The sequence below is a fragment of the Klebsiella sp. CB_Kp196 genome (assembly GCF_040061575.1).
Classification (GTDB): domain Bacteria; phylum Pseudomonadota; class Gammaproteobacteria; order Enterobacterales; family Enterobacteriaceae; genus Klebsiella; species Klebsiella michiganensis.
Genome location: NZ_JBEAFH010000039.1, coordinates 1 through 57,671, shown reverse-complemented (window position 1 = coordinate 57,671; position 57,671 = coordinate 1). Strand labels below are relative to the sequence as shown.

Sequence of the window (57,671 nt, the reverse complement as noted above, 5' to 3'; positions counted from 1 at the left end):
CACGCCGTAGCGCTCGGCAAAACGGGTTAACGCCTCGCCGGCGCCGGAGTATTTCACCCCGCCGCCACAGACGATCAGCGGCTTACGGCTGGCTTTAATCGCCGCCACGGCATCCGCCAGCTGCGCGGCGCTGGCCGGGCGGCGATCAAGGCGGTGTACCCGGCGGGTAAAGAAGGATTCCGGATAATCCCAGGCTTCGCCCTGGACATCCTGCGGCAGACAGAGCGTGACCGCACCGGTTTCCGCCGGGTCGGTCAACACGCGCATGGCGTTGATGCAGGCGCTCATCAGCTGTTCCGGACGGGTGATGCGATCCCAGTATTTACTCACCGCGCGAAACGCGTCGTTAGTGGTAATGCTGAGATCGTGGCTCTGTTCAATTTGCTGCAGCACCGGGTCAGGCTGGCGGGTCGCAAACACATCGCCCGGCAGCAGCAGCAGCGGGATGCGGTTGGCGGTCGCGGTCGCGGCAGCGGTAATCATGTTCGCCGCGCCGGGGCCAATGGAGGAGGTGCAGGCAATAATCTGACGACGCAGGGACTGTCTGGCAAAACCGGTGGCGACATGCGCCATCCCTTGCTCGTTACGCCCCTGATAGACCCGCATTTCACCGCTATCTTGTTCAAGGGCCTGGCCCATTCCCAGCACGTTGCCGTGGCCAAAGATAGCAAAGATGCCTTTGACGAACTTATGCTCTTCGCCATCGACTTCCAGATACTGGTTATCCAGGAACTTCACCAGCGCCTGCGCCATTGTCAGTCTCAGTTTGCCCATGTTGCCCAATCCTTATTGTTCAGTATTTGCGTGTGGGTTCGCGTTTTGCCCTGCACAGCGATACAGCGATGAGTCAGGGAAATCGTTAACGTCACTGGAATACTTCTGGATTATAGGCAAACATTTTTTTCATTAAATAGAAATACAGAAGAAATATTTCATTTTGCGAGAGCGATCAAACTCTCTATGCATTTCACCCGTTTCATTCGCATCCTGTATACGGGATAACGCGCAAATTACGCGGCCCACCTCTTAATATCCCTTTTAAAATCATAGGTAAAGACCGCGTCTAAACGGGCTCCAGTTCAACTTTCAGCCGCAGCCCAGGATCCGAGGCAGAATGAGGCTCAGCGCGGCATAGTGGTATATCCCTCACATTTTTGGTTTTTTAATTTCGATCTAGTTTGCAAATGAAATATTTATTTCTCAAACTAGAGATAACCAATAACCCTCAGGCTGTTTTCGGAGACGCTGTCGGTATCCCGACTCTTCCGTACAGCAGAAATGCAAAAGGAAACCCTAGCTATGAATGCAGCAGTAAAGCGACTCGACGTCATCTGTATTGGCCGGGTGGCAGTCGATCTCTATGCCCAGCAGATTGGCGCGAGGCTGGAAGATGTCGCCAGTTTTTCTAAATACCTGGGTGGCTCTTCCGGCAACGTCGCCTTCGGCACCGCCATTCAGGGATTAAAATCGGCAATGCTCGCTCGCGTGGGCGATGAGCATAATGGTCGTTTTCTACGTGAAACCCTGAGCCGCGCCGGCGTCGATACCGAATATCTGATCACCGATAAGCAGCGCCTGACGGCGTTAGTGATGCTGGGGATTAAAGATCAGGAGACGTTTCCGCTGATTTTTTACCGCGATAACTGCGCCGATATGGCCCTTTCGCCAGAAGATATTAAGGAAGAGTACATCGCCTCTTCCCGGGCGCTGGCGGTAACCGGCACCCACCTTTCGCACGCCAACACGCGCGAAGCGGTGCTGAAGGCGCTGGAGTACGCCCGCCGCCACGGCCTGCGTACCGCGCTGGATATCGACTATCGTCCGGTGCTTTGGGGGTTAACGTCTTTAGGCGACGGTGAAACGCGTTTCATTGAATCCGGCCAGGTGACCAGCCAGCTGCAGGAAGTCCTGCATCTGTTCGATTTAGTGGTGGGGACCGAAGAGGAGTTTCATATTGCCGGCGGCAGCACCGATACCCTGACCGCGCTGAAAAACGTGCGTAACGCCACGAAAGCGACGCTGGTTTGCAAGCGCGGTCCGATGGGCTGCGTGGTGCTGGAAGGCGCTATTCCCGACAGCTGGGATAGCGTGCCGCTGCAGCAGGGCGTACACGTAGACGTGCTTAACGTCCTGGGCGCGGGCGATGCCTTTATGTCCGGCCTGCTGCGCGGCTGGCTTAACGATGAAGGCTGGGAGCAGGCCTGCCGCTACGCTAACGCCTGCGGCGCGCTGGTGGTTTCACGCCACGGCTGCGCGCCCGCAATGCCGACCAAAGCCGAGCTTGACGACTATCTGTCGCGGGCAGAATCGGTGCCGCGTCCGGATATCGACGATCGTCTCAACCATCTCCATCGCGTCACCAGCCGCCGCCAGGCGTGGCCGGAGCTGTGCATTTTCGCCTTTGACCACCGTAAACAGCTGGCAGATCTGGCGCTGGAAACCGGGCGTGATGAATCCTGCATTCCGCAGCTGAAGCTGCTGCTGCTGGCGGCCGCGGAAGCCGCCGCAGACGAAGCCGGTCTTGACGGTCGCAGCGGCATCCTCGCCGATGGCACCTACGGCCAGCGCTCGCTCAATGCTATCACCGGCAAGGGCTGGTGGATTGGTCGACCGATTGAAATGCCGAGCTCGCGCCCGCTGCGCCTGGAACATGGCAACATCGGTTCCCAGCTGATCGACTGGCCGCTGGAGCACGTGGTGAAATGCCTGGTCTTCTATCATCCGGCCGATCCGGCCGAGCTGCGCGCCGAACAGGATGCGCTGCTGCTGGAGGTCTGGCAGGCGTGCAACAAGTCCGGGCATGAGCTGCTGCTGGAAATCATCCTGCCGGAAAACGGCCCGGATAAAGATGAACGCCACTACCACGACATGCTGGAGCACTTCTATCAGCTGGGCATCCAGCCGGACTGGTGGAAGCTGCCGCCGCTGTCGAGCGCGGAATGGGAAAGGATTGGCAAACTGATCGCGCGCGAAGATAGCTGGTGCCGCGGGATCTTAATCCTCGGCCTGGACGCCCCTTCGGACCGTCTGCGCGCCGGTTTTGCCGAAGCGGCGAAGCATCCGATGATCAAAGGTTTTGCCGTAGGACGCACCATTTTTGGCCAGCCTTCACGGCGCTGGATGCAGGGAGAGCTCAGCGACGAGGCGCTGATTAACGAAGTGAAACGCAACTACCTCACGCTCATCGGCTACTGGCGAGAAGCCCGCGGCTGATTCCGCCCAGGCCCGCATCCTCTTCAGAAGATGCGGGCTTTTTTCTGGATCTTCGTGAAATGAATCGCGTATTTCATCGTAGTAAATGAAAAATTCGCTTCATTTGATACACTGGAAATTATATTCCTTTCATTTTCTCAGAGCGCAATCTATGGCCAATAATCCGACCCAACTTACCATCTTGCAGGATGAAATCAGGCGTCGCTACGACACGTTAAGCAAACGCCTGAAACAGGTAGCCCGCTATATTCTCGATAACAGCAATAGCGTGGCTTTCGACACCGTGGCCTCTATCGCGCAACAAGCTGACGTCCCCCCTTCCACGCTGATCCGCTTCGCTAACGCCTTTGGTTTTAGCGGCTTCAACGAAATGAAGCAGATGTTCAAGCAGCACCTGATGGAAGAGACGGCTAACTATACCGAGCGCGCGCGTCTGTTCCGCCAGACCACCACGGATGACGCAACCCCGCCGGAAACGCCGACCGAAATCCTGAATATGTTCACCATGGTCAATACCCAGGCGCTGCAGCAGCTGGCGATGCAGACCTCCGGCGACGATCTGCAGCGCGCGGTCGCGCTGCTGGCGGAAGCGGAGAATATCTACGTTATTGGCCTGCGCCGCTCCTTTAGCGTCGCCTCCTATCTGACCTACGCCCTGCGCCATCTGGACCGTAAAGCGTTCCTGATTGACGGTCTGGGCGGCATGTTTACCGAGCAGCTGAGCCTGGTCGGGCCGAAAGATGTCGTGGTGGCGGTGAGCTTCTCTCCGTATGCGCGGGAAGTGGTTGAACTGGTGGAGCTCGGCGCGCAGCGTAAAGCACGACAGATAGCGATTACCGACAGCCAGGTCAGCCCGCTGGCGGCCTTCAGCGATGTCTGCTTTGTGGTGCGCGAGGCGCAGGTTGATGGTTTCCGCTCGCAGGTGGCCTCGCTGTGCCTGGCCCAAACGCTGGCGGTCTCACTGGCGCTGAACAGCAGCAAAGATGCAGAGACGAAGCAGCTGGCTTAAGCTTTTCATTATTCCCGGATGCGACGTAAACGTCTTATCCGGGCTACTTGTCCGCAGATGACGGTAAACCCGTAGCACGGCTAAGCGCAGCGCGAGCCGGGGTGCAGCTGGCTTAAGTTTTTCATGACTCCCGGATGGCACTGTACACGTCTTATCCGGGCTACTTGTCCGCAGACGACGGTAAACCCGTAGCCCGGCTAAGCGCAGCGCGAGCCGGGGGTGCAGCTGGCTTAAGCTTTTCATTATTCCCGGATTGCGACGTAAACGTCTTATCCGGGCTACTTGTCCGCAGATGACGGTAAAACCGTAGCCCGGCTAAGCGCAGCGCGAGCCGGGGATATGGCAGAATTGCGACGACGATCTTATTCGGGTAACAGGATCAAAAAGGCCGGCTAGCATGGCTAACCGGCCTTTTTATCCTCAACCGATGCTAATCGTGGCGGGGATAATCAGGGCTATTGATCCACGCGTGATCCTCTTCCCAGGTAAACATCCATTTGCGATCCGGGCCGGCCATCACGTTCAGATAGTAGCTGTCATATCCGGCAATCGCCGCCACCGGATGGTAGCCGCGCGGCACCATGACCACATCGTGGTTGTAGGGGGCCATGCAGGCATCAAGGCTGCGGTCATCGGTATAGACGCGCTGGAAGGCAAAACCCTGCGGCGGATCGAAACGGTGATAGTAGGTCTCTTCCAGCTGGGTTTCCTGGCCCGGCAGCGCCGTGTCGTGCTTGTGCGACGGCCAGGAGCTGGTCGCCCCTTCCTCGGTGTAAACCTCCACCACCAGCAGGCAGTCCGCCTGCGCGCTATCCGGCAGAATATTGTGCACCAGCCGCTGGTTACGCCCTTTACCGCGATGCTCTACGCCCACATCCTGCGGGGAGATAACCCGTGCAGGGAAGGTTCCTTTACCCGGGGCGCTGCATACGGCCAGCTCGAGGTCAGAATCTGCCGTCACTTCGACTTTATCCTGCGGCGGCACGTAGACTGACCAGGGCGGCGTCCGCTCAAACGGCGACATACGCTGGCCGAGGTTCGGGAAATCCGCCTGCGTGGTTTTTACCGAAGCCAGGCCGGCAACCAGCACCAGGCACAGTTCGCGATCGCCGCTTTCCAGGGTGACGGTTTGCCCTTTCTTTAACATCCAGACGTCAAAACCAATGTACTTCCACCCCGCGCTCTGCGGGGTGATGTGCTGAATCTGCCCTTCTTTTTTTGCTTTAGCCAGTAAAGACATGGCGCTCTCCTTCGCCGATTAGCCTAACGTCGGCATACTGAATTCAGATACGGTTTGCTGACCCTGCGGCCAGCGGACGGTGGCGGTTTTCATACGCGTATAGAAGCGCACGCCGTCCGGGCCATGGACGTTCAGTGCGCCGAATACGGAGCGTTTCCAGCCGCCAAAGCTATGGAAGGCCATTGGAACGGGTACCGGTACGTTGACCCCAACCATTCCGGCCTGGACATCATGGACAAATTCACGCGCGGTGTGGCCGTTGCTGGTAAAGACGGCGCTACCGTTGCCGAACTCATGGCTGTTCACCAGCTCCAGCGCGCTGTGGTAATCCGCCACGCGAACAATCCCCAGCACCGGGCCAAAAATCTCTTCGCGCCAGATAGTCATCTCCGGCGTGACGTTGTCGAACAGCGTTCCGCCGACATAGTATCCCTCTTCAAACCCGGGCACCTGCGGCTTGCGTCCGTCAACCACCAGCGTCGCCCCCTCGCTGACCCCTTTATCAATATATCCCAGCACTTTTTTCTGATGGGTATCGGAGACGACCGGCCCCATTTCGTTCTCTTCTTTTCCGCGCATACAGCCCGGCCCAACCTTCAGGGATTCCACCAGCGGCTTCAGGCGCGCAATCAGTTTATCCGCCGTTTCATCACCCACGGCAACCACCACCGGCAGCGCCATGCAGCGCTCGCCCGCCGAGCCGAACGCGCCGCCCATAATGGCATTCACGGTGGCATCAAGATCGGCATCCGGCATCACAATCGCGTGGTTTTTCGCCGCGCCAAACGCCTGTACCCGCTTGCCATAAGCGCTGGCGGTTTTATAAATATGCTCCGCCACGCCGGAAGATCCGACAAAGCTTACCGCCGCGATCCGCGGGTCCCGGTATAGCTGCTCGGCATCTTCGTTGCTGCAGTGCACGACGTTAAAGACGCCATCCGGCAGACCCGCTTCTTTCAGCAATTCCGCCAGACGCACCGCGGCAGTAGGCGCCAGCGCTGGCGGCTTCAGGACAAAGCTGTTGCCGCAGGCCAGCGCCAGCGGGAACATCCACATCGGTACCATCGCCGGGAAGTTGAACGGCGTAATGCCCGCTACCACGCCCAGCGGCTGCATCAGAGAATAGCTATCAACGCCGGTGCCGACATCCGATGAGAACTCCCCTTTGATCAGGTGCGGAATACCGCAGGCAAACTCAACGACTTCCATGCCGCGCGTCAGCTCCCCCATCGCGTCGGAAAACACTTTACCGTGTTCGCTGACGATAATCCCCGCCAGCTCTTCAGCGTGCTGTTCCAGTAACATTTTAAAATTGAACATCACGCGGGCGCGGCGCAGCGGCGTGGTGCGCGACCAGCTTTCAAAAGCATCACACGCCACCTGAATGGCGTCAGAGACTTCCTGCGCGGTCGATAACGTGACTTCGCGGACCACTTTGCCCGTCGCGGGGTCGAAAACCGGCATTGTTTTGCTGCTGCCGCTGGTAACGGTTTTCCCGCCAATAAAGTTTCCTGTGATAGTCATGCTCTCGCCTCATCTGTATGGGGTATCGGGGGCCAACGCAGTACGGCCCATTACTGGATCTGCTGTGCTGTAACCGTAGTAAAATGAAATTAATATTTCAATATTGATAACTAGTGAAATTCTATTTTGGTGATGATGGTCGCAATTTCGTGTAAGAAATTGCCGGCTTGCGGACTAAAGCACGATAAAAAGAGTTGAGATTTAGCGCCACCTGCAACCCGTGCCCTTTAAAACGCAGCAGAAAAATATTTTGCGAGTCGGCTCAAAAAATCACCATTTCATACATTGCTAATTTTGGAATAAATGTTTTGACTATGAGGTATTCGAACGAATTCGATCCCTACGTTTCTGGAGAGTCAAAATGGCTATTGCATCGCAACGTTTCTGCATCAACCGCAAGATCGCCCCGTCACTCAGCATTGAGGCCTTTTTCCGGCTGGTGAACAGCCTGGGGCTGAACAAAGTCGAGCTACGTAACGACCTCCCCAGCGGAAAAGTAACCGACGACCTGAGCCACCAGCAGGTGCGAGAGCTGGCTGACCGCTACCATATTGAGATCCTCACTATCAATGCGGTCTACCCCTTCAACTGCCGCACCGCAGAGGTTCGTAGCCTGACGGAGTCATTGCTGAAAGAAGCCAAAGCCGTTGGTGCCAAATCGCTGGTGCTGTGCCCGCTGAACGATGGTACCGAGGTTCCGGCGAGCGAAACCCTTAACGCCCTGCGTGACCTGGCGCCGCTATTCGCCTTCTACGGTATTCAGGGGCTGGTGGAGCCGCTCGGTTTCCCGCAGAGCTCGCTCCGCTCCTCGGCGCAGGCGCAAACGCTGATCCACGACGCGCGGGTGCCGTTTAAGCTGCTGATAGATACCTTCCATCATCATCTTTATCCGCAGGCGGAGCAGGAGTTTAACCAGGTGGATATCGGCGAAATCGGTCTGGTCCATCTTTCCGGCGTAGAGGATACCCGCCCGCGCGAAGCCCTTACCGACAATGAGCGCATCATGCTGACCGCAAAAGACCAGCTGCAAAGCTGCGAGCAGGTCAAAAACCTGGAGGCGCGCGGCTATCAGGGCGTGTATGCGTTCGAACCCTTCGCGCCGGAATTGGCAAACTGGAGCGAAGACGATATCCGCCGCGAAATCGAGCAGAGCATCGCGTTAATTCAGCGCCACTGCGCCTGACGTGAATAAGCGAAGGTGTGCGTGATTTCCCTCCTTTTGCTATCAGGTTGCCTATACTCGCAGCAGGATAAATGGAGAAATCGCTCATGAGCTCACCTCTGCTGATTGCACGCACGCTGGATAAACAGCTGCATTTACTGCCCGCTATGGCCAACCGCCACGGCTTGATTACCGGCGCCACGGGGACCGGTAAAACCGTCACTCTGCAAAAGCTGGCGGAGTCTTTCTCGGAAATCGGCGTTCCGGTATTTATGGCCGATGTGAAAGGCGACCTCACCGGTATCGCCGAGTCGGGACAAAGTTCGGAAAAGCTGCAGGCGCGTCTGGAAAAAATCGGCGCAACGGACTGGCAGCCGCACGCCAATCCGGTGGTGCTATGGGATATTTTTGGCGAAAAAGGCCACCCGGTTCGCGCCACGGTTTCCGATCTCGGGCCGCTGCTGCTGGCTCGCCTGCTCAACCTCAATGAGGTTCAGTCCGGGCTGCTGAATATCATCTTCCGTATCGCCGACGATCGCGGGCTGCTGCTGCTCGACTTTAAAGACCTGCGCGCCATAACCCAATACATTGGCGACAACGCCAAAGCGTTTCAGAACCAGTACGGCAACATCAGCAGCGCCTCCGTTGGGGCTATTCAGCGCGGATTATTAACCCTGGAGCAGCAGGGCGCGGAGCACTTTTTCGGCGAACCTATGCTCGATATCCAGGACTGGATGCGCGTCGACGCTGAGGGTAAAGGGGTGATTAATATCCTGAGCGCCGAAAAGCTTTACCAGATGCCGAAGCTGTACGCCGCCAGCCTGCTGTGGATGCTCTCCGAGCTTTACGAACGCCTGCCGGAGGCCGGTGACCAGGAGAAGCCAAAGCTGGTCTTTTTCTTTGATGAAGCGCATCTGCTGTTTAACGATGCGCCGCAGGTGCTGCTGGATAAAATCGAGCAGGTCATCCGCCTGATTCGTTCTAAAGCCGTCGGGGTCTATTTTGTTTCACAAAACCCGGCGGACATTCCCGATGCGGTTCTCGGTCAGCTGGGTAATCGCGTGCAGCACGCCCTGCGCGCCTTCACGCCGAAAGACCAAAAAGCGGTAAAAACCGCCGCGCAGACCATGCGCGCGAATCCCGCGTTCAGTACCGAACAGGCGATCCAGGAGCTGGGCACCGGCGAGGCGCTGATCTCCTTTCTTGATGAGAAAGGCAGCCCTTCGATAGTGGAACGCGCGATGGTTATCGCACCCTGCTCGCGTATGGGGCCGGTCACCGATGACGAACGTAACGGGCTGCTTAACCACTCGGCGCTGTACGGAAAATATGAAGAAGAGATCGACCGTGAATCGGCCTTTGAAAGGCTGCAACAGGGCGTTCAGAGCACAACGGAGCAGCAGCAATCACCGCCCGCAAAAGGCCAGCAAAACGGCGATGACGACGGTCTGCTCGGCGGGCTCAAAGACATTCTGTTCGGCACCACCGGGCCGCGCGGCGGCAAACGCGACGGCATTGTGCAAACGGCAGCGAAGAGCGCGGTGCGTCAGGTCACCAACCAGATAGTCAGGGGAATGCTGGGAAGCTTACTTGGCGGGCGGAAACGCTAAAAAAAGCCCCCTTTCTGAATTCAGGAAGGGGGCGCGTGACGTCAGGTTTTACGCATCATCAGCCAGAGGCTCAGCAAGAAGAAGCTGGCGCTCGGCAACAGCGCTCCGATAATCGGCGGAATGCCGTACACCAGGGTGAGCGGGCCGAAAATCTGGTCCAGCACGTAGAAGATAAAGCCGAAGCTGATCCCGGTCACCACTCTGACGCCCATCGGTACGCTACGCAGCGGGCCGAAGATAAACGACAGCGCCATCAGCATCATCACCGCCACCGACAGCGGCTGGAAGATTTTGCTCCACATATTGAGCTGATAGCGGCCCGGATCCTGACCGCTGGACTTCAGATAGGTAACATAGTTGTGCAGGCCGCTGATGGACAGCGCGTCCGGGTCCAGCGCCACCACGCCGAGCTTGTCCGGCGTCAGGTTGGTCTTCCAGGTCCCGCTAACCGTCTGCGTTCCGGTGACCTGTTTCGGGTCAGTCAGGTTGGATTCATCCACCTGCGACAGCCGCCAGAGCTTATTCTCAGTGTCGAACTTTGCCGAAGCGGCATAGCGAACGGACTGTAAGCGGCGCTGGTCGTTAAAGGCGTAAATGCTCACCCCGCCCAGCTCATCGTTGCCTTTTACCCGCTCGATATACACAAAGTTATGGCCGTCTTTCGCCCATAGCCCCTGCTGAGTGGAAAGCAGCGAACCGCCGTACATCTGCTGAGCACGATAGTTACGCGCCATCTGTTCGCCCTGCGGGGCAACCCACTCGCCCATCGCCATGGTCAGCAGCACCAGCGGAATCGCGGTTTTCATCACCGACAGCGCCACCTGCAAACGGGTAAAGCCGGAAGCCTGCATCACCACCAGTTCGCTGCGCTGCGCCAGCATCCCCAGCCCCAGCAGCGCGCCGAGCAGCGCCGCCATCGGGAAGAAGATTTGGATATCTTTCGGCACGCTGAGAATCGTGTAGATTCCGGCCCCCAGCGCATCATAGTTGCCCTGCCCGGCCTTTTTCAGCTGGTCGACAAACTTGATGATGCCCGAGAGGGAAACCAGCATGAACAGAGTCATCATGATGGTATTGAAAATCGTCTTACCGATATAACGGTCAAGTACCCCAAACGCCTGCATCACGCCGCTCCTTTGTTAAAACGGGCACGGAAGCGGCGCATCGGCACCGTATCCCACAGGTTCAACAGCACGGCCAACGAGAAATAGAGCAGGTTTACCGCCCACATCCAGACCATCGGATCCATTTTGCCTTTACCGCCGCTCGATTTAATCGACGTTTGCAGCAGGAAAAACACCAGATAGAGCAGCATCGCCGGCAGCATCGACAGCACGCGGCCCTGGCGCGGGTTCACCACGCTGAGCGGCACCACCATCAGGGCCATGATGAACACCGTTGCCACCAGCGTGAAGCGCCAGTGCAGCTCCGCCCGGGCGCGATCGGTATCGGTATGCCACAGGGTGCGCATATCCATCTGCTCGGTATCGTTCGGGTCGGAGGCCACCGCCTGATGGCCGACTATCGCCTGATAGTTTTTGAAGTCGGTAATGCGGAAGTCGCGCAGCATCGCGGTGCCTTCAAAGCGGGTGCCCTGATTCATGGTCACCACCTGCGAGCCGTCTTTACGCAGCGAGAGCTCGCCGGTATCCGCGACCACCACCGACGGGCGCGCGTTGCCTCGCGGCCGCAGCTGAGCAAGGAAAACGTCGCTGAAGCGGTTGCCGTTGACGTTCTCAATAAACAGCACCGCGCTGCCGTCGCTGGCCTGCTGGAACTGGCCCTGAGCCAGCGCCGCCATGCCGGGGTTCGCTTTCGCTTCCGCCAGCACTTCATCCTGGTGCCGAGAAGACCAGGGGCCGGCCCACATCACGTTGACCGCCGCGACGACGCCCGTAAAGAGCGCCAGGATCATGGCGGCTTTCACCAGCACGGCTTTACTCAGGCCGCAGGCGTGCATCACCGTAATTTCGCTTTCGGTATACAGTTTGCCCAGCGTCATCAGCAGCCCGAGGAATAAACTCAGGGGCAGAATAAGCTGCGCCATTTCAGGTACGCCCAGCCCTAACAGCGAGAGCACCAGATTTGTCGGGATATCGCCATCAACAGCGGCGCCGAGGATCCTGACCAGTTTCTGACAAAAGAAAATGAGCAGCAGGATGAATAGGATCGCCAACTGGCTTTTCAGCGTCTCACGAACCAGATATCTTATGATTATCACTATAAATACGCCCGTAAAAACCCGTTTTATTGCAGGAAAATTGCTTGTTTCATGGCTTAAACGTCATTTATTCTCTTTGGTCGTCGAAAACATCGCTAAGATTAAATGACTCGCTGGTTCTGCGTATCAGGATCTTTTCTGACGAACCAAGGCCGTAATAACGTTAAGATTAACACGAAGTCACCACAACAGCGGACATGAGTTACGAAAGCTTTCAATTTCTATACTCTATGGATTTCGAGTTGCAGGCAGGCGGCAAGACTGTGAAGCCCCGGAGCTTACATCAGGTAAGTGACAGGGGTGAGCAGGCGCAGCCAACGCATCTGCAACTTGAAAGACGACGAGTATATCTGTAGCCACCACTGTTGTCTTTAAGATTCAGGAGCATAGTGCATGGAGTTCAGTGTAAAAAGCGGTAGCCCGGAGAAGCAGCGGAGCGCCTGTATCGTGGTCGGCGTCTTTGAACCACGTCGCCTCTCCCCCATCGCCGAACAGCTTGATAAAATTAGCGACGGTTATATCAGCGCCCTGCTGCGTCGCGGCGAGCTGGAAGGCAAACCTGGCCAGACTTTATTGCTGCACCATGTGCCGAACATTCTGTCAGAGCGCATTCTGCTTATTGGCTGCGGCAAAGAGCGCGAGCTGGATGAACGTCAGTACAAGCAGGTCATTCAGAAAACAATCAATACGCTGAATGATACCGGCTCAATGGAAGCCGTCTGCTTCCTGACCGAGCTGCACGTCAAAGGCCGCAATAACTACTGGAAAGTGCGTCAGGCGGTCGAGACCGCCAAAGAGACGCTATACAGCTTTGACCAGTTGAAAACCAACAAAAGCGAGCCGCGTCGCCCGCTGCGTAAAATGGTCTTCAACGTCCCAACCCGTCGCGAGCTGACCAGCGGCGAACGCGCTATTCAGCACGGTCTGGCGATTGCTGCCGGCATCAAAGCGGCGAAAGATCTCGGCAATATGCCGCCAAACATCTGTAACGCCGCCTATCTGGCCTCTCAGGCGCGCCAGCTGGCCGATACCTACAGTAAGAACGTCATTACCCGCGTTATCGGCGAACAGCAGATGAAAGAGCTGGGAATGAACTCTTATCTGGCGGTCGGCAACGGTTCGCAAAATGAATCGCTGATGTCGGTTATCGAATATAAAGGTAACCCGGCGGAAGACGCGCGCCCTATCGTGCTGGTGGGTAAAGGTCTGACCTTTGACTCCGGCGGCATCTCCATCAAGCCTTCCGAAGGCATGGACGAGATGAAATACGACATGTGCGGCGCGGCGGCGGTGTACGGCGTGATGCGTATGGTTGCCGAACTTCAGCTACCGCTGAACGTTGTCGGCGTGCTGGCCGGATGTGAAAACATGCCGGGCGGCCGCGCCTATCGTCCAGGCGACGTGTTGACCACGATGTCCGGGCAAACGGTGGAAGTGCTGAACACCGATGCCGAAGGGCGTCTGGTGCTGTGCGATGTGCTGACCTACGTTGAGCGCTTCGAGCCGGAAACCGTTATCGACGTGGCCACGCTGACCGGCGCCTGCGTGATTGCGCTGGGCCACCACATCACCGGTCTGATGTCGAACCACAACCCGCTGGCCCACGAGCTGATCGGCGCGTCCGAACTGGCGGGCGATCGCGCATGGCGTCTGCCGCTTGGCGACGAGTTCCAGGAGCAGCTGGAGTCTAACTTTGCGGATATGGCCAATATCGGCGGCCGTCCCGGCGGGGCGATTACCGCGGGCTGCTTCCTGGCGCGCTTTACCCGCAAGTACAACTGGGCGCACCTGGATATCGCCGGTACCGCGTGGCGTTCCGGGAAAGCCAAAGGCGCGACCGGTCGTCCGGTGGCAATGCTGTCGCAGTTCCTGCTTAATCGCGCCGGATTTACCGGCGAAGAGTAATTGCCGTCTGATGCCCGGTGGCGTTACGCTTGCCGGGCCAACGAAAAGATGCCGTTTATAGGCCGGGTCAGCGTAGCGCCGCCCGGCTTAAGCATTTAAAGTCACCACAAGAAGCCCCATATATGAAAAACGCAACGTTCTATCTTCTGGACAATGATACGCAACAAGACGGCCTGAGCGCCGTTGAACAACTGGTGTGTGACATTGCCGCAGAACGTTGGCGCAGCGGCAAGCGGGTACTCATCGCCTGTGAAGATGAGCAGCAGGCCATTCGTCTGGACGAAGCGCTCTGGGCTCGACCCGCGGAAAGTTTCGTTCCGCATAATCTGGCGGGAGAAGGTCCGCGCGGCGGCGCGCCGGTGGAGATTGCCTGGCCGCAAAAGCGCAACAGCAGCCCGCGGGATATTCTGATTAGCCTGCGGCTAAACTTTGCAGATTTTGCCACCGCTTTCACAGAAGTGATAGACTTCGTCCCTTATGAAGATTCTTTGAAACAACTGGCGCGCGAACGCTATAAAGCGTACCGCATGGCTGGTTTCAACCTGAACACGGCAACCTGGAAATAATGGAAAAGACATACAACCCCCAAGATATCGAACAGCCGCTTTACGAGCACTGGGAAAAGCAGGGCTATTTCAAACCCAATGGCGACGAAAGCCAGGAAAGTTTCTGCATCATGATCCCGCCGCCGAACGTCACCGGCAGTTTGCATATGGGTCATGCCTTCCAGCAAACCATCATGGATACCATGATTCGCTACCAGCGCATGCAGGGTAAAAACACCCTGTGGCAGGCCGGTACCGACCACGCGGGTATCGCTACCCAGATGGTGGTTGAGCGTAAGATTGCCGCCGAAGAAGGTAAAACCCGCCACGACTACGGTCGCGACGCCTTTATCGATAAAATCTGGCAGTGGAAAGCGGAATCCGGCGGCACCATTACCCGTCAGATGCGCCGCCTGGGCAACTCCGTGGACTGGGAGCGCGAGCGCTTCACCATGGACGAAGGCCTGTCCAACGCCGTAAAAGAAGTCTTTGTCCGCCTGTACAAAGAAGATCTGATCTACCGCGGTAAGCGCCTGGTCAACTGGGACCCGAAACTGCGCACCGCCATCTCCGATCTGGAAGTGGAAAACCGCGAGTCTAAAGGCTCGATGTGGCATATCCGCTATCCGTTGGCCGACGGCGCGAAAACCGCTGACGGTAAAGATTATCTGGTCGTCGCCACCACCCGTCCGGAGACGGTGCTGGGCGATACCGGCGTGGCCGTTAACCCGGAAGATCCGCGCTATAAAGACCTTATCGGCAAATTCGTGATCCTGCCGCTGGTTGACCGCCGCATTCCGATTGTGGGCGATGAACACGCCGATATGGAAAAGGGCACCGGCTGCGTGAAGATCACCCCGGCGCACGACTTTAACGACTATGAAGTGGGCAAGCGTCATGCGCTGCCGATGATCAACATCCTGACCTTTGACGGCGACATCCGCGAAACCGCGGAAGTTTACGACACCAAAGGCAACGAGTCCGATGTCTACTCAAACGCCATCCCGGCGGAGTTCCAGAAGCTGGAGCGCTTTGCCGCGCGTAAAGCGGTGGTTGCCGCTATCGACGCCCTGGGCCTGCTGGACGAGATAAAACCGCACGATCTGACCGTCCCGTACGGCGACCGCGGCGGCGTGGTAATTGAGCCGATGCTGACCGACCAGTGGTACGTCCGCGCCGACGTGCTGGCTAAACCGGCGGTTGAAGCGGTGGAGAACGGCGACATCCAGTTCGTGCCGAAGCAGTACGAAAACATGTACTTCTCCTGGATGCGCGATATTCAGGACTGGTGTATCTCCCGCCAGCTGTGGTGGGGTCACCGCATCCCGGCATGGTACGACAACGACGGCAACGTCTACGTTGGCCGCACCGAAGACGAAGTGCGTCAGGAAAATAACCTGGGCGCCGACGTGGCGCTGCGCCAGGACGAAGACGTTCTCGATACCTGGTTCTCCTCCGCGCTGTGGACCTTCTCCACCCTCGGCTGGCCGGAAAACACCGATGCCCTGCGTCAGTTCCACCCGACCAGCGTGATGGTTTCCGGCTTCGACATCATCTTCTTCTGGATTGCCCGCATGATCATGATGACCATGCACTTCATCAAAGATGAAAACGGCAAGCCGCAGGTGCCGTTTAAAACCGTCTATATGACCGGTTTGATCCGCGATGACGAAGGCCAGAAGATGTCCAAATCGAAGGGCAACGTTATCGACCCGCTGGATATGGTCGACGGCATTTCCCTGCCGGAGCTGCTGGAAAAACGCACCGGTAACATGATGCAGCCGCAGCTGGCGGAAAAAATCGCCAAACGCACCGAGAAGCAGTTCCCGAACGGCATTGAGCCGCACGGTACCGACGCCCTGCGCTTTACCCTGGCGGCGCTGGCCTCTACCGGCCGCGATATCAACTGGGATATGAAGCGTCTGGAAGGTTACCGTAACTTCTGCAACAAGCTGTGGAACGCCAGCCGCTTTGTGCTGATGAATACCGAAGATCAGGATTGCGGCTTTAACGGCGGCGAAATGACCCTGTCGCTGGCGGACCGCTGGATCCTGGCGGAATTCAACCAGACCATCAAAGCCTACCGCGAGGCGCTGGACGGCTTCCGCTTCGATATTGCCGCAGGCATTCTGTACGAGTTCACCTGGAACCAGTTCTGCGACTGGTATCTGGAGCTAACCAAGCCGGTAATGAACGGCGGTTCCGAGTCTGAGCTGCGCGGCACCCGTCACACGCTGGTGACCGTTCTGGAAGGTCTGCTGCGCCTGGCGCACCCAATTATTCCGTTCATCACCGAGACCATCTGGCAGCGCGTGAAGGTCATTTGCGGTATCACTGCCGATACCATCATGCTGCAGCCGTTCCCGCAGTACGATGCGTCTCAGGTTGACGAAGCGGCGCTGGCCGATACCGAATGGCTGAAGCAGGCGATCGTCGCCGTGCGTAACATCCGTGCGGAAATGAACATCGCCCCAGGTAAGCCGCTGGAGCTGCTGCTGCGCGGCTGCAGCGAAGCCGCAATTCGTCGCGTGAACGACAACCGCAGCTTCCTGCTGAACCTGGCGCGTCTGGAAAGCATCACCGTGCTGCCTGCCGATGATAAAGGTCCGGTTTCCGTGACCAAAATTATCGACGGCGCCGAGCTGCTGATCCCGATGGCTGGCCTTATCAATAAAGAAGATGAGCTGGCGCGCCTCGCTAAAGAGGTGACCAAAATCGAAGGCGAGATTGGCCGCATCGAAAGCAAACTCTCCAACGAAGGCTTTGTGGCGCGCGCGCCGGAAGCGGTGATCGCCAAAGAGTGTGAGAAGCTGGAAGGTTACGCGGAAGCAAAAGCGAAGCTGATTGAGCAGCAGGCGATTATCGCCGCGCTGTAATTCACTCGCCCCTTATCCATTCGGATAAGGGGCGTTTTCTGTGAAAGATCCTCGCTTGCACTCTCCCCTCCCGCAGTGTTATTAACAACATTATCCGTCATTATTTTGCAATGAGTCTTCACATGAATACGAGCGCAACCCTACCGCTAACCCTGCGCCGCATCACGGCTAATGATAATCCGGCGATTGCCGCTGTTATCCGCCAGGTCTCCGCTGAATATGGTCTGACCGCCGACAAAGGCTATACGGTAGCCGATCCGAATCTGGATGAACTCTATGAGCTTTATAGCCAGCCGGGTTCCGCCTATTGGGTCGTTGAGCAGAATGGTGAAGTGGTGGGCGGCGGCGGCGTGGCACCGCTCTCCTGCAGCGAGCCCGATATCTGCGAACTACAAAAAATGTATTTTATGACCTCCGCGCGCGGCCAGGGGCTGGCGAAAAAGCTGGCGCTGATGGCCCTTGATTACGCCCGCGAGCAGGGATTCAAACGCTGCTATCTGGAAACCACCGCCTTCCTGAAAGAAGCGGTCGGTTTATATGAGCACCTCGGCTTCGAGCATATTGCTGAGCCGCTGGGCTGCACCGGCCACGTTGACTGCGAAGTCAGGATGTTGAAAGTGCTGTAGCGCCCGCAAAACGGCGACGTTGATTAATCGAAAAAATGCATGGTTTTCATGCAAAAAGAGCGTTATTCACCGCCCGTTTTCGCTAATACACTCTTCGAGCATTGGATCTTTTCGCCTGCCGCCGCGGCAGGCTTTGCTCAGGATAGAACATCATGAAAAAACTCCCCCTCCTGCTCACCGGCGGCCTGATGCTTGCCGGCATGGCTTCCTGCGTTAACGCCGGCGAACTTGCTGGCAATACCGAAGGCGCTCAGGTCATTCGCGTGGAAAAAACCCGGGGCCGTATCGATGCGCTCAACGATATCGTTTATAGCCAGGTAAAAAGCACCGTCGCCGTTCGTCAGCTGCATATGTCTTTACTGGTACCGCGTAATGGCGATCTGAAACCGGCAATCATCTATTTCCCCGGCGGCGGTTTCACCAGCGCGGCCTGGAATAAGTTTATCGAGATGCGTATGGCGCTGGCGGCGGCGGGATTCGTCGTCGCGGCGGCGGAATACCGTACGGTTCCCGACACCTTTCCGGCCCCGGTTATCGATGGTAAAGCCGCCGTTCGCTATCTGCGCGAACATGCCGCGGAATACGGTATAGACCCGTCGCGTATTGGCGTGCTGGGGGATTCCGCAGGCGGCTATATGGCGCAGATGCTGGCGCTCACCAACGGTGACAAAACGTTCGATCGTGGCGATAACCTGGCGCAATCCTCGGACGTGCAGGCCGCCGCCACGCTGTACGGTATTTCGAACCTGTTGAATATCGGCGAAGGTTTTCCGCAGGCGATTCAAAAAGTGCACCAGTCGCCGGCGGTCACTGAAGCGCTGCTGGTACACGGTAGCGCCTTTCGCGACTGGCCGGGAGCGACGATTGACAGCGATCCGCAAAAAGCCCTGGCGGCCAGCCCGATGGGCCATATCAGCGGTAAAAAGCCGCCGTTTTTAATTATGCACGGCAGCGCCGACACCCTGGTTTCACCGGTACAAAGTCAACAGCTCTATCGCGCGCTGAAAAAGGAGGGCAACCCGGCTGATTACGTGTTGCTGGCGGGCGCGGAGCACGGCGATGACAGCTGGTATCAGAAGCCGGTTATTGAACGGGTGGTGAACTGGTTTAAAGCGACCCTCGGCGCGCCCAAAGCCGCCGCGACGGCAGAGAAAGACAAAAACGCCAATCTGTAATGGATCGTCAGGCCGCGGCAGTGAAGCGGCGGCCTGACGCTCAGGCGGGCACGCCGCTGTGAAAACGAAACTCCGCTTCAGGCGCGTTAATAAGCGCCGCTTCCGCTTCGCCAAGCTGGCGCACGCGTTCGCTGATATCGTCCTGGGCGATTCTCTGCGCCAGGTCCAGATAGTCCTGATAGTGGCGCGCTTCGGAACGCAGCAGCGACAGATAAAACTTCTGCAGATCGTCATCCAGCCATGGCGCCAGCGCGGCAAAACGCTCGCAGGAGCGGGCTTCAATATAGGCTCCGCAGATGAGTTTATCGATCAGCATGACCGGTTCGTGAGAACGCACTTCCCGGCGCAGCCCGCGGGCATAGTTGCTGGCGGTGATTTTGACGTACGGGATTTCGCGGGAAAGCATGATTTCCCTCACCTGCCAGAAGTGATGCAGCTCCTCTTTGATCAGCAGAATCATGCTGTCGAGTAGCTGACGTCCCCAGGGATCGTCGGTCTGCGGCATGGCGCTTTTATTTATCTGCTTATGCAGCGCGACGAAATCCGGCTCCGGCCCCCAGCGGTAGGTGAAGTCCTCATACGGCTTCAGGCAGGCCAGCAGCTCATCCGCGTCCGCTTTATCCGCGACGTATCGACGCACCAGCAGCATAGCGTTTTGCGCCGCTTTCAGCTCGCACACCATATGGTCGGTCAACAGCAGCGGGAGGTTTTCCGGTTTACGGGCTTCATCAATCCACGCCTGAGGAGTTGGGCAATGCAGAAAGCTTAAAATCGGGGCGAGTATTTGCGGGTAATCCATTAAAATTCCTTGCTATACGGCGGCATACCGCACCGCCGTATACCTCTGCTACTTAGTGGCGAACGCCGTCATCGTCTTCATCAACCAGATCTTCGTCGTCGTCACCTTCTTCGTCTTCCCCGTTCGGATCTTCGTAGTAGGTGCCCCAGCCGTCGTATTCAACGTCGTATTTTTCCGCCAGGGTCATCAGCTGCTCAACCTGGGCGTCAATCAGCTCGGCATTCAGCGCGGATTCGCTGAGAATATCGCAGCAAATCACGGTATCGCCCTCTTCGACTTCCAGCTCTTCCGGCTCAGTCACTTCGTAGCCCAGCTTGAAGGCCTCGACCGCCACTTTCTCCAGCGTTTCGAAATCATCGGCAGAGAGATGATGCTCAATGGTGTACAGCGCGTCAGGATCGCTGCCGTCTTCGAGCAGCTCTTCAATAATCAGGCGCGTTTCTTCACGCTGTTCTTCCAGTAATTCCGGGTTTGCCATGGCTCGTTCCTCATAATGTGTCGCAGATGCTTCTATTGTCACATACCGCCGTGATTGCCTCCACCTTCTGAGCGAAAGATTTATGACACGGGGTTGCAAATGAATATTCATACATATAAAGTGAATTTTAATTCAACAAATGGCTTGAGCCATGTGAGGGAACCATGTCCGCGTTTTATCAGAAGCATTTTTTAAAGTTGCTCGATTTTACCCCCGCCGAAATCACCGCTCTGCTTGAGCTGGCGGCCAGGCTTAAAGCTGATAAGAAAAACAATATTGAAATTCAGCATCTCACCGGCAAAAACATCGCGCTCATCTTCGAAAAAGACTCTACCCGCACCCGATGCTCTTTCGAAGTTGCCGCATTTGACCAGGGCGCTCGCGTCACCTGGCTCGGCCCCAGCGGCAGCCAGATTGGCCATAAAGAGTCGATTAAAGACACCGCCCGCGTGCTGGGGCGCATGTACGACGGTATTCAATATCGCGGCCACGGCCAGGAAGTGGTTGAAACCCTGGCCGAGTATGCCGGCGTTCCGGTATGGAACGGCCTGACCAACGAATTCCACCCCACCCAGCTGCTGGCGGACTTACTGACCATGCAGGAGCATCTGCCGGGCAAAGCCTTTAATCAGATGACCCTGGTCTACGCCGGCGACGCGCGGAATAATATGGGCAACTCCATGCTCGAAGCCGCCGCGTTGACCGGGCTGGATCTGCGTCTGGTCGCGCCAACCGCCTGCTGGCCGGAAGAGAAGCTGGTCGAGCAGTGCCGGGCGCTGGCGCAGAAAAACGGCGGCAATATTACGCTGACCGAAGATATTGCGGCGGGCGTGAAGGGCGCGGACTTTATCTATACCGACGTCTGGGTATCGATGGGCGAAGCCAAAGAGAAGTGGGCGGAGCGTATCGCGCTGCTGCGCGGGTATCAGGTAAATAGCGAAATGATGGCGCTGACCGGCAATCCGCAGGTGAAACTCCTCCACTGCCTGCCCGCGTTCCACGACGACCAGACCACGCTCGGCAAACAGATGGCGACGGAGTACGGCCTGCACGGCGGTATGGAAGTGACCGACGAGGTATTTGAATCCGCGGCGAGCATCGTTTTCGACCAGGCGGAAAACCGCATGCATACCATCAAAGCGGTGATGGTGGCGACGCTGGGTAAGTAAGCGTTCCCGCGATATTTCCCCGGATTGCGCTGCGCTTATCCGGGCTACCCGCCCCCAAACCGCGCGGATCTGTAGCCCGGGCAAGGCGCCAGCCGCAGCCCGGGGTATTTTTTACGCCATCAGCATCTTCACTACCGCTTTGCGCACCTTCGCCGGCGTGCCCACGGCGCACAGCGGCTTATGCACTTCACCGGGATAGAACACCACAAAGTCGCCTTCGCTGAGGATGACGGTTTTTTCCTGCGCCCCCTCCGCCAGGAAAGCGATGTCTTTCTCCGCCAGCCAGTCGATATCCGGCGCGCCGGCAGGGAGAACGCTAAAGGTCATTCCTTCCTGGCCTTTCAGTACAATCTGGATGTCCAGGTAGCGGGCGTGATACTCGGCGCGGCGGTCGGCCATCGGCTCGGTGGTATCTTCGGAAATGAGATAGAACAGGTTGTTGCCGTCAATATCATGTTTACCCAGCGGCGTCGCGTCGGTGACATGCGCTTTAACATGTTCGATCGCCTCACGCAGAGACGCCGGCAACCCGCTTTGCAGATGGTGAATATTTCCAACGATCATAATAGCCCTCAAATATAAAACAGCTTTTCATTTCGAGTTTATACCCCCCATCCGACTGCCATACCACTTCTTTTTGCGGGTTTTTTGCGTTAACGCATGATTCCCCAGGCAAACGTTTACCTGTTTGTGGATTAATCGCTTGATCCGAAATATGAGCTGCGTATAATGCCACCCGTTTTGCCGGGAGGAATTATGGTTCAGTGTGTACGACATCGCGTCTTACCGCGTCTGAAAACAGACGCTGGCCTGCCGTTTTTTCTTTCCGTTGCATCCGTATTCGTAAAGCCCCTTATTTAAGGGGCTTTTTTTTTGCCCAGGCGTCAGGAGATAAACATGGCTAACCCGCTATATCAAAAACATATCATTTCCATAAACGATCTCAGCCGCGAAGACCTTGAACTGGTACTGGCAACCGCAGCAAAACTCAAAGCCAATCCGCAGCCGGAGCTGCTCAAGCATAAAGTGATCGCCAGCTGCTTTTTTGAAGCGTCGACCCGCACCCGCCTGTCGTTTGAGACCTCCATGCACCGCCTGGGCGCCAGCGTGGTCGGTTTCTCAGACAGCAGCAACACCTCGCTGGGCAAAAAAGGCGAAACCCTGGCCGATACCATCTCGGTCATCAGCACCTATGTCGATGCCATCGTCATGCGCCACCCGCAGGAGGGCGCGGCGCGTCTGGCGACCGAGTTCTCCGGCGGTATTCCGGTACTCAACGCCGGCGACGGCGCGAACCAGCATCCGACGCAGACCCTGCTGGATCTGTTCACTATTCAGGAGACCCAGGGCCGTCTGGAAAATCTTAACGTGGCGATGGTGGGTGACCTGAAATATGGCCGCACCGTTCACTCCCTGACCCAGGCGCTGGCGAAATTTAACGGCAACCGCTTCTACTTTATCGCCCCGGACGCGCTGGCCATGCCGCAGTACATCCTCGACATGCTCGACGAAAAAGGCATTGCCTGGAGCCTGCATAGCGCCATTGAAGAGGTGATGGAAGAGGTGGACATTCTGTATATGACCCGCGTGCAGAAAGAGCGCCTCGATCCGTCGGAATATGCCAACGTGAAGGCGCAGTTCGTCCTGCGCGCCGCCGACCTGGAAGGCGCACGCGCGAACATGAAGGTGCTGCATCCGCTGCCGCGCATTGATGAAATCACCACCGATGTCGATAAAACGCCGCACGCCTGGTACTTCCAGCAGGCGGGTAACGGCATCTTCGCGCGCCAGGCGTTACTGGCGCTGGTACTGAATAGCGATCTGGCACTGTAAGGGGAAAAGAGATGACACACGACAATAAATTACAGGTAGAAGCCATCAAACGTGGCACCGTTATCGACCATATCCCGGCGCAGGTCGGCTTTAAGCTGCTGACCCTGTTCAAACTGACCGAAACGGATCAGCGCATCACCATCGGCCTGAACCTGCCGTCAGGCGAAATGGGCCGCAAAGATTTGATCAAAATTGAGAACACCTTCCTGACCGACGAGCAGGTCAACCAGCTCTCCCTGTACGCGCCGCAGGCCACGGTAAACCGCATTGATGAGTATGAAGTCGTCGGTAAATCCCGACCGAATCTGCCGGACCGTATTAACAACGTGCTGGTATGCCCGAACAGCAACTGTATTAGCCACGCCGAGCCGGTGTCCTCCAGCTTTGCGGTGAAGAAACGCGAAAACGATATCGCGCTGAAGTGCAAATATTGTGAAAAAGAATTTTCACATCATGTCGTGCTGGCAAATTAAATTCGCCAGGTTTTATCAGGAGCAGCCCGATAAACGGGACTGCTCCTGAACGATAATTTAAATCATCCGCACGGCCGTCAACTCACTGACCTCGGGTCAGATAATCAACATTCATCAATTTCTCATCAACACGCCTCATAATTAAAAATAACAAACAATGAGATTAATCATTAAATATCACTGCTATTGAACCTGAATTTTTCCCTTCATACACTCCAGTGCGTTTTCCATTATTTAATCAATGTTCACAGGATGAATTATGAAAGTGAAAAAAATATCGTTATATACAGCAACATTATTATTTACCTCCTCAGCATTGGCGCACGGCTATGTGGAATCGCCGCCAAGTCGGGCGTACCAATGTCATTTAGGGAAAAACACCGACTGCGGTTCGGTGCAGTGGGAACCGCAAAGCGTCGAGCAAGCGAGCGGTTTTCCTGAAGGGGCAATGCCGCCTGATGGTAAACTGGCCAGCGCGGGTAAAAGCAATTTCTCGCAGCTGGATAGCCAGAGCCCGACTCGCTGGGCGAAAACCACGATAAAGAGCGGTAAAAATAATTTCGTCTGGCACCATTCTGCGCCGCATAGAACGACTAACTGGCGTTATTACATTACCAAACAGAACTGGGATCAAAATAAGCCGCTGACGCGCAGCGATTTTGAAACTAAGCCATTTTGTCAAATCGACGGAAATGGCGCGACGCCGGCTGTACAGGTCACGCACTCCTGTAATGTACCCGATCGCACCGGCTATCAGGTTATTTATGCCGTCTGGGAAATTGCCGATACGGCAAATAGTTTTTATCAGGCCATTGACGTTGATTTCGGCGGCGCCAGCGATGAAACGGAGAATGAATCCCTCTGGACAACGCAGCTCGCCGGCCAGCTTAGCGGAAAAGATCTCCATGCGGGAGATAAAGTCATTGCCCATTTCTTTAACGCGAGCGGTGAAGTTCATTCGCTACAAACGGAATTGACCATCGCCAGCGAAGCGCAAGGAAAAAGCAGCCAGTGGTCTTACGATCTGGCTGAAGCTATTAATACCGCGCACCAGGGCAAGCTGCGCGCCGGGGTAAAAGGGAGTGATGGCAACATTACCCCCCTCCACGGCGTTAACCAGGTGTATGTGCCAAAAGACAGCACCGTTCAAAGCGTTACGCTGACCTACGCCGAGTCGCAGTCAGACGATATCGTGGAAGAATCCCTGAGCGTCGCCAACGTTAACGCAACCAAAATCGCCAACGGGAAAGCGACGGTGACGTTCAACGCCACGGCCAGCGGCAAAATGCATCTCACCGCCACCGTCAACGACCATGCGGGCACGCAGAAAGGGAGCATTCAGCAGACGATAGATAATCGCTCCCTGACGGTATCTATTCCGCTGACCAACGTTCAGGCAGGTCATCATATGCTGCGCTACTCAGCCAGCAATGCGCAGGGCGCCACCCTCAGCCAGGGGGTCATTGACCTGATGCTGGAAGAGAGTACGGTTCAGCCGGATCCGACGCCTGCGCCTGCGGGGAACTACGACTATACCTTCCCGGATAACCTGAAAAGCTATAAGGCGGGAACGAAAGTCATGCAGCCTAAAAACGGCAAAGTGTACCAATGTCGCCCGTTCCCCTACAGCGGCTACTGCGTGCAGTGGAGCCAGTACGCCACTCAGTTCGAACCGGGTACAGGTTCTGACTGGACCATGGCATGGACGGAAGTCACCCACTAACTTCATCCTTCAGGCTCACGCCTTATGCGGATAGCGCGCTGCGTTATCCGCTTTTCTCCTTCGCAAAATGCGGCCTGCTTAATGATAAAGCAGCCAGCACTCTTTATAATGACCCACGCCAGTCAGATTACATTCACATATTTCAGGAGAACTCATGTCTAAAACTATCGCGACGGAAAATGCGCCAGCAGCCATCGGCCCGTACGTTCAGGGCGTTGATCTGGGTAACATGATCATCACTTCCGGCCAGATCCCGGTAGACCCGAAAACCGGTAGCGTGCCGGAAGATGTCGCCGCTCAGGCGCGTCAGTCTCTGGAGAACGTGAAAGCTATCGTCGAAGCCGCGGGCCTGAAAGTGGGCGATATCGTTAAAACCACCGTTTTCGTCAAAGACCTCAACGATTTCGCCACCGTTAACGCCACCTATGAAGCCTTCTTCACCGAGCACAACGCCACCTTCCCGGCGCGCTCCTGCGTGGAAGTGGCGCGTCTGCCGAAAGACGTAAAAATTGAGATCGAAGCGATCGCCATTCGTCGCTAATCGTAGACAGTATGAACAAAGGCAGCCCGTGGCTGCCTTTGTTGTTTCTGCACGTAAAGCGCCTCGCTCACTGCCAGCCGTAGCGGCGGCTGTAGAAGCCTTTGACCATCTGGGTTAGCGTCATATAGCCCGCAAGGATCGCAATCAGCCATGGGAAATAGCTGAGCGGCAGCGCCTGAAGCTGCAGGTAGCCCGCCAGCGGCGAGAACGGCAGCGCAATCCCCACCACCATCACCAGCAGCGTCATCACGATCAGCGGCCAGGCCGCGCGGCTCTGGATAAACGGGATCCGCCGCGTACGGATCATATGCACAATCAGCGTCTGCGACAGCAGGCCAACCACGAACCAGCCGGACTGGAACAGGGTCTGATGTTCCGGCGTGTTGGCGTGGAACACCCACCACATCAGGCAGAACGTCAGAATATCGAATATGGAACTAATTGGCCCAAAGAAGACCATAAAGCGGCCGAGATCCGCCGGGTTCCAGCGCTGCGGTTTACGGATCTGCTCATCGTCCACGTTATCAAACGGAATGGCGACCTGGGAGACATCGTACAGCAGGTTCTGGATCAGCAGATGCAGCGGCAGCATCGGCAGGAACGGCAGGAAGGCGCTGGCGACCAGCACGCTGAAGACGTTACCGAAGTTGGAGCTGGCGGTCATTTTGATGTACTTGAGCATATTGGCGAAGGTCCGGCGGCCTTCAATAACCCCCTCTTCCAGCACCATCAGGCTCTTCTCCAGCAGGATGATATCCGCCGCCTCGCGGGCGATATCCACCGCGCCGTCGACGGAAATACCGATATCCGCCGCGCGCAGCGCCGGAGCGTCGTTAATGCCGTCGCCCATAAAACCCACCACGTGTCCTTCGCGTTTCAGCAGGGTCACGATACGCTCTTTGTGCAGCGGCGCCAGGCGAGCAAACAGGGTGGTACGTTTTGCCAGCTCGGCCAGCTCATCATCATTCAGCGCTTCAACCTGGCTGCCGATAACCACGTCACCCGCGTCCAGCCCCACTTCATGGCAGACTTTCGCCGCCACCAGCTCGCTGTCGCCGGTCAGGATTTTGACCGTAATACCGCTGGCCTTCAGCGCCTTCAGCGCCGGGGCGGTGGTCTCTTTCGGCGGATCGAGGAAGGCGATATAGCCTTCGAGGATCAGGTCTGACTCATCCGCGCGCTGGTAGTCGCCTTCGCGGGCGGGCAGGTACTTCGTCGCCACCGCCACCACGCGCAGTCCCTGACGGTTGAGGGTGTCGGTTACGCGACGGATGCGCCGCAGCATGGTGTCGTCCAGCGGTACGATGTCGCCGTTATAGCGCACTTGGGTCGAGACGTTGAGGATCTCCTGCAAAGCGCCTTTGCAGATCAGCTGGTGAACATTGTCCTGCTCCTGCACCACCACCGACATACGGCGACGCTCGAAATCGAACGGGATCTCATCGACTTTCTGCCAGCGTTCCGCCAGCCCGCGCGCTGACTCCAGCTCGACGCCCTCCAGCACCGCGGTATCGAGCAGATTCTTTAGCCCGGTCTGATAGTGGCTGTTCAGCCAGGCCGTATGCAGCACGCGTTCGCTCACCTTGCCGGAGACATCGGTGTGGTTCTCCAGCACGATTTTATCCTGCGTCAGGGTGCCGGTTTTATCGGTGCACAGGATGTCCATCGCGCCAAAGTTCTGTATCGCGTCGAGGTGCTTGACGATCACTTTCTGTTTCGACAGCTTCACCGCCCCGCGCGCCAGGGTCGAGGTGACGATCATCGGCAGCATTTCCGGGGTCAGGCCCACCGCGACGGAGAGCGCGAACAGCGCCGCCTCCCACCAGTCGCCTTTGGTGTAGCCGTTAATCAGCAGCACGATCGGGGTCATCACCAGCATAAAACGGATCAGCAGCATGCTGACCCGGCTGATGCCTTTCTGAAAGGCGTTCGGCTCGCTTTCCTGCTCGCTGACGCGGCCAGCCAGCTGGCCAAACCAGGTGCCGCCGCCGGTGGCGAAAACAATCGCCTGCGCCGAACCGCTGACCACGTTGGTACCCATAAAGCACAGGGTGTCGCACTCCAGCGGGTTTGCCTGCAGCGGGTCGCGGGTGCGGGCCACTTTTTCGACCGGCAGCGATTCACCGGTCAGCGAGGCCTGAGCGACAAACAGGTCGCGCGCCTGAATGACGCGCAGGTCTGCCGGGATCATGTCTCCCGCCGATAGCTTGACGATATCTCCCGGCACCAGCTGGTCGATGGGCAGCTCGCACCAGCGGCTTTCGCCCTGTTCGTTCACCACCCGCAGGACCGTCGCGGTGTTGCTGACCATCGCCTTCAGGGCGTCCGCCGCTTTGGTTGAACGGGCTTCCTGAATAAAGTTCAGCAGCGTGGAGATCCCCACCATCAGGGCGATAACCGCGGCGGCAAACAGATCTTCCGTTGAGTAGGAGACGATACCCAGAACGGTCAGCAGCAGGTTGAAGGGGTTGCGGTAGCAGCTCCAAAGATGCACCCACCACGGCGACGGCTTCTGCGCCGGGATCTGGTTTTCGCCATACTGCGCGATTTTCTGCGCCACTTCGCCCGCATTGAGCCCTTCCGGATGGCTGGCGAAGGCGCGCCAGATTTCATTCTCATCCATTGCCGCCACGTCCAGGCACTGCTTGCCGAGGGAGTCCGGGATCGGCGCGCTCGCCAGATTGCGGGCATCGGGTAGCGGATCGCGTTGTACTAAACGACGCGGTAAATGACGGCCAAGCTGGGCAAACAGCTGGCGGGTAAAATTTTTAAACATAAACAGTCCCTCCGCGCTCGCGCGAGCGAACGCAGGCTACCGACAGGCGCGAGTCAACCTTACCTGTCAGGCATGTTATTTTTATGGCAGGGACGTCAAAGACATCGCTGCTTTACGCTTCCGGTAAAGCAGCGCTACGCAGATTTACCGGAAAAAAAGGGGGCTCCATCGAGGATGAGGAGTGGGATCGGGGTCCATAAAATCTCCGGTAAATGAATACAAACGGCGCGAATTATACCGTCGCCGATAATCTATTTGTGGCTATTATGGCGATAATACCCCCGGGCAACTAAACCAGACGTAAACCAGACTTTGCTCATTGTGGTTTCGTTGAGTAGCATTAGGCTCACTTTAAGCGGACCACAACGAGAACCCTGCATGCAAAACCGGCTGACCATCAAAGATATCGCACGCTTAAGCGGCGTCGGGAAATCGACGGTATCGCGCGTGCTTAACAACGAAAGCGGCGTCAGCGAACGCACGCGTGAGCGCGTTGAAGCGGTGATGCAGCAGCACGGGTTTTCGCCCTCACGTTCCGCCAGGGCGATGCGCGGCCAGAGCGATAAAGTGGTGGCGATCATCGTCACCCGTCTGGATTCGCTGTCGGAAAACCTCGCCGTACAGACCATGCTTCCCGCCTTTTACGCTCAGGGCTACGATCCGATTATGATGGAGAGCCAGTTCTCCCCGGCGCTGGTCGAGGAGCATCTCGGCATGCTCGCCCGGCGCAATATCGACGGCGTGGTGCTGTTTGGTTTCACCGGCATCCATGAAGAGATGCTCACCCCGTGGCGAGAGACGCTGGTGCTGCTGGCCCGCGACGCGCCGGGCATCGCCTCCGTCTGCTATGACGATGAAGGATCGATCAGGATGCTGATGCAGCGCCTGTACGATCGCGGGCATCGCCACATCAGTTTCCTCGGCGTGCCGCACAGCGACATCACCACCGGGCAACGCCGCCACCAGGCCTACCTCGATTTCTGCCAGAAAAAACACCTCACGCCCCTCGCCGCGCTGCCGGGTCTGGGCATGAAGCAGGGCTACGAAAACGTCGCCGGCGTGCTGTCGGCTGAAACCAGCGCGCTGGTCTGCGCCACCGATACCCTCGCGCTGGGAGCCAGCAAATATCTCCAGCAGCAGGGAATCGATCGTCTCCAGCTCGCCAGCGTCGGCAGCACGCCGCTGATGAAGTTTCTCCACCCGGAGATCCTGACGGTCGATCCCGGCTACGCCGAGTCCGGACGCCAGGCGGCGCAGCAGCTGATCGAGCAGATCGCCGGAAACCGTGAACCCCGTCAAATCGTGATTCCCGCCGTACTGAATTAAGCCTGTCTTAACGATTTATGTGATCTTCGCCGGGTTTCGGGAACGTTCCCATTTTGCAATTCAAGCGGAGCGAGTAGGATCCAATGCAAGTTAAATGCAACCTCTCCCCTCGGTCATGAGGCCTCATCATGAGTAAAGTGAATCAGCAGGACATCGATAAACTTATCGAACTGGTGGGCGGGCGCGACAATATCGCCACCGTCAGCCACTGTATTACCCGTCTGCGCTTTGTGCTGAATAATCCAGCCATTGCCAAACCGAAAGAAATTGAACAGCTCCGCATGGTGAAGGGCTGCTTTACCAACGCCGGTCAGTTCCAGGTGGTGATCGGTACCGAGGTTGGCGACTACTATAAAGCGCTGCTGGCGACCACCGGCCAGGCCAGCGCCGATAAAGAACAAGCCAAGAAAGCCGCGCGGCAGAATATGAAGTGGCATGAACAGCTCATTTCACACTTCGCGGAGATCTTCTTCCCGCTGCTGCCTGCGCTGATCAGCGGCGGCCTGATCTTAGGCTTCCGCAACGTGATCGGCGATCTGCCGATGAGCAACGGCCAGACGCTGGCGCAGATGCACCCGTCGCTGAAAACCCTTTATGACTTCCTGTGGCTGATTGGCGAGGCGATCTTCTTCTACCTGCCGGTGGGTATCTGCTGGTCCGCGGTAAAGAAAATGGGCGGCACGCCAATCCTCGGTATCGTGCTGGGCGTTACGTTAGTTTCTCCGCAGCTGATGAATGCCTACCTGCTGGGCCAGCAGGTGCCGGAAGTATGGAACTTCGGCCTGTTCACCATTGAGAAAGTCGGCTACCAGGCGCAGGTGATCCCGGCCTTGATGGCGGGGCTGGCGCTCGGCTTTATCGAAACGCGGCTGAAACGCATCGTGCCTGACTACCTCTATCTGGTGATCGTGCCGGTCTGTTCGCTGATCCTGGCGGTCTTTCTCGCCCACGCTTTTATCGGCCCGGTTGGCCGCATGATTGGCGACGGCGTGGCCTGGGCCGTGCGTCATCTGTTAACCGGCAGCTTCGCGCCGATTGGCGCCGCGCTATTCGGCTTCCTGTACGCGCCGCTGGTGATTACCGGGGTCCATCAGACCACGCTCGCCATCGATATGCAGATGATTCAAAGCATGGGCGGTACGCCGGTCTGGCCGCTGATCGCGCTGTCCAACATCGCCCAGGCATCGGCGGTGGTGGGTATCATCATCGCCAGCCGTAAACAGAACGAACGCGAAATCTCCGTTCCGGCGGCCATTTCCGCCTACCTCGGCGTGACGGAACCGGCCATGTACGGCATCAACCTGAAATACCGCTTCCCGATGCTCTGCGCGATGGTCGGCTCCGGTCTTGCCGGGCTGCTGTGCGGACTGAACGGCGTGATGGCCAACGGCATCGGCGTCGGCGGCCTGCCGGGTATCCTCTCCATTCAGCCAACCTACTGGCAGGTTTACGCGCTGGCGATGGCTATCGCCGTGGTCGTGCCGATTGTCCTGACAACGGTTGTTTACCAGCGCAAATTCCGCCAGGGCACCTTACAGATTGTCTGACGTCTTATTTTCGGGGCGCGCTGTCGCCCCCTTTTTTGTAGCAGGAACGCAATATGAATACCCTTCCCCTCTGGTGGCAAAACGGCGTTATTTATCAAATCTATCCGAAGAGTTTCCAGGACACCACCGGGACCGGCACCGGCGATTTGCGCGGCGTGACCTCCCGCCTCGACTATCTGCAAAAGCTCGGCGTTGACGCTATCTGGCTGACGCCGTTTTACGTCTCGCCGCAGGTGGATAACGGCTACGATGTGGCCAACTATACCGCTATCGATCCCGCCTACGGCACGCTCGACGATTTCGACGAGCTGGTGGCCCAGGCGAAGGCGCGAGGAATTCGTATCGTGCTGGATATGGTGCTGAACCACACGTCGACCGAGCACGCCTGGTTCCGCGAAGCGCTCAACAAAGAGAGCCCGTATCGTCAGTTCTATATCTGGCGCGACGGCGAACCGACCACACCGCCGAACAACTGGCAATCTAAGTTTGGCGGCAACGCCTGGCAGTGGCACGCCGAAAGCGAGCAGTACTATCTGCATCTGTACGCCGTCGAGCAGGCGGATCTGAACTGGGAAAATCCGGCGGTGCGCGCGGAGCTGAAAAAAGTCTGCGAATTCTGGGCCGATCGCGGCGTCGACGGCCTGCGCCTCGACGTGATCAATGTTATCTCCAAAGACCAGACCTTCCCGTCCGATACCGCGGGCGACGGCCGGCGCTTCTATACCGATGGTCCGCGAGCGCACGAATTTTTGCAGGAGATGAGCCGCGATGTCTTTACCCCGCGCAACCTGATGACGGTGGGCGAAATGTCCTCCACCACGCTTGAGCATTGCCAGAAGTACGCGGCGCTCGACGGCAGCGAGCTATCGATGACCTTCAACTTCCACCATCTGAAGGTGGACTATCCCGGCGGCGAGAAGTGGACGCTGGCGCGCCCGGATTTTGTAGCCTTGAAATCGCTGTTCAGGCACTGGCAGCAGGGGATGCACAATCGCGCGTGGAACGCGCTGTTCTGGTGTAATCACGACCAGCCGCGCATCGTCTCCCGCTTCGGCGACGAGGGGGAGTACCGCGTCCCGGCGGCGAAAATGCTGGCGATGGTGCTGCACGGCATGCAGGGCACGCCCTATATCTATCAGGGCGAAGAGATTGGCATGACCAACCCGCACTTTACGCGCATCACCGATTATCGCGACGTTGAGAGCCACAACATGTTTATCGAACGCGCGGCGCAGGGCCGGGATGCGGATGAACTGTTGGCGATTCTGGCCAGCAAATCGCGCGATAACAGCCGCACGCCCATGCAGTGGAACAGCGGTGAGGGCGGCGGATTCACCGCCGGCGAGCCGTGGATTGCGCTGTGCGATAACTATCGCGAGATTAACGCCGAGGCGGCGCTGGCGGACCCGGAATCGGTGTTTTATGCCTATCAGCAGCTGATTACGCTGCGCAAGAGCACGCCGGTGCTGACCTGGGGCGACTATCAGGATCTGCTGCCGGAACATCCGTCGCTGTGGTGCTATCGCCGTCAGTGGCAGGGGCAAACCCTGGTGGTCGTGGCGAACCTGAGCCGCGAGTTCCAGCGCTGGCAGCCGGAAGCGATGAGCGGCGACTGGCGGATGCTGATAAGCAACTACGCGGAGGCGGCGAACCGCCCTGCCGATATGACCCTGCGTCCGTTTGAAGCGGTATGGTGGCTGCAGGAGTAACCCACGGCTTACGCTGAGAGTCCCGGGTCGCGCTGCGCTTACCCGGGCTACAGGTTCACCATCTTCTGCGAGCCGGTAGCCCGGATAGGCGCGTCAAGCGCCGCCTCCGGGAATATGGCTTTAAATACGATCGGCCGCAGACAGCGTCGCGCTGGCTTCCGGCTGCGCGGACGCCTGCTCTTCTTTCGCCTTCAGGCGATCCCATGCCCGGAAGAACGGATAGTAGATCACCAGCGAGATCGCCAGGTTCACCACCTGCAGCACCGCGCCGGAAATATGCCCTCCCGTCGCCAGATAGCCGCTCATAAAAATAGGCGTGGTAAACGGCAGCGCAATCCCCGCCGGCTTCATCACCAGCCCGGTGGCCATCGCGGTATACGAGACAATCACCAGCAGGACCGGCGTCAAAATAAACGGCAGGAAGAAGTACGGGTTCATCACCAGCGGAATGCCGAATACCATCGGCTCGCTGATATTGAACAGCGCTCCCGGCGCGGCAATTTTCCCCAGCTGTTTCATCTGCTGGCTACGGCTGCGCAGCAGCATAAAAATCACCAGCCCCAGCAGCGCTCCGGTACCGCCGGGCGCAATCCACAGGTCATAAAACTGCTGGGTGATGATATGCGGGATCGGCAGCCCATTCTGAAACGCTTCCAGGTTTTCCGACATATTCGACAGCCAGACCGGGCGAATAAACACCAGCACAATGGTGTCGCCGTGCAGCCCCAGGGTCCACAGGATACCAATCAGGATCACCGAGATAATCATCCCCGGCAGCGAACCGCCGACGTGCGACATGGGAATACCGATAAGGGTGGTAATCATGCTATTGATATCGCCGAACGGCGAAGCTTCAACGATCAGGCGCAGCGCCAGCACCACGGCCAGCACGCAGAAGCCGGGGATCAGGGCGAGAAAAGATTTCGCCACCGCGGGCGGTACGCCCTCCGGCATGCGGATCACCAGATTACGGCTGGCCACCAGGCGGTAGATCTCCGTGGAAAGCAGCGAAATCACAATCGCCACAAATAGCCCCTGGCTGCCAATCATCCCCACCGGCAGCACGCCTTTGACAAGCTGCGCCGCCGAACCGTCTGCCGGCGTAAAGAGCGTCACCTGGGGGATCGTCATCACAAACGCCACCAGCGACATCGCCCCGGCGCTGAGCGGGTCCAGGGTGCGATATTTTTCCGCCAGCCGGTAGGCAATGCCGAACGCGGAGAGCAGCGCCATGATGTCATAGGTCGCTTTGACCGGGTACAGCATCTTATCGCGCCAGGCATCGCCAAACACGCTGGTCATCATCTCACCGTAGCCGGGAATCGGCAGGTAGGCGAATATCAGGAAAAACGAACCAATCAGCATAAACGGCATATTGAGAATAATGCCATCGCGTACCGACAGGACATGCTTCTGACCGCCGATTTTCAGCGCGGCGGGCATGACATAGCGTTCAATAAATGAAGTACGAGACATAGTGGTATCCCCGAAGGCGGAAAAGTTTAGTTAAACTGCGTTAACCAGGGGCGGTTGATGGTTAACACCTCATCAAGCAGCGCCCGGGCATCGGTCACATTCCCGACCAGCGGGTTACTCACCAGCGCCAGCAGCGCGCTATCCCGGCAGCCGTGGACCGCGGCCTCAATCGTCAAGCGCTCGAAGGCTTTCACCTGTTGCGTCAGACCGTTCATGATCGGCGGCAGCGCGCCAAAGGCCAGCGGTCGTGCGCCCTGCGCGTCAATAATGCTGTTAATTTCCACCACCGCATCATCATCGAAGCCGTGAATCGCGCCGTTGTTGCGGGTGTTGACGACCATCTCTTTGCCAAGATTGTTGTAGATGGCGTTAATCAACTCCACCGCCACTTCGGAGTAGTACGCCCCGCCGCGGAAGCTCAGCTGTTCGGGCTTTTCATCCAGCTCGGGCCGGGCATAGATATCAAACAGCTCCTGTTCCACCTTCATCACCTGTTCCGCGCGGGTGCCTTTGGTTTTCGCCGCCTCAATCTCTTCCGCCAGCATCGCCGGCGTCAGCCAGAAATAGCGATGATAGGGACAGGGGATGGCCTTCAGGGCCCGCAGAAACTCCGCCGGCCACGGCAGCGATTGAATATTGTTCATCGAGAGCGATTGACCGTTACACAGCATGTCGATGACCTTACTGGTCACCTCTTCCCGCCCCTGCATCACCTTGTGTACCCAGACCATATGATTCAGCCCGGCGAAGCTCAGCCGGACCTCCTCTTCTTTTGCGTCCAGCATTCCGGCAATCATGTGCTGCATATTGATGGGCACGTTGCACAGGCCGATGATTTTCGCGCTGCTGTAGCGGCTCACCGCCTCCGTCACGATCCCTGCCGGATTGGTAAAATTAAGGATAAAGGCGTCGGGCGCCAGCGCTTCCACCTTGCGGGCAACCTGTAAAATCACCGGAATAGTGCGCAGCGCTTTGGCAAAGCCGCCGACGCCGGTGGTTTCCTGACCCAGCAGATGGTACTTCAGCCCCAACCGCTCATCCGCCGCCCGCGCCGCCAGCTGCCCAACCCGCAGCTGGGTCAGCACGAATTGAGCGCCGCGAATGGCCTCATCGAGGCCGAAATGCACGCTGACCTTCACCTGTTCAAGGCCATGGCGCTTTAGCATACGCTGGGTCAGCGCGGCGATAATCGCCACTTTCTCGCGCCCGGCTTCGACATCCACCAGCGCCAGTTCCGTGACCGGAATCTGCTGATGGCGAAGGATAATGCCTTCGATAAGTTCCGGCGTATAGCTGCTGCCGCCGCCGATGACGGCAATTTTCAATGTTTGCATAGTGGCCTCATTTTTGGCGTACAGATCCCCGCGCAAGGCCGCAGCGGCGTTGCGAAATGAACGCGTTGATGGGTAAGGGTTAGGAGTTCAGCAGAGCGAGCGCTTTATCGAGGACGGCGGCCCCGCGCATCATGCCGTAATCCGCCATGTCGATCACCGCCACGGCTTTCCCGTGCGGGGCAGCGAGCTCCGTTAATCGTGGGGCTTCGTACTTCACCTGTGGCCCCAGTAAGATCACGTCGGCATTGGGCAACTCGCGCTCAAACTCGGCGACGGGTACGGCGTAAATCTCCAGCCCCAGCGCGCGCTGCTGCGCCTCGGCCTTCATTTTGTTAACCAGCATGCTGGTGGACATTCCGGCGGCGCAGCACAGGACGATACGTGGCATAATTCCTCCCAATGGATTTGGCGTAAGCGAGCGCTAAACAGACACCATCGACTATAAGACGAGGTGCCGGTATGGGTGAAGGCTATATGAAAATTTTTTTCACGTACGTGATCGGAGCGTTATTTTTCACCTCTTTACTCCGGCATAAAAGCGAAAGCGGCAATAATCTCAGGCATTGTGCGTGATTGCGTGGTATAAAAAGCCCTCATTACTTGAAAAATATTTTCAATCAGGCGGTGGCGGAGAAAGAGGCTGAAAGCATGGATATCGTAGGACAGTTACAGGAAGGCATGACTCGCTTTAGCGCTCAGGAATCAAGAGTCGCGGCATTTATTCTGCAGAATTTAAGTTTTACCGCCAGCGCTTCGATTGATGAACTGGCGGTGCGCGCTGGCGTGAGCGCAGCCACAATTACCCGCTTTGCCCGCTCCGTCGGCTGCGAGGATATTCGTGATTTGCGAAAGCAGCTGGCGCAGGCTTGCGAACGTCGTACCAGCTGGCTTAACGAGGAGAGCGCCGCGCTGCCCGTCGCGTGGCGCGACAAATTAAGCCTGATTAGCACACATCTTGAGCAGCAGCTGGTGAGCACGCCCGAATCAACGCTGCAAAAGCTGCGCACGCGCCTGCAAAATGCCCGCGCCGTACACTGTTTCGCCCTCGGCGCACAGGACATCGCGCTGGCGACGCTGCTTCAGCACCAGCTGCTCTCCATCGGGATCGTGATGAATCTCTGCCAGGACAGCGCCCTGATGCGGATGATCGCCAGTACCCTCAGCGACGATCATCTCCTGCTGGTGCTGGCAACCGGCGAGGCCGACGCGATTTTGCAGGGCGCGACCCTGCTGGCCCGGGTACAGGAAGCGACAATTTTCGCCCTCACCCCCGTCAACCACGCGTTGAGCAATATGGCCTCCGCGCTGCTGCCCCTGCCTGAGAATGCGCAGGCCGCGCGTTACGCCCTGCTGCTGCTGGTTGACCTGCTTAACGACGCGCTGCTCGCCTGACGTTATTCCTTTCGGGCCTGAATTTCCTGCGTTCAGGCCCCATTTTTGCTTATTTTATAAGCGGATAAATTTACATTAAGCGCAAGCGCCCATCATTCCTGCTCTCCTCTTTTTACTTTGTTCTGCATCAATAAAATTGCAAACATCTTTGATGCAAAGCACTACATATAGAACTTAAAATGCGTCCCGGCCCCACATATTGTATTAATAGTCTATTATGTCACCACACCCATCGTACTCAGGCGGTGATGGGATGTGGATAAAAAGGGCCGGGATCGGAGGGAAACGGCGGCAGCTACAGCGCCCCGGGACTTCGGTTGACCTTCCGCCTCTGTGGATAACCTGTTCTGTAAAAAATTATGGAGTGATCATGACACCGCATGTGATGAAACGCGATGGCTGTAAAGTGCCGTTCAAGTCAGAGCGCATTAATGAAGCAATTCTACGTGCAGCTAAAGCAGCGGGAGTCGATGACGCAGACTATTGCGCCACCGTCGCAGAAGTCGTTAGCCAGCAAATGCAGGGCCGCGCCCAGGTGGATATCAGCGAGATCCAGACCGCCGTTGAGAACCAGCTGATGTCCGGTCCCTACAAGCAGCTGGCGCGCGCCTACATTGAATATCGCCACGACCGCGATAGCCAACGTGAAAAGCGCGGTCGTCTGAACCAGGAAATTCGCGGCCTGGTTGAGCAGACCAACTCGGCGTTACTCAACGAGAACGCCAACAAAGACAGTAAAGTCATCCCTACCCAGCGCGATCTGCTAGCGGGCATCGTCGCCAAGCACTACGCGCGCCAGCACCTGCTGCCGCATGACGTGGTCATGGCCCACGAGCGCGGCGTGATCCACTATCACGATCTCGACTACTCCCCGTTCTTCCCGATGTTCAACTGTATGCTGATCGATCTTAAAGGCATGCTGACCCAGGGATTTAAAATGGGCAACGCCGAGATTGAGCCGCCGAAGTCGATCTCTACCGCTACCGCGGTGACGGCGCAGATTATCGCTCAGGTCGCCAGCCATATTTATGGCGGTACGACCATCAACCGCATCGACGAAGTGCTGGCGCCGTTTGTTACCGAAAGCTTCAATAAGCACCGTAAAATTGCCGAAGAGTGGCACATCCCCGACGCCGAAGGCTACGCCCGTTCCCGCACCGAGAAAGAGTGCTACGACGCCTTCCAGTCGCTGGAATATGAAGTGAACACCCTGCATACCGCTAACGGTCAAACGCCGTTCGTGACCTTCGGTTTCGGCCTCGGCACCAGTTGGGAATCGCGTCTGATTCAGCAGTCCATTCTGCGCAACCGCATTGCGGGACTCGGTAAAAACCGTAAAACGGCGGTATTCCCGAAGCTGGTCTTCGCCATTCGCGACGGCCTGAACCACAAGTTTGGCGATGCGAACTACGATATTAAGCAGCTGGCGCTGGAGTGCGCGAGCAAGCGCATGTATCCGGATATCCTCAACTACGATCAGGTCGTGAAGGTGACCGGCTCGTTCAAAACCCCGATGGGCTGCCGCAGCTTCCTCGGCGTGTGGGAAAACGAGGACGGCGAACAGGTGCACGATGGCCGCAACAACCTCGGCGTTATCAGCCTCAACCTGCCGCGCATCGCGCTGGAAGCCCGTGGCGACGAGACTGAGTTCTGGAAACTTCTCGACGAACGCCTGCAGCTGGCGCGTAAAGCGCTGATGACCCGCATCGCCCGTCTGGAAGGGGTGAAGGCTCGCGTGGCGCCGATTCTGTATATGGAAGGCGCCTGCGGCGTGCGTCTCAAAGCGGACGACGACGTCTCTGAGATTTTCAAAAACGGCCGCGCGTCGATTTCGCTGGGCTATATCGGCATTCATGAAACCATCAACGCGCTGTTCGGCAGCAAGCATATGTACGATAGCGCAGCGCTGCGTGAGAAAGGCGTCGCCATCGTTCAGCGCCTGCGCGAAGCGGTAGACCAGTGGAAAGACGAGACGGGCTACGGCTTTAGCCTGTACAGCACGCCGAGCGAAAACCTCTGCGACCGCTTCTGCCGTCTGGATACCGCTGAGTTCGGCGTGATCGAAGGCGTAACCGATAAAGGGTATTACACCAACAGCTTCCACCTTGACGTAGAGAAGAAGGTAAACCCGTACGATAAAATCGATTTTGAAGCGCCTTATCCGCCGCTGGCTAACGGGGGCTTTATTTGCTACGGCGAGTACCCGAATATTCAGCACAACCTGAGAGCGCTGGAAGACGTGTGGGATTACAGCTATCAGCACGTGCCCTATTACGGGACCAATACGCCGATCGACGAATGCTACGAGTGCGGCTTTACCGGTGAGTTCGAATGCACCAGCAAAGGCTTCACCTGCCCGAAATGCGGCAACCACGATGCCTCCCGCGTGTCGGTAACCCGCCGCGTGTGCGGCTATCTCGGGAGCCCGGACGCCCGTCCGTTCAACGCCGGCAAGCAGGAAGAAGTGAAGCGCCGGGTTAAGCACCTGGGCAACGGGCAGATCGGTTAATTCCGGCTGGTTTTGCCCCTCCCCCTCTCACCAACGGGGAGAGGGGACCGGCCGGCCACTCGAGCCGTTCCCGGATCGCGGCGCAAAGCGCCTTATCCGGGCTACAACCGCGTATGCGGCTCTTCGTAGCCCGGCCGAGCACAGCAACGCCGGGAGCCGTTCCCTTTACAAATGCAAAGCCCCTCCGTTTTCGCAAAGCAATTCGCGTCAGAGCAAGGCGGCAAACGAGGGAATCCCCGGGAGCGTACATTAAGTACGTGACTGGTGTGAGCGAGCGCAGCCAACGCGGCTATGGCGTTAATTGAGAAGCGAAAAATGAATTACCATCAGTATTACCCGGTAGATATCGTTAACGGTCCGGGCACTCGCTGCACCCTGTTCGTTTCCGGCTGCGTTCACGAGTGCCCCGGCTGCTATAACAAGAGCACCTGGCGGCTAAACTCCGGCATGCCGTTCACCGCCGAGATGGCCGACCGCATTATTGCTGACCTCAACGATACCCGCGTTAAGCGCCAGGGGATCACGCTTTCCGGCGGCGACCCGCTGCACCCGCAGAACGTCCCGGAGATCCTTAAGCTGGTGCAGCGCGTTCGCGCCGAGTGCCCCGGCAAAGATATCTGGGTGTGGACCGGCTACAGGCTTTCCGAACTTAACGCCGCGCAGATGCAGGTGGTGGATCTCATCAACGTGCTGGTTGATGGCAAATTTGTGCAGGACTTAAAAGACCCGGCGCTGATCTGGCGCGGCAGCAGCAACCAGGTTGTACATCACCTGAGATAGCCTCCCGCTACAGCCGTTTATGGACGTTCCGATAGACGGCTAATTTCTCTCGTTTTCCCGCAGCAATAACATAACCCCTCACCACCTCATCCCGAACCTGATATACCCGTCGGTATCCCGAAGCGCGCGCGGCTCGAACTCTGGCTGCGCCTCTCAAAACCGGCTGACGCACTCCATGGCCACCGTTTTAAACTCAGCAAAACTGCGGGTGGCGGCAAGGCGGGCCATTGCCCGTTCGCGCAGGAAGGTGACGAAAATATCGTAGATCGCCATCGCCTCTTCATACTCGCTTTTACTGATGGCGAGCAGGAAGATGATATGCGCGGTTTCATCGCCCCAGGCGATACCGTGCGGGGCGATGACCGTATAGACCACGGTCTTTTTCGCCAGCAGGCCGAGGGCGTGAGGTAGCGCGATCCCGTCGCCGAGCATGGTGCTGACGATAGCCTCACGCTCCACCACCGACCCATGAAACTCCGCTCCGACAAACCCCTCCTGCTGCAGCTGCTGGCACAGCGTGGCAAACAGTGCCTGCTGATCCATCGGGGTATCTATCACCTGGAAGTGGGCCTCATCAAAATACTTATTCAGCATCCAGGGACGCGTGCGGTCCACCAGCACCAGCTTGCCGATTTGGTCGAGCTGGTAGTCGGTAGGAAACGGCGCAATGGTGACCACCGGCTTCTCTTTCTCGCTGATGCGCACGGTGGAAATGACAAAATCTTCCGCGATCTCTTCCCGCTGTTCATATTCGCGTTGCGAAAGGGTGGCGGCAATTTCCAGCTGCGGATACTTACGCTGCAGAATGGCTTCAATCATCCGCACCATCGCGTTGCTGGTATCGCAGACCAGCAGCACCTGCGGCTGACGCTGGTAGCCGATATTGTAATGGCGCTCCAGCCCGACGCCGATATGCAGCACCAGAAAGCCGATCTCGTTTTCGCTGATGGCGTAGGGAGTATATTTCCCCCAGCTCGATACCGCCGCCAGGGTCATGTCCCACGCCATGGGGTAGTGCTGTTTGATATTTTCCAGAAGCGGGTTGGGGATCATTATCTGGTAGCGCACGCGGGTGATCATGGTCTTAATATGGGTCAGTAAATCCGCATGCAGCTGGGCATCGTCCAGCAGATTGTAGTTATATTGCTGATTGATATAGCGCAGGATGTAGTTCACCAGCGCTTCGTCGTCGTCGGCGCTGATGGTGCCCGGATCGACGTCCTGCACCTGGCGGGCGGCAAGGTGGACGCACAGCCACTCCTCTTCCGCCGGAGCAAGCAGTTTGCCCGCCAGCTGCTGCATCGTGTTTGCCAGCTCGCGTGCGGCGTCGCGTACGTTTTGCGCCACATCTTCGGCGCTAAAATCGGCCAGCGGATACCCTTCGCTCACGCGGCGCACGGCAACCGCGCCGTACAGGCAGATAAAGCGCTCCCCCGCGTCCGTCAGCCGCACGTGATGGCGGGTTAACGTCTCCTGCAGCACGCCGGCCAGCAGCGTCGGTACGCTGGCGTCAAACGCCTCTTCGCCAATAAGCGGGTTCAGCGGCCCCTGCTGGCTCAGCTCCCACAGCAGATCGGTCAGGCAGGCGCGAATGGAGACCTCGCTGCCGAACAGCTTCATGCCGTGGCGCGGCCGGGTCTCGAGGGTGAGCTGATAACGCTGAAAACGCTCGCGTACGTCAACCATATCGCCCTGTAAGGTGGCGCGGCTGACGAACCACGCATCGGCCAGATCCTCCAGCTTGATAGAAAACGCGGAAGTTAAAAAGCGCACCAGCAAAAAGTGGATGCGATCCGCCGCGGTTCGCGGGATATGCTGCGCTTTCGGCGCGCTCTCTTCCAGCGTCTGATAGCGCGTCGGATCGTGAATCACCAGCTGATAGCCGCTGCCGCGGGTGAGGATAAACTGCGCGCCGTAGTGCAGCAGCAGCGCGTTCAGCGCGGTGATGTCCGCGCGTACCGTGCGAGTAGAAACCGACAGCCGCTGCGCCAGCTCCTCCTGCGGCAGCGTTTCGTTTTGCAACAGAGTAAACAGCTGCGCTAAACGTTGATGGGGAAATCGCATGTCAGTTCCTTTTTCTTACGGCTCAGGGTTGAGCGGATATCACCATCTGCGACGGGCTGCCAACCGGGGTGTAGTCCGGAGAGAACGTCAGCCTGCCATCCTTCGGCGCGACGCGAAAGCGGGTGATGTTGTCGCTACGCTGGTTCATGACGTACAGCCACTGCCCCTGACTGTCCAGCGTCAGCGTGCGCGGATAGTCGCCGCGGGTCCAGATATCGTCCTGGTGGCTCAGGCTGCCGTCAGCCAGCACCGTAAAGTGGGCGATACTGTTATGCAGTCGGTTGGCGACGTACAGCTGCTTGCCGTCGCGGCTCAGGACCAGGCCGGCGGCAAAGCTGGTGCCCTTATACTCTGCAGGCAGCGCCGAGACCGTTTTCCCCTCGCGCAGCAGGCCGCTTTGCTTATTGAGATGATAAAAAGTGAGCGTCGACGCCTCTTCGTTAATCAACCATAGTCCGTCGCCCTGCGGCGTAAACACAAAGTGGCGCGGTCCGGCGCCGGGAGATGAGGCCGCGATAAACGGCGGATCGTTCGGCGTCAGCTTCCCGGTGGCGTTATCCAGCCGGTACTGATAGATCCGGTCCAGGCCGAGATCGGTGGAGTAAACGAATTTACCGCTGGGATCGGCGGCGATCATATGGGCGTGGGGGCCGTTATGATCGCTAATGGCAAAACTGCCTTCGACGGCTGCCGCCGGGCGTTCCGCGCCCGCAGGCCCTTGATCCTGATGCACATCCACCGCCTCGCCCAGGTTACCATCTTCTTTCACCGGCAGCACGGCGATACTGCCGCTGACGTAGTTTGCCACCAGCAGATGACGTCCATCGGGGGTCAGGGAGAGATAAACCGGCCCGGCGCCGCCGGAAGCGACCTGATTCAGCTCGCTCAGTTCACCGTTGCTGCCGATGCGCCACGCCTGCACCACTCCCTTTTCCACTTCGCTGGCGCCGTACAGGGTTTTGCCATCCGCCGAGACGGTAAGCTGGGCCAGGTCAGGCAGCGTCCCGACCAGCGTTTTATCGCGCAGCGCCCCGGTCTGGCTATCGACGGTAAAGCGATACAGCCCTTCGCCATTGGGGTTGTAGGTGCCGACCCAGGCGTACTGGGTTTGCGCAGCGGCGCCGGCGGCGAGCAGAGAGAGTGAAGCAACAAGCAGGTGACGAGCGGTTGGCATGGTGACTCCTTGATGGTTCGGTGGCGGTTTCCCTTCGCCCTAACCCTCTCCCCGTTGGGGAGAGGGCCGGGTGAGGGACAATCGGCGCTATTTTACTAACTGTTTGGTGATCGAAAGCAGCTGACGCACGTCCGCCGGGCGGGTGTGACCGCTGGCTTTATCAATAATCGAACTGTAGATATGCGGGATAATTTTACTCACCCCTGCGTCCAGCGCGATCTGCAGGATCTCACCGTAGTTTTCCAGATCGATCCCGCCGGTGGGCTCCAGCCAGAAATCATGACGGGCGCAGGCCTCGGCCACCGCAATAAACTCGTCGCGATGCTTCAGCCCGCCCATCGGGAAATATTTAATCGAACTGCCGCCCATATCTTTCAGCAGCGCAATCGCGGTTTCCAGCGGTACGATGCCGTCCGGCGCGCCGCTGCTGAGCGGACCGGTGGAGATCTTCACCATTCCCGGCGTACCGGTTGGCGACACCAGGCCGTTAACCACGGTTTCGTTCTGCCCCAGCAGCGCGCGGCTGGTCGCCACGCCGGTAAATACCTGGTTGACGTGCTGCGGCTGCACCTGACGCGAAATTTCGCTGACCATCGCCGACTGGTTCGGGTCGCCCGCGCCCAGTCCCACGGAGAGCGCGTTATCAATCCGCTGCGCGTATTCACGCATATCGGCAACCGCGCTGGCGACGTCCGGGTAATTTTTGGAGAGCACGCCCACCAGTACATGACCTTCCGCCGCCTCATAAATCTCGCTGGCGTTCTCTTTGCTCCCCGCCAGCACGTTCAGGCAGACGCGGTCACGATAAAAATTAGGGGTCAGTTTCATGCGTTTTTCTCCTTGTTCAAAACTTCTGCGATGCGACGGGAGACAATCTCCAGCTGCTGCGCGTTCACGCTGCGGACATCGGCTTCAATAATGCCTTCATTTGCTTTATAGCCACGGAAGTAGATGGCGTATTCGCCCTGCTTCAGCGCATTGACCAGATCGCCGGTATCGACGCCGGTCACCGCTTCATCAAACTTGATCTCCGCCCGCGCGATATCGCGGCCGGCGCTGTCCCAGACCACGCGCGCGGTGACGCCATCGAGCGTATTGAGCTGCTGAATAAACGGCGTCATCTTCGCCACCATCTCTTCACCGCTCTCTTTGCGCGCCGTCAGATAGTGCTCAATGGCGCAGGTCAGGCCGAGGATCCCCTCTTTGCCCACCTTCATCGCCCGGCCAATGCCGTTCGACTGACGTTTAACCCACTCAACGTATTGGGTTTTGCCAATCACCAGCCCGCTGGTCGGCCCTTCGATCGCCTTCGCGCCGCTATAAATCACCAGATCCGCGCCGGCGCGATAGTAGGCCTGGAGGTCTTCCTCCGCCGCCGCGTCGACAATCAGCGGCAGATTATGGCTCTGCGCCACCGCTGCCGCCTGCGCCACGTTGAGCATGCTTTTCTGCACGCAGTGGTGGGATTTGATATACAGAATGGCCGCGGTGCGCGGGGTAATGGCCGCCGCCAGCTGCCCGGCGGAACATTCATTGGCGTAGCCCGCTTCCACCAGCCTGCCGCCGCCCAGCGCCACCATGGTGCCCACCGGCGCGCCAAAATTGACGTTATGACCCTTAGGCAGCACGATTTCGTTGTTTTCAATCGGCGTCACGTGCAGGTTTTCCAGCAGCCAGTCGCTGTCTTTTACCAGCACCGCCGCCACCGACTGGGCGATGCCCGCCGAGGCGCAGGAGACGACGGTCGCCCCTTCCACGTCCAGCAGCTTCGCAATATACGCGCCGGTTTTATTGACCAGATCTTTCATCTCGAAGTACTGGTTCATCCCCGCCATCGCGGCGTCCACCACTTCCGGCCGCGGCGTGGAGACGCCGAGAATGGTCATACGACCGGAGGTATTAATCACCTGTTTTAAATCATATTTCTCAAAAATCGAAGGCATTTTCCGCGCTCCCTTGTTCGGTCAGATAGCCCTTGCCCGCGCGAACGGCGGCAAGCGGCAGCAGAATCTTGTCGGTCTGAAGGCTCTCTTTTTCCGCATCCACCAGCACCGTTGGCGTCTGCGCGAGGGTAAACAGCGTCAGGTCGGCGTCGTAACCCACTTCCAGCCTCCCTTTGTGGTTAAGACGCAGGCCTTCAGCGGCGTTGGCGGTCACGCAGTCAATGACCTGCGGCAGCGACATGCCAATGGCGAGGAATTTCGACATCACCAGCGCCAGCGATCGCACCGGGCCGTCGATACGGTTGCGGCAGTAAATATCGGAGCTGATGGTGTGCGGCAGAATGCCCATAGCAATCGCCCGCCGCGCCACCTCGAAGCTGAAGCTGGCGGTGCCGTGGCCGATATCAAGGCGCACGCCGCGCTGTAGCGCGCGAGAAATCGAGCTTTTCAGCTCGCCGGACGGCGTCAGGATACGATTGGGTTTACCGTTGTAGCAGTGGGTAATGATGTCGCCGGAGGTCAGCAGGTCGGCGATCTCATCCAGGTCGGGCGGATTGTTGCCGATATGCACCATCAGCGGCAGGCCGCCGTTTTCCTGCTGAATCGCCTTTGCGCGCGCCAGCGGCGTAATGCCGTTTTCCCCCACCACGCTGCTGCTCATCCGCGCCTTCAGACCGACGATAAAGTTCGGGTAGCGGTTGACCGCCTGCTTCACCGCCTCCGCGTCGATATTCGCCATATTGGCCAGTTCATTCTGGGCAATCAGCCCGACGCGGGAGATATTAAGCAGGGCGTAAACTTCGGTCGCGGCTTTGCGGGTCAGCTGGTAGAAATCATCCACATCGTCCGCGCCGGTGCTGCCCGCGTCAATCACGGTGGTCACGCCGGTAGCAACCCCCACGCTGTCCGGCTCATCATGGTAAATCGGCGAGTTCGGATAGCAGTGAACGTGAGAGTCAATCCAGCCTGCGCTGACGTAATAGCGACCGTCCAGCTCAAGGGTTTTGCGCGCAGGCGCGCTAATCTCGCCAAGCGCCGCGATTTTACCGTCCCGGATGGCGATATCGGTCAGGGTATCGTCGACGAGGCGCGCACGGCGCAGGAGTAAATCAAACATATCTCTCTCCTGTTAACGCGGGCGCCGAGGCGCCCGCAGGACTTAACTAATCGCCACCGGGAAGATTGACCCAAGAAGCATGGCGCCAAGGATCGCGCCGCCGGTGATAGGCTTCTGCCAGATGTAAAACAGCAGCGCGCCCGCCAGGGAACCGATGCCGATAGGAATAGAAGCGGTCATGGCGCTGAGGATAATCAACGGTCCGAGGAAACGGCCTGAGGCGTTACCGGCCCCCATCATGACGTCCGCACCGTAGGTGGAATCGCTCTGGTTGATGGTGAATTTACGCGCCAGGATGATGATGTAGCCAATCGCGAGGCCCAGCACCAGGCCGGTGACCAGCGAGGCGGCAAAGTTGGCGACCGGGAAAACAAAGCCCGCGCCGAGCAGCAGCGCCGGAACGCCTAAGCCGACGCCGGTCTGAATCGCCCCGCCGATATCCAGAATCCCCACCAGCGAGCCTTCGATAATACGCGCGAACAGGAAGCTGGCGCCGAACGCCGCTACCGCGCCGTAGGCCCCTGTATCAATTCCCGCTTTCAGCATCGCCACGAAGGCGACTTCGTTAAACGCGCCGATGCCGTAGAGGTAGTACATATGCGTCCCGGCAAAGACGCCGGCGGAGAGCAGGCCAACAAAGATCGGGAACGACCAGTCGGCATACCAAAAACCTTTATTTTGTTCCATGAGAGGCTCCTGTTATTTACCGCTGAGCGAGTTGTGGATCAGTTCCAGCCAGTTCGGCACGGTCAGATGGAAGGATTCAATCATCTTCATGTCGAAACCGCGGAAGAAGCCGCTCAGAACGAACAGCGCGACGATCGCCACCATCATCACCTTGGTGACGCGGTGCCAGCCGCTCTCTTCAACGCCTTTCCCGATCAGGATGCCCAGCACCAGGCCCGGAACGGCGTTACCCATAATCAGCTGCGCCGCGCCGCCGAAAATCGTCGCCCAGAAGCCCGATTTTTTACCGGCATCAATCGCCGCCAGCCAGAAGATGACCGGCATCACCGTATTCACCAGCAGGTTTGCCGCCGGAACCAGCACTTTTACCGCCGTCACCTGCAGCGCTTCCGGTACAGAAGAAGCGGTGAGGTTGAGGAAAGCGACCACGATCATGCCGATAATGCCGCAGGCGATGGCCATCTTTTTCGGATCGTGCAGCGTCTCGCCGACGTTGCGGTTTTTAATCATCAGCGCTGCCGCACCCCAGTTGGGGATAATGCGGTGGTCAACGTCCTGAGTGAAGGAGCCTGCCGCGACGGAAGAGGCCCAGGCATTGAAGAAGAAGCCCAGGCCAAATGAGAAGTGGGAAGCCGGATCGCCTTCACATGAATTCAGCTCGCCCAAGGTACGAAACGCCCCCATCCCCTGCGTGGTGGGCGCATGAAACATGCGTGCCGCTCCGGCGCCTACGCCGACGCCAACCAGGCCGCCGATGATGAGCGATTTTATTAAAATTATCAGGAACATAGTCTGACCCTTTGGTGAAAATCAGGTTTGCGTGACGAAATCCACTTTATCGAGATTAATGGCGGTCACGGTGACGGTGACCTTCAGCTCCACGCTGTAGGTTCGTCGCTCACGGCGCAAAAAGAAGAATAAAAAGGCCTCTTTCCGTACCGCTTCACGCGCATGAACAACCTCCACGTCCTGTGGTTCAATACGCAGTAAGATGTGCGGCGACGTTTTCATCACCGCCGCCTGGACATGGTTCAGGGCATCGGCAAAAGCGCGCGTTTTGCTCTCGCCTTTGCCGGTAACGCTCACCGTGGTGGTGAATTGCTCTTTCATGCTCACGCGCCGTACTTCTTCTTCCAGGCCTCAACCAGGCGTTCACCCAGCTCTTCTTTATCCATAAAGCCGAAGCCCAGTACGTTGTAGCCTTCGTTGATCGCGGTGACGCCTTCATCAACGGAACGCATGCCATATTTCGCCTTGTAGCCGTGCTTATTCTGCGCGGTGATAGCCCCTGCGCCGCCGCTGCCGCAGAAAGAGATACCGAAGGTGGCGTTTTCCGCCTTCATCATGTCGCCCAGCTTCATATCCGCGGCAACGCCCGGCACGACCACGGCGCGAGCGCCGGCTTTTTCCGCACCTGCGGCAACTTTTTGTCCTTTACCCAGGCGATCGCCAATAACAACGGTGATTTGTTCCATTTGTGTGCTCCTTACAGGTTATCTTTCGCGACTTCGAAGTGGACGGACAGCAGCCAGGCTTCTTCATCTGGCAGATTGCCGAACTGCGCGACCACTTCGCGGGCCAGCATCATTGAATCTTCTGAGATCTCTTCGAACAGGCTGGCATCCACTTCCGGCAGCGGCTCGCCGCTGATTGACCGATGGGCCATCGCCCGAACGTGGGAAGTCAGCATTTGCTCCTGAACGTCGTTGGGGACGATGTTGCGGCGGCTTAATAGTGCGAAAACCTGCTGCAGCATCTTGTCGGCCAGCTGTTCGGTTAGCGTGGCCTGCTCCTCTGGGACGTGTGTTACCGCTCCGTTATTCACTTGAATTACCCCGTTGATGTCTCTGGGGATAACACTAATGCCGGGGGCAAAGAGTTTGTAGCGAGTTGTTTTCCACTTCGAAGTGGAAAGGAAGAAGGCAGGCGTGATCTATTTCACATAGTTATTGTGGATGTATTCGCCCCAACCAATTCTCGTGATGAACATCACAAGATCATCGGTGTCACGGTGGCGAAAACCGGCATGCAGGAAAAGCGAAAAATGTGACGGTGATGGAGTTTTGAATTAACAGAATGTGGGAGGCATCGGCTGACGCCTCCCCACAAAGAGAAATTAACGGTACTTCTTATGGTATGTATTGCGGGTGGTTTTAAACTCTTCCGCTGCGGCCTGGGCTTCTTTGACTTTGCCTTCATTAGCCAGCTTCAGCGCGCCGTCAATCTGGCCGATCAGCACATCGAAACCGTGACGATAGTCTTTCATTTCCGCGCTGTCCGCCGCTTTACCTTCCAGCTTCGGCGGCGTCTCTTTCTGGGCGTCAACCGCCGCTGTGCGCATCTTATTCAGCGCCGCTTTCAGCTCGCCGGCATCTGAAGTTTTCTGCACCACTTGCAGGTTCTCAGCAAGGGTATCCATGTCTTCGCCCAGATCGGCGAAAGCCGATGCCGAACCAAGCGCAAAAGCCGATACGGCCAGCATCGCTAACAGTTTTTTACGCATTGCTCACTTCCTTTTTTATTATTAAGCACACAAGTGTTATTGCCCGGCGATCTTCATCTCCGGCAGCAGTACGGAACCGCACTGAATGTTGCTGCGCGTTTCGATATCGTCGCCGATGGTCACGATATTACGCCACATATCTTTCAGATTTCCTGCAATGGTTATCTCACTGACCGGATACTGAATTTCGCCGTTTTCTACCCAGAAGCCGGACGCGCCGCGTGAGTAGTCGCCGGTGACGCCGCTTACACCCTGCCCCATCAGTTCCGTTACGACAAGGCCGGTTCCCATCTCTTTAAGCAACTTTGCAAAACTCAGGCCGCGGCCGTTGATCCGCCAGTTGTGAATACCGCCGGCGTGGCCGGTGCTCTTCAGCCCCAGCTTACGCGCCGAGTAGTTGGTCAGCAGCCACTGGGTCAGTACGCCGTCTTTAATGATATCCCGGCGTTCCGTACGGACGCCTTCGCTATCAAACGGCGTCGAAGCCAGACCTTTCAGCAGGTGCGGATGCTCTTCAATGGTCAGCCAGTCCGGCAGGATCTGGCTACCCAGCGCATCAAGCAGGAAGGTGGATTTACGGTAAACCGAACCGCCGGCGATCGCCCCGACCAGATGGCCAAACAGACCGGTAGCGACTTCGTTGGCGAAAATCACCGGCGCTTTCATCGTCGATAGCTTACGCGGGGCCAGGCGCGACAGGGTGCGGCGGGCGCACTCTTCGCCAACCCACTCCGGCGATTGCAGGTCGTCTATCGCCCGTCCGATGGTGTAAGCGTAATCGCGCTCCATATCGCCATTCTCTTCGGCAATCACGCAACTGGAGAGCGAGTGGCGGGTAGAGCAGTAGCTCTGCAGCATGCCGTGGCTGTTGCCGAACACTTTAATGCCGTAGTGGCTGTTAAAGCTGCCGCCTTCGGTATTGCTGATGCGTTTATCGGCTTTTAGCGCCGCCTGTTCAGCGCGGGAGGCCAGCTCGATGGCTTCATCCGGGGAAACTTCCGCCGGATGGAACAGGTCAAGGTCCGGGGCTTCAAAAGCCAGCAGTTCTTTATCCGCTACGCCCGCGCACGGGTCCGGCGAGGTATAGCGGGCGATATCCAGCGCCGCCTGCACCGTGCGGGCAATAGCCTGCGGGCTGAGATCGGTCGAAGACGCGCTGCCTTTGCGATTCTGGTGATAAACGGTGATGCCGAGAGCACCATCGCTGTTGAATTCTACGTTCTCCACTTCGCCGTAGCGGGTGCTCACGCCGATACCGGTAGTTTTACTGACGGAGACTTCCGCGCCGTCGGATTTGCCTGCCGCCAGTTCCAGCGCCGTGGTCACGGCCTCTTCCAGCGTCTTACGCTGTTGTGCAACTTGAGAGATGACTTTCATCGCTAATGCCATAATGTAAGAAGGAGTTAACTGAAGTCTAACAGAGAACCGTTTTTCAGTGCGCGCCTTAACTGGTAACATTAGTCTCTTTTTTAAGGAGCCTGAGATGACAAAGCAGCCCGAAGACTGGCTCGACGACGTCCCTGGTGATGACGTCGAAGATGAAGACGATGAAATTATCTGGGTCAGTAAAAGTGAAATTAAGCGTGACGCCGAAGAACTGAAGCGTCTTGGCGCGGAAATGGTCGAGCTGGGTAAAAACGCGCTCGATAAAATCCCGCTGGATACCGACCTGCGCGACGCGATTGAACTCGCCCAGCGTATCAAGAAAGAAGGCCGCCGCCGCCAGATGCAGCTGATTGGTAAAATGCTGCGCAGCCGCGACGTCGAGCCGATTCGTCAGGCGCTGGACAAGCTGAAGAACCGCCACAACCAGCAGGTTGCGCTGTTCCATAAACTTGAGCAGATCCGCGATCGTCTGATTGATAATGGTGATGATGCCGTGGCTGAAGTGCTGAACCTGTGGCCAGATGCCGATCGTCAGCAGCTGCGTTCGCTGATCCGCAACGCCAAAAAAGAGAAAGAAGGCAACAAGCCGCCGAAGTCCGCGCGTCTTATCTTCCAGTACCTGCGCGAACTGGCCGAAAGCGAAGGCTAATTCTGTATGACTCCCCGGATTACGGCTGTTGCCCGATCCGGGCGACCCACTCCCTCGAACGCAATGCCATGGACAATGGTCAATTCGAATTTTCCCTGCATTTAAATCGGTTTTAATTTTTCATTTTCATTCGATTTCGCGCTTATATTTAACTTTTATTTCACAAGAAAGCCGTTCCATTGCAATCCGGCTGGCAATCTCCCCTCGCCATCAACGCCAATGCCATCAACACAACCTGTTAACTTTATTAAATAAAACAATATAACCCTGCCTTTAGGGCGCTGACTTTATCAGCAGTTTGCTTATCTTTGATCCACCTCTCAAAACGGTTTTGTTATTTCATACATTATTATAATGAAAAATAAATTTCATTAAAGTACAAGAACCGAAACGGTGCGTGCGCGTATTTTTGGCCAGTGAGTTCTGTTCATTAAAACCTGGCGTCTGCAGGCTTTCCTCAGCAGAAAGTCGACAAAATCATCCGCACCGCCGCAGGTGAATCGCCCAGCGGAGGCCATCGTCCGGCAAGAAGCAGGAATTCACTTTTCACGAGAGGGGCTAACCCGGCGGTCGGTTATTTGCCGCCGACCGGAGCCAGATTTTAGAGAGTCGACAGCTATCATCATGGAGAAAAATATGACTACTGTACCAAGGCTGAAATATTTCGTTGATGGTCAATGGCGCGTATCGCAGACCGAACGCTATATGGACGTCTATAACCCAAGTACCGGGGAAGTCATGGCTCAGGCCCCCTGCTGCACCGAGCAAGAAGTGCTGGATGCCGTTGCCGCGGCGCGCAAAGCCTTTCCGGCGTGGTCAGATACGCCGGCCATTAAACGCTCGCAAATTATGTTCCGCGTTCGCGAATTATTAATCCAGCATCAGGACCGCTTAACCGAGCTGGTGGCAAAAGAAAACGGTAAAGCCTGGGGCGACGCCCAGGGCGATGTATTAAAAGCGAAAGAAGGTACCGAGCTTGCCTGCTCGATTCCCACTCTCATGGCCGGTGAAAACCTGATGGACGCCTCTGCCGGGATCGACACCAACCTTTATCGTGAGCCAATTGGCGTGTTCGCCGGTATTGTGCCGTTTAACTTCCCGGCAATGATCCCGATGGGATGGATGGCGCCATTATGCGTCGCCTCCGGTAATACCATGGTGATTAAAGCGGCCAGTATGACGCCGATGACCTGTATGGAAATCACCAAACTCTATCAGGAAGCAGGGGTGCCGGATGGGGTGATTAACGTCGTGACCTGCTCACGCAATGAAGCCGATATCTTGCTGACCCACCCGGACGTCAACGGCGTCTCCTTCGTCGGCTCAACCTCCGTGGGCCTGCACGTTTACTCCAAAGCCGCCGCTCACGGCAAGCGCGTTCAGGCGCTGTGCGAAGCGAAAAACCATGCCCTGGTGCTGGCCGATGCGCCAATTAACCGTACCGCAGCGGGGATTATCAACGCCGCGTTTGGCTGCGCGGGCGAACGCTGCATGGCGCTGCCGGTTGTCGTGGTGCAGGAAGAGATCGCTGATAAGCTGATTGCCGCCGTCGCCGAGAAAGCCAAACAGCTGAAAATCGGCCCCGGCTATCTGCGCGATACCGATATGGGTCCGGTGATTTCTAAAGATCATAAGCAATCGGTCATCAACTGGATTAATAAAGGCATTGAGGAGGGGGCAAAGCTGGTGCTCGACGGTCGCGCTATTCAGGTGCCGGGCCAGGAAAATGGCTTCTACGTCGGGCCAACCATCCTGGATCGCGTAACCGAAGAGATGAGCGTCGGCACGCAGGAAATTTTCGGGCCGGTGCTGTGCTTTAAGCGGGTCAAAACCTTCGAAGAAGGTCTGCAACTTATGAACAATAACCCGTTTGCCAACGGCTCGGTTATTTTCACCCAAAGCGGCTACTACGCTCGCGAATTCCAGAAACGCACCCACGGCGGCATGGTCGGTATCAACGTCGGTATTCCGGTGCCGGTCGGCGTATTCCCGTTCTCAGGCCATAAGCAGTCCTTCTTCGGCGACCTGCACTGCCTGGGCAAAGACGGCGTCCGTTTCTACACCGAATCAAAATGCGTGACCTCGCGCTGGTTTGATGAAGAGGAAGCGAAACGCGAAAAAGTCGACTCCTGGGACGGTACGATTTAAACGCCGCTAATACCCCAAATAATTCAAGTTGCAGTCAACGCACCAGCCGCTCGAAGTATGACGGTCAACTCCCTCCAGATATTGCTTAGGCAATATCTGGAGCATTAATTCGATTTTTTTACTCTGCACGTGTCGCTGAATCGTAAATGACGAATGCACACTAAAAAAATCCTTAATATTAAATGGAGTTTCCTATGACCCAGGCCTTCTCAATTCCTCGCAGTATTATTTATGGCGAAAATGCTTTAGAACATCTTTCCACCCTGAGCGGCAAAAAAGCCGCGTTAGTCACTGGCGGAAGTTCCATGAAGCGTTTTGGCTTTCTGGATAAAGCCGTCAGCGAACTCAATAAAGCAGGTATGGAGTGCATTATTATCGATAATGTCGAACCCAATCCGTCCATTAAAACCGTCTGGCGCGGCGCAAAAGCGATGCAGGCTTTTGAACCGGACTGGATAGTGGCGATTGGCGGCGGCTCCGCGCTTGATGCCGCAAAAGTAATGTGGTGTTTCTACGAGCATCCGCAGCTGAAGTTCGAGGATATTCTCCCGGTCGGTTCCATGCCGGCGCTACGCAATAAAGCCCGATTTGTGGCGATCCCTTCCACCAGCGGCAGCGCCTCTGAGATCACCGCATTTTCAGTGATCACCGACACGGCAAATCATATCAAATACCCGATTGTTGCCGCCGATCTGGTACCGGATATCGCCATTCTCGACCCCACCATTCCGGCAAAAATGCCGCCGCACGTTACCGTTCATACCGGAATGGACGTTCTGACCCACGCCATTGAAGCCTATGTGTCCACCGCGGCCAACTCGTTTACTGACCCCTATGCGGTAGAAGCGATTCGGCTGGTGTTTACGTATCTGGAAATCGCCTGGCGCTCACCTGATGATTTAAACGCCCGCATGCATATGCACAATGCTTCTGCGCTGGCGGGAATCGCCTTCACCAACGCCTCGCTGGGGTTAGTTCATTCAATGGCGCACAAGATTGGCGGCGAGTTTGGTATTACCCACGGTCTGGCAAACGCGATTATGCTGCCTTATATCATTCAATATAATGCGAAGTTCACCAAAAAATACCGTCAGCTGGAAGCGGCGTTAGGCATCAAAAACCTGATTGAAGCGATCAACGCGCTGAATCAACGTCTGGGCGTGCCGAAAACGCTAAGCCAGTGCGGCGAAGTTGAAATCAATGAAATCACCTTTGTGAACGTCCTCGACAGAATGAGTCACCATGCCGTTGACGATCCCTGCACATTAACGAATCCTAACTATCCGTCCGTTCAGGATGTCAAAGGGCTCTATACCAAAGCGTTCTACGGCGCTTGATAACCTCCCCGCTGCGTTTTTTTAAACGGTAAAGCCGCTTCAACCAGAGCCGCCTGGGCCACCAAAGCCCGGCGGCCCTGTCGTTTCTAAAGGCTTCATCATAGCCGTAGCCAGTAATAGCTGAATCGTTAAAGCTAAAATCATCTTGATTCACATTTTTTTAGCAACAACTTTTATAATTACTTAAAAAAAGCGATTTAAATCTCATTTAAAAATATAAAAACGGCCGTTTTCTCACCAGGTGAGACACTTCACATTTTCATAATCCACTTACAACTAAATTCCCTGCATCAGCAACACAATCGATTCAGCAAAAGGGTTAAAAAATGAAAAAAACATTAGCTTTAACAGCAATCGCTATGCTTGTTTCTGGGCCTGTAGTCGCGAAAACATGGGTGCTGACAAGCGCTGAAAGCGGTATGGATAAAGGAAACTGGCAGATAACCAGCGACCAGCTGAAGATAAAAGATCATAACTTCAGCATTGAGCAAAAAGTCCTTCACGGCGGGAAACAGGAAGGCAGCAAAATCCTCGTGATCCACAGCAAAGACGGCCTGACGATTACCCTGAGCCCGACTCGCGGCATGAATCTGCTGAAAATCGAAGGTTTTGGTTCACGGATGGGCTGGGACTCACCGGTAAAAGAGGTGGTCAACCCGGCCTTTATTAACCTCGAAAGCCGCAACGGGCTGGGCTGGCTGGAAGGCTTCAATGAAATGATGGTGCGCTGCGGCTATGAATGGACCGGCCACCCGGTAACCGCAGATGGGCAGATTTATACCCTGCACGGTAAAGTCGGCAACACGCCGGCTTCACAGGTGGAAGTGGAGGTCGCGGACACCGCGCCGTATGAAATTCGCGTTCGCGGGCTGGTGAAGGAGAGCACGTTTAAGAAAGCGGATCTGCAGACCATGACCGAGCTGCGCTATGTACCCGGCAGCAACAGCTTCAGCCTGCACGATGTCTTAACCAACCATGCTGACTATCCGCATGACTATCAGATTATCTATCACAGCAACTTTGGCAAGCCGATCCTCGAAGAGGGGGCCCGCTTTATGGCGCCGATCGCCAGCATCAGCCCGTTCAATGACTACGCCAAAGCCGGCTTAAAAACCTGGCAAACCTACGCCGGTCCAACCAAAGATTTCGATGAAATGGTGTTTAACATGCAGCCGCTGGCGGACGAAAATCATCAAACGCTGGCCGCCGTGGTCAACAAAGCCGGCGACAAAGGGGCATCGATTCAGTTTGATACCCGCCAGCTGCCGGTGCTGACGCTGTGGAAAAACACCGATACCGAGAAACAGGGTTACGTGACCGGTATTGAGCCGGGTACCAGCTACGCCTATCCGGTAACCATCGAGCGCGAGCAAAAACGCGTTAAGCAGCTTCAGCCCGGGGCAAGCACCCAGTTTGATCTGACCTATACGCTGCTGCACAGCAGCGAGCAGGTTGCCGACGTGGAGAAGAAAATCGCGGCCATTCAGGGCGATACCAAAGTGGCGGAAAACGAAACGCCTATCGCGAAGGAGTAGCGTAAGCTTTGAACCCATCCCGGGTTGCGGCGTAACGCCTGACCCGGGCTACCGGCCCGCAGACGACGGTAAACCCGTAGCCCGGCTAAGCACAGCGCGAGCCGGGAAAAAAGCGGAGATGACATTGCGCGCTGCTTCCCGGAGGCGGCGCTTGACG

Annotated in this window: 49 protein-coding genes and 1 pseudogene (1 of these 50 running past the window's edge); 25 read left to right on the top strand and 25 right to left on the bottom strand. The window is 57.2% G+C overall.

Annotated elements, in window-relative coordinates:
- Nucleotides 1-774: the 5' portion of a 3D-(3,5/4)-trihydroxycyclohexane-1,2-dione acylhydrolase (decyclizing) gene (iolD, locus tag ABLU87_RS11690; RefSeq protein ID WP_014227682.1), read on the bottom strand. The gene continues 1,167 nt to the left of window position 1, outside the view; only the first 774 of its 1,941 coding nucleotides appear in the window; its start codon is at nt 772-774; the stop codon falls past the left edge of the window.
- 525 nt (nt 775-1,299) lie between these two features.
- Between iolD and iolC the strand changes: the two genes are divergently transcribed.
- Entirely contained in the window at nt 1,300-3,213 is a 1,914-nt protein-coding gene (gene iolC, locus ABLU87_RS11685; RefSeq protein ID WP_122116690.1) for a 5-dehydro-2-deoxygluconokinase, read from the top strand.
- A 151-nt stretch (nt 3,214-3,364) separates the two neighbouring features.
- On the top strand, nt 3,365-4,222 hold the full coding sequence (locus tag ABLU87_RS11680; protein WP_004098142.1) for a MurR/RpiR family transcriptional regulator: 858 nt from the start codon (nt 3,365-3,367) through the stop codon (nt 4,220-4,222).
- Between the two features lie 430 nt (nt 4,223-4,652).
- Here the strand turns inward: ABLU87_RS11680 and iolB are convergent, their stop codons facing one another.
- The gene (iolB, locus tag ABLU87_RS11675; protein WP_025107465.1) at nt 4,653-5,462 is read right to left on the bottom strand and encodes a 5-deoxy-glucuronate isomerase; all 810 of its coding nucleotides are present in this window, start codon (nt 5,460-5,462) and stop codon (nt 4,653-4,655) included.
- A gap of 18 nt (nt 5,463-5,480) precedes the next feature.
- Complete coding sequence (locus ABLU87_RS11670) at nt 5,481-6,986, bottom strand: CoA-acylating methylmalonate-semialdehyde dehydrogenase (protein ID WP_122116689.1); 1,506 nt, start codon at nt 6,984-6,986, stop codon at nt 5,481-5,483.
- Between the two features lie 361 nt (nt 6,987-7,347).
- Between ABLU87_RS11670 and ABLU87_RS11665 the strand changes: the two genes are divergently transcribed.
- Nucleotides 7,348-8,169, top strand: coding sequence for a TIM barrel protein (locus ABLU87_RS11665; RefSeq protein ID WP_032747679.1), 822 nt, complete (start codon nt 7,348-7,350; stop codon nt 8,167-8,169).
- A gap of 86 nt (nt 8,170-8,255) precedes the next feature.
- On the top strand, nt 8,256-9,758 hold the full coding sequence (locus ABLU87_RS11660) for a helicase HerA-like C-terminal domain-containing protein (RefSeq protein ID WP_122116692.1): 1,503 nt from the start codon (nt 8,256-8,258) through the stop codon (nt 9,756-9,758).
- Between the two features lie 41 nt (nt 9,759-9,799).
- On the opposite strand, the gene lptG is transcribed toward ABLU87_RS11660, so the two are convergent.
- Entirely contained in the window at nt 9,800-10,882 is a 1,083-nt protein-coding gene (gene lptG, locus ABLU87_RS11655) for an LPS export ABC transporter permease LptG (protein ID WP_014227676.1), read from the bottom strand.
- A complete protein-coding gene (gene lptF, locus ABLU87_RS11650; RefSeq protein ID WP_025107461.1) occupies nt 10,882-11,979 on the bottom strand; it encodes an LPS export ABC transporter permease LptF in 1,098 nt (365 codons plus the stop codon). Before lptF ends, lptG begins: the two co-directional genes overlap by 1 nt.
- A 393-nt stretch (nt 11,980-12,372) precedes the next feature.
- Here lptF and pepA point away from each other — a divergent pair, with 393 nt between their 5' ends.
- From pepA to ABLU87_RS11625, 5 genes are all read left to right on the top strand, one after another.
- A complete protein-coding gene (gene pepA / locus ABLU87_RS11645) occupies nt 12,373-13,884 on the top strand; it encodes a leucyl aminopeptidase (RefSeq protein ID WP_004098131.1) in 1,512 nt (503 codons plus the stop codon).
- A gap of 122 nt (nt 13,885-14,006) precedes the next feature.
- The gene (gene holC / locus ABLU87_RS11640) at nt 14,007-14,450 is read left to right on the top strand and encodes a DNA polymerase III subunit chi (protein ID WP_004098129.1); all 444 of its coding nucleotides are present in this window, start codon (nt 14,007-14,009) and stop codon (nt 14,448-14,450) included.
- Entirely contained in the window at nt 14,450-17,305 is a 2,856-nt protein-coding gene (locus ABLU87_RS11635) for a valine--tRNA ligase (RefSeq protein WP_348866027.1), read from the top strand. Before holC ends, ABLU87_RS11635 begins: the two co-directional genes overlap by 1 nt.
- A 122-nt stretch (nt 17,306-17,427) precedes the next feature.
- Nucleotides 17,428-17,931, top strand: a complete 504-nt coding sequence (locus ABLU87_RS11630) for a GNAT family N-acetyltransferase (protein ID WP_004098126.1) — start codon at nt 17,428-17,430, stop codon at nt 17,929-17,931.
- A gap of 152 nt (nt 17,932-18,083) precedes the next feature.
- Nucleotides 18,084-19,106, top strand: a complete 1,023-nt coding sequence (locus ABLU87_RS11625) for an alpha/beta hydrolase (RefSeq protein WP_102803703.1) — start codon at nt 18,084-18,086, stop codon at nt 19,104-19,106.
- Nucleotides 19,107-19,146: 40 nt separating this feature from the next.
- Here the strand turns inward: ABLU87_RS11625 and miaE are convergent, their stop codons facing one another.
- Both miaE and rraB read right to left on the bottom strand, forming a co-directional pair.
- Nucleotides 19,147-19,905 (bottom strand): tRNA isopentenyl-2-thiomethyl-A-37 hydroxylase MiaE, encoded by a 759-nt coding sequence (gene miaE, locus ABLU87_RS11620; protein ID WP_014227673.1) that lies wholly within the window; start codon nt 19,903-19,905, stop codon nt 19,147-19,149.
- Between the two features lie 52 nt (nt 19,906-19,957).
- On the bottom strand, nt 19,958-20,383 hold the full coding sequence (gene rraB / locus ABLU87_RS11615; RefSeq protein WP_004098122.1) for a ribonuclease E inhibitor RraB: 426 nt from the start codon (nt 20,381-20,383) through the stop codon (nt 19,958-19,960).
- Nucleotides 20,384-20,547: 164 nt separating this feature from the next.
- Here rraB and argF point away from each other — a divergent pair, with 164 nt between their 5' ends.
- Nucleotides 20,548-21,552, top strand: a complete 1,005-nt coding sequence (gene argF, locus ABLU87_RS11610) for an ornithine carbamoyltransferase (RefSeq protein ID WP_122116688.1) — start codon at nt 20,548-20,550, stop codon at nt 21,550-21,552.
- Between the two features lie 111 nt (nt 21,553-21,663).
- Here the strand turns inward: argF and ABLU87_RS11605 are convergent, their stop codons facing one another.
- Nucleotides 21,664-22,116, bottom strand: a complete 453-nt coding sequence (locus ABLU87_RS11605; RefSeq protein WP_014227671.1) for a YhcH/YjgK/YiaL family protein — start codon at nt 22,114-22,116, stop codon at nt 21,664-21,666.
- A 192-nt stretch (nt 22,117-22,308) separates the two neighbouring features.
- On the opposite strand from ABLU87_RS11605, the gene ABLU87_RS11600 reads away from it, so the two are divergent.
- The 5 genes from ABLU87_RS11600 (at nt 22,309) to ridA (ending at nt 26,122) form a co-directional block, all read left to right on the top strand.
- Nucleotides 22,309-22,413, top strand: a complete 105-nt coding sequence (locus ABLU87_RS11600; protein WP_072351778.1) for a pyrBI operon leader peptide — start codon at nt 22,309-22,311, stop codon at nt 22,411-22,413.
- A 36-nt stretch (nt 22,414-22,449) separates the two neighbouring features.
- Nucleotides 22,450-23,385, top strand: coding sequence for an aspartate carbamoyltransferase (pyrB, locus tag ABLU87_RS11595; protein ID WP_014227670.1), 936 nt, complete (start codon nt 22,450-22,452; stop codon nt 23,383-23,385).
- Nucleotides 23,386-23,396: 11 nt separating this feature from the next.
- A complete protein-coding gene (gene pyrI / locus ABLU87_RS11590) occupies nt 23,397-23,858 on the top strand; it encodes an aspartate carbamoyltransferase regulatory subunit (RefSeq protein ID WP_004098115.1) in 462 nt (153 codons plus the stop codon).
- A 259-nt stretch (nt 23,859-24,117) separates the two neighbouring features.
- Nucleotides 24,118-25,581 (top strand): N-acetylglucosamine-binding protein GbpA, encoded by a 1,464-nt coding sequence (gene gbpA, locus ABLU87_RS11585; RefSeq protein WP_048261967.1) that lies wholly within the window; start codon nt 24,118-24,120, stop codon nt 25,579-25,581.
- A 154-nt stretch (nt 25,582-25,735) separates the two neighbouring features.
- Nucleotides 25,736-26,122 carry a 2-iminobutanoate/2-iminopropanoate deaminase gene (gene ridA, locus ABLU87_RS11580; RefSeq protein WP_009652347.1) on the top strand — a complete coding sequence of 129 codons (387 nt, stop codon included), beginning with the start codon at nt 25,736-25,738 and terminating at the stop codon, nt 26,120-26,122.
- A gap of 67 nt (nt 26,123-26,189) precedes the next feature.
- On the opposite strand, the gene mgtA is transcribed toward ridA, so the two are convergent.
- On the bottom strand, nt 26,190-28,898 hold the full coding sequence (mgtA, locus tag ABLU87_RS11575; RefSeq protein ID WP_032747673.1) for a magnesium-translocating P-type ATPase: 2,709 nt from the start codon (nt 28,896-28,898) through the stop codon (nt 26,190-26,192).
- 378 nt (nt 28,899-29,276) lie between these two features.
- On the opposite strand from mgtA, the gene treR reads away from it, so the two are divergent.
- The 3 genes from treR (at nt 29,277) to treC (ending at nt 33,480) form a co-directional block, all read left to right on the top strand.
- Complete coding sequence (gene treR / locus ABLU87_RS11570) at nt 29,277-30,224, top strand: trehalose operon repressor TreR (RefSeq protein ID WP_014227667.1); 948 nt, start codon at nt 29,277-29,279, stop codon at nt 30,222-30,224.
- Between the two features lie 128 nt (nt 30,225-30,352).
- Nucleotides 30,353-31,771, top strand: a complete 1,419-nt coding sequence (gene treB / locus ABLU87_RS11565) for a PTS trehalose transporter subunit IIBC (RefSeq protein ID WP_014227666.1) — start codon at nt 30,353-30,355, stop codon at nt 31,769-31,771.
- 53 nt (nt 31,772-31,824) lie between these two features.
- The gene (treC, locus tag ABLU87_RS11560) at nt 31,825-33,480 is read left to right on the top strand and encodes an alpha,alpha-phosphotrehalase (RefSeq protein WP_122116687.1); all 1,656 of its coding nucleotides are present in this window, start codon (nt 31,825-31,827) and stop codon (nt 33,478-33,480) included.
- 120 nt (nt 33,481-33,600) lie between these two features.
- Here the strand turns inward: treC and celB are convergent, their stop codons facing one another.
- From celB to ABLU87_RS11545, 3 genes are all read right to left on the bottom strand, one after another.
- Entirely contained in the window at nt 33,601-34,956 is a 1,356-nt protein-coding gene (gene celB, locus ABLU87_RS11555; protein WP_014227664.1) for a PTS cellobiose transporter subunit IIC, read from the bottom strand.
- Nucleotides 34,957-34,982: 26 nt separating this feature from the next.
- Complete coding sequence (locus ABLU87_RS11550) at nt 34,983-36,290, bottom strand: 6-phospho-beta-glucosidase (protein ID WP_122116686.1); 1,308 nt, start codon at nt 36,288-36,290, stop codon at nt 34,983-34,985.
- 79 nt (nt 36,291-36,369) lie between these two features.
- Nucleotides 36,370-36,678 (bottom strand): PTS sugar transporter subunit IIB, encoded by a 309-nt coding sequence (locus ABLU87_RS11545; RefSeq protein WP_032747668.1) that lies wholly within the window; start codon nt 36,676-36,678, stop codon nt 36,370-36,372.
- Between the two features lie 260 nt (nt 36,679-36,938).
- Here ABLU87_RS11545 and ABLU87_RS11540 point away from each other — a divergent pair, with 260 nt between their 5' ends.
- From ABLU87_RS11540 to nrdG, 3 genes are all read left to right on the top strand, one after another.
- Nucleotides 36,939-37,682: a MurR/RpiR family transcriptional regulator gene (locus tag ABLU87_RS11540; RefSeq protein ID WP_025107453.1), complete on the top strand. Its 744-nt coding sequence runs from the start codon at nt 36,939-36,941 to the stop codon at nt 37,680-37,682.
- Nucleotides 37,683-38,052: 370 nt separating this feature from the next.
- Entirely contained in the window at nt 38,053-40,191 is a 2,139-nt protein-coding gene (nrdD, locus tag ABLU87_RS11535; RefSeq protein WP_122116685.1) for an anaerobic ribonucleoside-triphosphate reductase, read from the top strand.
- A 315-nt stretch (nt 40,192-40,506) separates the two neighbouring features.
- Nucleotides 40,507-40,971, top strand: coding sequence for an anaerobic ribonucleoside-triphosphate reductase-activating protein (gene nrdG / locus ABLU87_RS11530; protein ID WP_004098087.1), 465 nt, complete (start codon nt 40,507-40,509; stop codon nt 40,969-40,971).
- A 7-nt stretch (nt 40,972-40,978) separates the two neighbouring features.
- Here nrdG and ABLU87_RS11525 read toward each other — a convergent pair.
- From ABLU87_RS11525 to pmbA, 13 genes and pseudogenes are all read right to left on the bottom strand, one after another.
- A pseudogene (locus tag ABLU87_RS11525) lies at nt 40,979-41,113 on the bottom strand (hypothetical protein); the annotation flags it as partial.
- A gap of 11 nt (nt 41,114-41,124) precedes the next feature.
- A complete protein-coding gene (locus tag ABLU87_RS11520) occupies nt 41,125-43,035 on the bottom strand; it encodes a PRD domain-containing protein (RefSeq protein WP_032718871.1) in 1,911 nt (636 codons plus the stop codon).
- Between the two features lie 22 nt (nt 43,036-43,057).
- On the bottom strand, nt 43,058-44,209 hold the full coding sequence (locus ABLU87_RS11515; RefSeq protein WP_048261976.1) for a lactonase family protein: 1,152 nt from the start codon (nt 44,207-44,209) through the stop codon (nt 43,058-43,060).
- Between the two features lie 87 nt (nt 44,210-44,296).
- Nucleotides 44,297-45,037, bottom strand: coding sequence for a KDGP aldolase family protein (locus ABLU87_RS11510; protein ID WP_014227653.1), 741 nt, complete (start codon nt 45,035-45,037; stop codon nt 44,297-44,299).
- Complete coding sequence (locus ABLU87_RS11505) at nt 45,034-46,152, bottom strand: DgaE family pyridoxal phosphate-dependent ammonia lyase (RefSeq protein WP_014227652.1); 1,119 nt, start codon at nt 46,150-46,152, stop codon at nt 45,034-45,036. Before ABLU87_RS11505 ends, ABLU87_RS11510 begins: the two co-directional genes overlap by 4 nt.
- Complete coding sequence (locus ABLU87_RS11500) at nt 46,136-47,269, bottom strand: amidohydrolase/deacetylase family metallohydrolase (protein ID WP_048261979.1); 1,134 nt, start codon at nt 47,267-47,269, stop codon at nt 46,136-46,138. The genes ABLU87_RS11505 and ABLU87_RS11500 overlap by 17 nt, the downstream gene beginning before the upstream one ends.
- Nucleotides 47,270-47,311: 42 nt before the next feature.
- Entirely contained in the window at nt 47,312-47,956 is a 645-nt protein-coding gene (locus ABLU87_RS11495) for a DUF4310 family protein (RefSeq protein ID WP_004098076.1), read from the bottom strand.
- Between the two features lie 12 nt (nt 47,957-47,968).
- On the bottom strand, nt 47,969-48,745 hold the full coding sequence (locus ABLU87_RS11490) for a DUF4311 domain-containing protein (protein ID WP_004098075.1): 777 nt from the start codon (nt 48,743-48,745) through the stop codon (nt 47,969-47,971).
- Nucleotides 48,746-48,766: 21 nt separating this feature from the next.
- Nucleotides 48,767-49,066, bottom strand: a complete 300-nt coding sequence (locus tag ABLU87_RS11485) for a DUF4312 family protein (protein ID WP_004098073.1) — start codon at nt 49,064-49,066, stop codon at nt 48,767-48,769.
- A 2-nt stretch (nt 49,067-49,068) separates the two neighbouring features.
- Nucleotides 49,069-49,431 carry an SFCGS family glycine-rich protein gene (locus tag ABLU87_RS11480; RefSeq protein WP_004098072.1) on the bottom strand — a complete coding sequence of 121 codons (363 nt, stop codon included), beginning with the start codon at nt 49,429-49,431 and terminating at the stop codon, nt 49,069-49,071.
- A gap of 11 nt (nt 49,432-49,442) precedes the next feature.
- A complete protein-coding gene (locus ABLU87_RS11475; protein ID WP_004098070.1) occupies nt 49,443-49,781 on the bottom strand; it encodes a PRD domain-containing protein in 339 nt (112 codons plus the stop codon).
- 291 nt (nt 49,782-50,072) lie between these two features.
- Nucleotides 50,073-50,459, bottom strand: coding sequence for a cytochrome b562 (gene cybC / locus ABLU87_RS11470; RefSeq protein WP_025107446.1), 387 nt, complete (start codon nt 50,457-50,459; stop codon nt 50,073-50,075).
- A 36-nt stretch (nt 50,460-50,495) separates the two neighbouring features.
- Nucleotides 50,496-51,848 (bottom strand): metalloprotease PmbA, encoded by a 1,353-nt coding sequence (gene pmbA / locus ABLU87_RS11465; protein ID WP_004098067.1) that lies wholly within the window; start codon nt 51,846-51,848, stop codon nt 50,496-50,498.
- A gap of 94 nt (nt 51,849-51,942) precedes the next feature.
- Here pmbA and yjgA point away from each other — a divergent pair, with 94 nt between their 5' ends.
- The 4 genes from yjgA (at nt 51,943) to ABLU87_RS11445 (ending at nt 57,514) form a co-directional block, all read left to right on the top strand.
- A complete protein-coding gene (gene yjgA, locus ABLU87_RS11460; RefSeq protein ID WP_004098062.1) occupies nt 51,943-52,494 on the top strand; it encodes a ribosome biogenesis factor YjgA in 552 nt (183 codons plus the stop codon).
- A gap of 636 nt (nt 52,495-53,130) precedes the next feature.
- Nucleotides 53,131-54,642: a CoA-acylating methylmalonate-semialdehyde dehydrogenase gene (locus ABLU87_RS11455; protein ID WP_049079517.1), complete on the top strand. Its 1,512-nt coding sequence runs from the start codon at nt 53,131-53,133 to the stop codon at nt 54,640-54,642.
- 194 nt (nt 54,643-54,836) lie between these two features.
- Complete coding sequence (locus ABLU87_RS11450; RefSeq protein WP_014837210.1) at nt 54,837-55,979, top strand: iron-containing alcohol dehydrogenase; 1,143 nt, start codon at nt 54,837-54,839, stop codon at nt 55,977-55,979.
- 326 nt (nt 55,980-56,305) lie between these two features.
- Nucleotides 56,306-57,514 (top strand): aldose 1-epimerase family protein, encoded by a 1,209-nt coding sequence (locus ABLU87_RS11445; RefSeq protein ID WP_025107443.1) that lies wholly within the window; start codon nt 56,306-56,308, stop codon nt 57,512-57,514.
- Nucleotides 57,515-57,671 lie beyond the last annotated feature (157 nt).

Coding starts and splice junctions, on each gene's coding strand:
- ABLU87_RS11490 (WP_004098075.1), bottom strand. CDS start 48,745: ATGTTCCTGATAATTTTAATAAAATCGCTCATCATCGGCGGCCTGGTT.
- miaE (WP_014227673.1), bottom strand. CDS start 19,905: ATGGATTACCCGCAAATACTCGCCCCGATTTTAAGCTTTCTGCATTGC.
- ABLU87_RS11635 (WP_348866027.1), top strand. CDS start 14,450: ATGGAAAAGACATACAACCCCCAAGATATCGAACAGCCGCTTTACGAG.
- ABLU87_RS11545 (WP_032747668.1), bottom strand. CDS start 36,678: ATGCCACGTATCGTCCTGTGCTGCGCCGCCGGAATGTCCACCAGCATG.
- nrdD (WP_122116685.1), top strand. CDS start 38,053: ATGACACCGCATGTGATGAAACGCGATGGCTGTAAAGTGCCGTTCAAG.
- gbpA (WP_048261967.1), top strand. CDS start 24,118: ATGAAAGTGAAAAAAATATCGTTATATACAGCAACATTATTATTTACC.
- ABLU87_RS11665 (WP_032747679.1), top strand. CDS start 7,348: ATGGCTATTGCATCGCAACGTTTCTGCATCAACCGCAAGATCGCCCCG.
- celB (WP_014227664.1), bottom strand. CDS start 34,956: ATGTCTCGTACTTCATTTATTGAACGCTATGTCATGCCCGCCGCGCTG.
- cybC (WP_025107446.1), bottom strand. CDS start 50,459: ATGCGTAAAAAACTGTTAGCGATGCTGGCCGTATCGGCTTTTGCGCTT.
- ABLU87_RS11630 (WP_004098126.1), top strand. CDS start 17,428: ATGAATACGAGCGCAACCCTACCGCTAACCCTGCGCCGCATCACGGCT.
- ABLU87_RS11520 (WP_032718871.1), bottom strand. CDS start 43,035: ATGCGATTTCCCCATCAACGTTTAGCGCAGCTGTTTACTCTGTTGCAA.
- ABLU87_RS11515 (WP_048261976.1), bottom strand. CDS start 44,209: ATGCCAACCGCTCGTCACCTGCTTGTTGCTTCACTCTCTCTGCTCGCC.
- ABLU87_RS11480 (WP_004098072.1), bottom strand. CDS start 49,431: ATGGAACAAATCACCGTTGTTATTGGCGATCGCCTGGGTAAAGGACAA.
- pmbA (WP_004098067.1), bottom strand. CDS start 51,848: ATGGCATTAGCGATGAAAGTCATCTCTCAAGTTGCACAACAGCGTAAG.
- iolC (WP_122116690.1), top strand. CDS start 1,300: ATGAATGCAGCAGTAAAGCGACTCGACGTCATCTGTATTGGCCGGGTG.
- ABLU87_RS11485 (WP_004098073.1), bottom strand. CDS start 49,066: ATGAAAGAGCAATTCACCACCACGGTGAGCGTTACCGGCAAAGGCGAG.
- holC (WP_004098129.1), top strand. CDS start 14,007: ATGAAAAACGCAACGTTCTATCTTCTGGACAATGATACGCAACAAGAC.
- ABLU87_RS11510 (WP_014227653.1), bottom strand. CDS start 45,037: ATGAAACTGACCCCTAATTTTTATCGTGACCGCGTCTGCCTGAACGTG.
- ridA (WP_009652347.1), top strand. CDS start 25,736: ATGTCTAAAACTATCGCGACGGAAAATGCGCCAGCAGCCATCGGCCCG.
- ABLU87_RS11625 (WP_102803703.1), top strand. CDS start 18,084: ATGAAAAAACTCCCCCTCCTGCTCACCGGCGGCCTGATGCTTGCCGGC.
- treB (WP_014227666.1), top strand. CDS start 30,353: ATGAGTAAAGTGAATCAGCAGGACATCGATAAACTTATCGAACTGGTG.
- yjgA (WP_004098062.1), top strand. CDS start 51,943: ATGACAAAGCAGCCCGAAGACTGGCTCGACGACGTCCCTGGTGATGAC.
- pyrI (WP_004098115.1), top strand. CDS start 23,397: ATGACACACGACAATAAATTACAGGTAGAAGCCATCAAACGTGGCACC.
- ABLU87_RS11670 (WP_122116689.1), bottom strand. CDS start 6,986: ATGACTATCACAGGAAACTTTATTGGCGGGAAAACCGTTACCAGCGGC.
- treR (WP_014227667.1), top strand. CDS start 29,277: ATGCAAAACCGGCTGACCATCAAAGATATCGCACGCTTAAGCGGCGTC.
- pyrB (WP_014227670.1), top strand. CDS start 22,450: ATGGCTAACCCGCTATATCAAAAACATATCATTTCCATAAACGATCTC.
- ABLU87_RS11550 (WP_122116686.1), bottom strand. CDS start 36,290: ATGCAAACATTGAAAATTGCCGTCATCGGCGGCGGCAGCAGCTATACG.
- ABLU87_RS11495 (WP_004098076.1), bottom strand. CDS start 47,956: ATGGAACAAAATAAAGGTTTTTGGTATGCCGACTGGTCGTTCCCGATC.
- ABLU87_RS11445 (WP_025107443.1), top strand. CDS start 56,306: ATGAAAAAAACATTAGCTTTAACAGCAATCGCTATGCTTGTTTCTGGG.
- ABLU87_RS11605 (WP_014227671.1), bottom strand. CDS start 22,116: ATGATCGTTGGAAATATTCACCATCTGCAAAGCGGGTTGCCGGCGTCT.
- argF (WP_122116688.1), top strand. CDS start 20,548: ATGTCCGCGTTTTATCAGAAGCATTTTTTAAAGTTGCTCGATTTTACC.
- ABLU87_RS11660 (WP_122116692.1), top strand. CDS start 8,256: ATGAGCTCACCTCTGCTGATTGCACGCACGCTGGATAAACAGCTGCAT.
- treC (WP_122116687.1), top strand. CDS start 31,825: ATGAATACCCTTCCCCTCTGGTGGCAAAACGGCGTTATTTATCAAATC.
- ABLU87_RS11540 (WP_025107453.1), top strand. CDS start 36,939: ATGGATATCGTAGGACAGTTACAGGAAGGCATGACTCGCTTTAGCGCT.
- pepA (WP_004098131.1), top strand. CDS start 12,373: ATGGAGTTCAGTGTAAAAAGCGGTAGCCCGGAGAAGCAGCGGAGCGCC.
- iolB (WP_025107465.1), bottom strand. CDS start 5,462: ATGTCTTTACTGGCTAAAGCAAAAAAAGAAGGGCAGATTCAGCACATC.
- nrdG (WP_004098087.1), top strand. CDS start 40,507: ATGAATTACCATCAGTATTACCCGGTAGATATCGTTAACGGTCCGGGC.
- ABLU87_RS11455 (WP_049079517.1), top strand. CDS start 53,131: ATGACTACTGTACCAAGGCTGAAATATTTCGTTGATGGTCAATGGCGC.
- ABLU87_RS11680 (WP_004098142.1), top strand. CDS start 3,365: ATGGCCAATAATCCGACCCAACTTACCATCTTGCAGGATGAAATCAGG.
- ABLU87_RS11500 (WP_048261979.1), bottom strand. CDS start 47,269: ATGTTTGATTTACTCCTGCGCCGTGCGCGCCTCGTCGACGATACCCTG.
- rraB (WP_004098122.1), bottom strand. CDS start 20,383: ATGGCAAACCCGGAATTACTGGAAGAACAGCGTGAAGAAACGCGCCTG.
- ABLU87_RS11600 (WP_072351778.1), top strand. CDS start 22,309: ATGGTTCAGTGTGTACGACATCGCGTCTTACCGCGTCTGAAAACAGAC.
- ABLU87_RS11450 (WP_014837210.1), top strand. CDS start 54,837: ATGACCCAGGCCTTCTCAATTCCTCGCAGTATTATTTATGGCGAAAAT.
- lptG (WP_014227676.1), bottom strand. CDS start 10,882: ATGCAGGCGTTTGGGGTACTTGACCGTTATATCGGTAAGACGATTTTC.
- ABLU87_RS11505 (WP_014227652.1), bottom strand. CDS start 46,152: ATGCCTTCGATTTTTGAGAAATATGATTTAAAACAGGTGATTAATACC.
- mgtA (WP_032747673.1), bottom strand. CDS start 28,898: ATGTTTAAAAATTTTACCCGCCAGCTGTTTGCCCAGCTTGGCCGTCAT.